53 protein-coding genes and 1 pseudogene (1 of these 54 running past the window's edge) are annotated in these 57,074 nt (G+C 53.0%); 30 read left to right on the top strand and 24 right to left on the bottom strand.

Going from position 1 to position 57,074, the window contains the following annotated elements; genetic code table 11:
• The 10 genes in view from atzF to GM154_RS19490 are tightly spaced (at most 24 nt apart) and all read left to right on the top strand, a layout consistent with a single transcriptional unit that may run on beyond the window.
• A protein-coding gene (atzF, locus tag GM154_RS19535) for an allophanate hydrolase (RefSeq protein ID WP_219653107.1) crosses the window boundary here: on the top strand, positions 1 to 688 show its 3' portion. Its footprint begins 1,100 nt before the window's first position; only the last 688 of its 1,788 coding nucleotides appear in the window; its start codon lies off the left edge, out of view; the stop codon is at positions 686 to 688.
• A gap of 24 nt (positions 689 to 712) precedes the next feature.
• Positions 713 to 1,822, top strand: coding sequence for a BMP family ABC transporter substrate-binding protein (locus GM154_RS19530; RefSeq protein WP_196122448.1), 1,110 nt, complete (start codon positions 713 to 715; stop codon positions 1,820 to 1,822).
• Between the two features lie 10 nt (positions 1,823 to 1,832).
• Positions 1,833 to 2,945, top strand: coding sequence for an ABC transporter permease (locus GM154_RS19525; RefSeq protein WP_219653106.1), 1,113 nt, complete (start codon positions 1,833 to 1,835; stop codon positions 2,943 to 2,945).
• Complete coding sequence (locus tag GM154_RS19520) at positions 2,938 to 3,858, top strand: ABC transporter permease (RefSeq protein WP_196122452.1); 921 nt, start codon at positions 2,938 to 2,940, stop codon at positions 3,856 to 3,858. The genes GM154_RS19525 and GM154_RS19520 overlap by 8 nt, the downstream gene beginning before the upstream one ends.
• Before the next feature lie 12 nt (positions 3,859 to 3,870).
• Entirely contained in the window at positions 3,871 to 4,878 is a 1,008-nt protein-coding gene (locus tag GM154_RS19515; protein ID WP_196122454.1) for a formamidase, read from the top strand.
• A 4-nt stretch (positions 4,879 to 4,882) separates the two neighbouring features.
• Positions 4,883 to 5,572 carry a cysteine hydrolase family protein gene (locus GM154_RS19510; protein WP_219653105.1) on the top strand — a complete coding sequence of 230 codons (690 nt, stop codon included), beginning with the start codon at positions 4,883 to 4,885 and terminating at the stop codon, positions 5,570 to 5,572.
• A gap of 3 nt (positions 5,573 to 5,575) precedes the next feature.
• Positions 5,576 to 7,108: an ABC transporter ATP-binding protein gene (locus GM154_RS19505; RefSeq protein WP_219653104.1), complete on the top strand. Its 1,533-nt coding sequence runs from the start codon at positions 5,576 to 5,578 to the stop codon at positions 7,106 to 7,108.
• Positions 7,105 to 7,779, top strand: coding sequence for a cysteine hydrolase family protein (locus tag GM154_RS19500; protein ID WP_219653103.1), 675 nt, complete (start codon positions 7,105 to 7,107; stop codon positions 7,777 to 7,779). The genes GM154_RS19505 and GM154_RS19500 overlap by 4 nt, the downstream gene beginning before the upstream one ends.
• Positions 7,776 to 8,183 (top strand): oxalurate catabolism protein HpxZ, encoded by a 408-nt coding sequence (gene hpxZ / locus GM154_RS19495; RefSeq protein WP_219653102.1) that lies wholly within the window; start codon positions 7,776 to 7,778, stop codon positions 8,181 to 8,183. Before GM154_RS19500 ends, hpxZ begins: the two co-directional genes overlap by 4 nt.
• A gap of 3 nt (positions 8,184 to 8,186) precedes the next feature.
• Entirely contained in the window at positions 8,187 to 8,891 is a 705-nt protein-coding gene (locus tag GM154_RS19490; RefSeq protein ID WP_010799277.1) for a GntR family transcriptional regulator, read from the top strand.
• 141 nt (positions 8,892 to 9,032) lie between these two features.
• On the opposite strand, the gene GM154_RS19485 is transcribed toward GM154_RS19490, so the two are convergent.
• The 4 genes from GM154_RS19485 to GM154_RS19470 all read right to left on the bottom strand — a co-directional run bounded on the left by GM154_RS19485 (position 9,033) and on the right by GM154_RS19470 (position 11,176).
• A complete protein-coding gene (locus GM154_RS19485) occupies positions 9,033 to 9,779 on the bottom strand; it encodes a hypothetical protein (RefSeq protein WP_219653101.1) in 747 nt (248 codons plus the stop codon).
• A 95-nt stretch (positions 9,780 to 9,874) separates the two neighbouring features.
• Positions 9,875 to 10,078 carry a carbon storage regulator gene (locus GM154_RS19480; RefSeq protein WP_219653100.1) on the bottom strand — a complete coding sequence of 68 codons (204 nt, stop codon included), beginning with the start codon at positions 10,076 to 10,078 and terminating at the stop codon, positions 9,875 to 9,877.
• A 248-nt stretch (positions 10,079 to 10,326) separates the two neighbouring features.
• Positions 10,327 to 10,602, bottom strand: coding sequence for an HU family DNA-binding protein (locus GM154_RS19475; protein WP_219653099.1), 276 nt, complete (start codon positions 10,600 to 10,602; stop codon positions 10,327 to 10,329).
• 79 nt (positions 10,603 to 10,681) lie between these two features.
• Positions 10,682 to 11,176, bottom strand: coding sequence for a RadC family protein (locus tag GM154_RS19470; RefSeq protein ID WP_219653098.1), 495 nt, complete (start codon positions 11,174 to 11,176; stop codon positions 10,682 to 10,684).
• A gap of 178 nt (positions 11,177 to 11,354) precedes the next feature.
• On the opposite strand from GM154_RS19470, the gene GM154_RS19465 reads away from it, so the two are divergent.
• Positions 11,355 to 11,606 carry a hypothetical protein gene (locus tag GM154_RS19465; RefSeq protein WP_219653097.1) on the top strand — a complete coding sequence of 84 codons (252 nt, stop codon included), beginning with the start codon at positions 11,355 to 11,357 and terminating at the stop codon, positions 11,604 to 11,606.
• 569 nt (positions 11,607 to 12,175) lie between these two features.
• On the opposite strand, the gene GM154_RS19460 is transcribed toward GM154_RS19465, so the two are convergent.
• The 3 genes from GM154_RS19460 to GM154_RS19450 are packed head-to-tail and all read right to left on the bottom strand — an operon-like array spanning position 12,176 to position 17,880.
• Positions 12,176 to 13,570 (bottom strand): efflux transporter outer membrane subunit, encoded by a 1,395-nt coding sequence (locus tag GM154_RS19460; RefSeq protein WP_219653135.1) that lies wholly within the window; start codon positions 13,568 to 13,570, stop codon positions 12,176 to 12,178.
• Positions 13,570 to 16,701, bottom strand: coding sequence for an efflux RND transporter permease subunit (locus tag GM154_RS19455; protein WP_219653096.1), 3,132 nt, complete (start codon positions 16,699 to 16,701; stop codon positions 13,570 to 13,572). Before GM154_RS19455 ends, GM154_RS19460 begins: the two co-directional genes overlap by 1 nt.
• A gap of 9 nt (positions 16,702 to 16,710) precedes the next feature.
• Positions 16,711 to 17,880 (bottom strand): efflux RND transporter periplasmic adaptor subunit, encoded by a 1,170-nt coding sequence (locus tag GM154_RS19450; protein ID WP_219653095.1) that lies wholly within the window; start codon positions 17,878 to 17,880, stop codon positions 16,711 to 16,713.
• Positions 17,881 to 18,028: 148 nt separating this feature from the next.
• Between GM154_RS19450 and GM154_RS19445 the strand changes: the two genes are divergently transcribed.
• Together GM154_RS19445 and GM154_RS19440 are read left to right on the top strand one after the other, a co-directional pair.
• On the top strand, positions 18,029 to 19,420 hold the full coding sequence (locus tag GM154_RS19445; RefSeq protein WP_219653094.1) for an ATP-binding protein: 1,392 nt from the start codon (positions 18,029 to 18,031) through the stop codon (positions 19,418 to 19,420).
• 7 nt (positions 19,421 to 19,427) lie between these two features.
• Positions 19,428 to 20,123 carry a response regulator gene (locus tag GM154_RS19440; RefSeq protein ID WP_219653093.1) on the top strand — a complete coding sequence of 232 codons (696 nt, stop codon included), beginning with the start codon at positions 19,428 to 19,430 and terminating at the stop codon, positions 20,121 to 20,123.
• Positions 20,124 to 20,133: 10 nt separating this feature from the next.
• Here the strand turns inward: GM154_RS19440 and GM154_RS19435 are convergent, their stop codons facing one another.
• From GM154_RS19435 to GM154_RS19405, 7 genes are all read right to left on the bottom strand, one after another.
• Complete coding sequence (locus GM154_RS19435) at positions 20,134 to 21,324, bottom strand: hypothetical protein (RefSeq protein WP_219653092.1); 1,191 nt, start codon at positions 21,322 to 21,324, stop codon at positions 20,134 to 20,136.
• Positions 21,325 to 21,560: 236 nt separating this feature from the next.
• A complete protein-coding gene (locus GM154_RS19430; protein ID WP_258019926.1) occupies positions 21,561 to 22,028 on the bottom strand; it encodes a DUF411 domain-containing protein in 468 nt (155 codons plus the stop codon).
• A gap of 41 nt (positions 22,029 to 22,069) precedes the next feature.
• On the bottom strand, positions 22,070 to 23,008 hold the full coding sequence (gene copD, locus GM154_RS19425; RefSeq protein ID WP_010799577.1) for a copper homeostasis membrane protein CopD: 939 nt from the start codon (positions 23,006 to 23,008) through the stop codon (positions 22,070 to 22,072).
• Positions 23,009 to 23,012: 4 nt separating this feature from the next.
• Positions 23,013 to 23,393: a copper homeostasis periplasmic binding protein CopC gene (copC, locus tag GM154_RS19420; protein ID WP_010799576.1), complete on the bottom strand. Its 381-nt coding sequence runs from the start codon at positions 23,391 to 23,393 to the stop codon at positions 23,013 to 23,015.
• Between the two features lie 101 nt (positions 23,394 to 23,494).
• The gene (locus GM154_RS19415) at positions 23,495 to 24,529 is read right to left on the bottom strand and encodes a copper resistance protein B (RefSeq protein WP_010799575.1); all 1,035 of its coding nucleotides are present in this window, start codon (positions 24,527 to 24,529) and stop codon (positions 23,495 to 23,497) included.
• Between the two features lie 10 nt (positions 24,530 to 24,539).
• Positions 24,540 to 26,456 (bottom strand): copper resistance system multicopper oxidase, encoded by a 1,917-nt coding sequence (locus tag GM154_RS19410; RefSeq protein ID WP_219653090.1) that lies wholly within the window; start codon positions 26,454 to 26,456, stop codon positions 24,540 to 24,542.
• Between the two features lie 174 nt (positions 26,457 to 26,630).
• Positions 26,631 to 26,846: a co-regulatory protein PtrA N-terminal domain-containing protein gene (locus GM154_RS19405; RefSeq protein ID WP_219653089.1), complete on the bottom strand. Its 216-nt coding sequence runs from the start codon at positions 26,844 to 26,846 to the stop codon at positions 26,631 to 26,633.
• Between the two features lie 315 nt (positions 26,847 to 27,161).
• Between GM154_RS19405 and GM154_RS19400 the strand changes: the two genes are divergently transcribed.
• The 6 genes from GM154_RS19400 (at position 27,162) to GM154_RS19375 (ending at position 36,025) form a co-directional block, all read left to right on the top strand.
• The gene (locus GM154_RS19400; RefSeq protein ID WP_197873380.1) at positions 27,162 to 27,851 is read left to right on the top strand and encodes a heavy metal response regulator transcription factor; all 690 of its coding nucleotides are present in this window, start codon (positions 27,162 to 27,164) and stop codon (positions 27,849 to 27,851) included.
• Positions 27,844 to 29,253 (top strand): heavy metal sensor histidine kinase, encoded by a 1,410-nt coding sequence (locus GM154_RS19395; RefSeq protein WP_219653088.1) that lies wholly within the window; start codon positions 27,844 to 27,846, stop codon positions 29,251 to 29,253. The genes GM154_RS19400 and GM154_RS19395 overlap by 8 nt, the downstream gene beginning before the upstream one ends.
• Positions 29,254 to 29,771: 518 nt before the next feature.
• The gene (locus GM154_RS19390) at positions 29,772 to 31,031 is read left to right on the top strand and encodes a TolC family protein (protein WP_219653087.1); all 1,260 of its coding nucleotides are present in this window, start codon (positions 29,772 to 29,774) and stop codon (positions 31,029 to 31,031) included.
• Positions 31,024 to 32,511, top strand: coding sequence for an efflux RND transporter periplasmic adaptor subunit (locus tag GM154_RS19385; RefSeq protein WP_010799569.1), 1,488 nt, complete (start codon positions 31,024 to 31,026; stop codon positions 32,509 to 32,511). Before GM154_RS19390 ends, GM154_RS19385 begins: the two co-directional genes overlap by 8 nt.
• Entirely contained in the window at positions 32,508 to 35,672 is a 3,165-nt protein-coding gene (locus tag GM154_RS19380) for an efflux RND transporter permease subunit (RefSeq protein ID WP_019365351.1), read from the top strand. The genes GM154_RS19385 and GM154_RS19380 overlap by 4 nt, the downstream gene beginning before the upstream one ends.
• Positions 35,669 to 36,025, top strand: a complete 357-nt coding sequence (locus GM154_RS19375) for a copper-binding protein (RefSeq protein WP_010799567.1) — start codon at positions 35,669 to 35,671, stop codon at positions 36,023 to 36,025. Before GM154_RS19380 ends, GM154_RS19375 begins: the two co-directional genes overlap by 4 nt.
• A gap of 134 nt (positions 36,026 to 36,159) precedes the next feature.
• Here the strand turns inward: GM154_RS19375 and GM154_RS19370 are convergent, their stop codons facing one another.
• From GM154_RS19370 to GM154_RS19355, 4 genes are all read right to left on the bottom strand, one after another.
• Positions 36,160 to 36,804, bottom strand: coding sequence for a class I SAM-dependent methyltransferase (locus tag GM154_RS19370; protein WP_219653086.1), 645 nt, complete (start codon positions 36,802 to 36,804; stop codon positions 36,160 to 36,162).
• A gap of 177 nt (positions 36,805 to 36,981) precedes the next feature.
• Positions 36,982 to 37,899, bottom strand: coding sequence for a cation diffusion facilitator family transporter (locus tag GM154_RS19365; RefSeq protein ID WP_219653085.1), 918 nt, complete (start codon positions 37,897 to 37,899; stop codon positions 36,982 to 36,984).
• 9 nt (positions 37,900 to 37,908) lie between these two features.
• Positions 37,909 to 39,336: a heavy metal sensor histidine kinase gene (locus GM154_RS19360; RefSeq protein WP_010799564.1), complete on the bottom strand. Its 1,428-nt coding sequence runs from the start codon at positions 39,334 to 39,336 to the stop codon at positions 37,909 to 37,911.
• On the bottom strand, positions 39,333 to 40,007 hold the full coding sequence (locus tag GM154_RS19355) for a heavy metal response regulator transcription factor (RefSeq protein ID WP_010799563.1): 675 nt from the start codon (positions 40,005 to 40,007) through the stop codon (positions 39,333 to 39,335). The genes GM154_RS19360 and GM154_RS19355 overlap by 4 nt, the downstream gene beginning before the upstream one ends.
• Positions 40,008 to 40,494: 487 nt before the next feature.
• On the opposite strand from GM154_RS19355, the gene GM154_RS19350 reads away from it, so the two are divergent.
• From GM154_RS19350 to GM154_RS19335, 4 genes and pseudogenes are all read left to right on the top strand, one after another.
• Positions 40,495 to 41,712 (top strand): TolC family protein, encoded by a 1,218-nt coding sequence (locus GM154_RS19350; protein ID WP_073450589.1) that lies wholly within the window; start codon positions 40,495 to 40,497, stop codon positions 41,710 to 41,712.
• Between the two features lie 36 nt (positions 41,713 to 41,748).
• Positions 41,749 to 43,074 carry an efflux RND transporter periplasmic adaptor subunit gene (locus tag GM154_RS19345; protein WP_019365354.1) on the top strand — a complete coding sequence of 442 codons (1,326 nt, stop codon included), beginning with the start codon at positions 41,749 to 41,751 and terminating at the stop codon, positions 43,072 to 43,074.
• 31 nt (positions 43,075 to 43,105) lie between these two features.
• Positions 43,106 to 46,261 carry a CusA/CzcA family heavy metal efflux RND transporter gene (locus GM154_RS19340; RefSeq protein WP_010799560.1) on the top strand — a complete coding sequence of 1,052 codons (3,156 nt, stop codon included), beginning with the start codon at positions 43,106 to 43,108 and terminating at the stop codon, positions 46,259 to 46,261.
• Between the two features lie 99 nt (positions 46,262 to 46,360).
• Positions 46,361 to 46,661 (top strand): annotated as a pseudogene (locus GM154_RS19335) (hypothetical protein).
• A 110-nt stretch (positions 46,662 to 46,771) separates the two neighbouring features.
• On the opposite strand, the gene GM154_RS19330 reads toward GM154_RS19335, so the two are convergent.
• The 4 genes from GM154_RS19330 to GM154_RS19315 all read right to left on the bottom strand — a co-directional run bounded on the left by GM154_RS19330 (position 46,772) and on the right by GM154_RS19315 (position 51,870).
• Positions 46,772 to 47,104, bottom strand: coding sequence for a DUF2790 domain-containing protein (locus GM154_RS19330; protein ID WP_019365355.1), 333 nt, complete (start codon positions 47,102 to 47,104; stop codon positions 46,772 to 46,774).
• 191 nt (positions 47,105 to 47,295) lie between these two features.
• Complete coding sequence (locus GM154_RS19325) at positions 47,296 to 47,505, bottom strand: hypothetical protein (protein WP_019365356.1); 210 nt, start codon at positions 47,503 to 47,505, stop codon at positions 47,296 to 47,298.
• Positions 47,506 to 47,687: 182 nt separating this feature from the next.
• The gene (locus GM154_RS19320) at positions 47,688 to 49,016 is read right to left on the bottom strand and encodes an OprD family porin (protein WP_010799558.1); all 1,329 of its coding nucleotides are present in this window, start codon (positions 49,014 to 49,016) and stop codon (positions 47,688 to 47,690) included.
• Between the two features lie 244 nt (positions 49,017 to 49,260).
• Positions 49,261 to 51,870 carry a heavy metal translocating P-type ATPase gene (locus GM154_RS19315; protein ID WP_019365357.1) on the bottom strand — a complete coding sequence of 870 codons (2,610 nt, stop codon included), beginning with the start codon at positions 51,868 to 51,870 and terminating at the stop codon, positions 49,261 to 49,263.
• A gap of 240 nt (positions 51,871 to 52,110) precedes the next feature.
• On the opposite strand from GM154_RS19315, the gene cadR reads away from it, so the two are divergent.
• Complete coding sequence (gene cadR, locus GM154_RS19310; RefSeq protein ID WP_010799556.1) at positions 52,111 to 52,560, top strand: Cd(II)/Pb(II)-responsive transcriptional regulator; 450 nt, start codon at positions 52,111 to 52,113, stop codon at positions 52,558 to 52,560.
• A 303-nt stretch (positions 52,561 to 52,863) separates the two neighbouring features.
• On the opposite strand, the gene GM154_RS19305 is transcribed toward cadR, so the two are convergent.
• Entirely contained in the window at positions 52,864 to 53,253 is a 390-nt protein-coding gene (locus GM154_RS19305) for a TetR/AcrR family transcriptional regulator (RefSeq protein WP_010799555.1), read from the bottom strand.
• The gene (locus tag GM154_RS19300) at positions 53,253 to 54,680 is read right to left on the bottom strand and encodes a hypothetical protein (protein ID WP_125912969.1); all 1,428 of its coding nucleotides are present in this window, start codon (positions 54,678 to 54,680) and stop codon (positions 53,253 to 53,255) included. Before GM154_RS19300 ends, GM154_RS19305 begins: the two co-directional genes overlap by 1 nt.
• A gap of 105 nt (positions 54,681 to 54,785) precedes the next feature.
• Between GM154_RS19300 and GM154_RS19295 the strand changes: the two genes are divergently transcribed.
• The 6 genes from GM154_RS19295 (at position 54,786) to GM154_RS19270 (ending at position 56,817) form a co-directional block, all read left to right on the top strand.
• Complete coding sequence (locus GM154_RS19295) at positions 54,786 to 55,163, top strand: hypothetical protein (RefSeq protein ID WP_019364527.1); 378 nt, start codon at positions 54,786 to 54,788, stop codon at positions 55,161 to 55,163.
• 4 nt (positions 55,164 to 55,167) lie between these two features.
• Positions 55,168 to 55,431: a hypothetical protein gene (locus tag GM154_RS19290; protein WP_019364528.1), complete on the top strand. Its 264-nt coding sequence runs from the start codon at positions 55,168 to 55,170 to the stop codon at positions 55,429 to 55,431.
• Between the two features lie 47 nt (positions 55,432 to 55,478).
• On the top strand, positions 55,479 to 55,634 hold the full coding sequence (locus tag GM154_RS19285; RefSeq protein WP_019364529.1) for a hypothetical protein: 156 nt from the start codon (positions 55,479 to 55,481) through the stop codon (positions 55,632 to 55,634).
• The gene (locus GM154_RS19280) at positions 55,634 to 56,098 is read left to right on the top strand and encodes a DUF4326 domain-containing protein (RefSeq protein WP_019364530.1); all 465 of its coding nucleotides are present in this window, start codon (positions 55,634 to 55,636) and stop codon (positions 56,096 to 56,098) included. Before GM154_RS19285 ends, GM154_RS19280 begins: the two co-directional genes overlap by 1 nt.
• Positions 56,099 to 56,167: 69 nt before the next feature.
• Complete coding sequence (locus GM154_RS19275) at positions 56,168 to 56,587, top strand: hypothetical protein (protein WP_019364531.1); 420 nt, start codon at positions 56,168 to 56,170, stop codon at positions 56,585 to 56,587.
• A 47-nt stretch (positions 56,588 to 56,634) separates the two neighbouring features.
• Positions 56,635 to 56,817, top strand: a complete 183-nt coding sequence (locus tag GM154_RS19270) for a hypothetical protein (RefSeq protein ID WP_019364532.1) — start codon at positions 56,635 to 56,637, stop codon at positions 56,815 to 56,817.
• Positions 56,818 to 57,074 lie beyond the last annotated feature (257 nt).

The following is a 57,074-nucleotide window of genomic DNA, read 5'->3' as shown; positions in this document are numbered from 1 at the left end:
CATTGATCTACTGCTTGTTCCTACGGCGCCCTGCTTGCCGACCATAGAACAAGTCTTGGCTGATCCATTCCAGAGCAATACCCGCCTGGGTTATTACACCAACTTTGTCAATCTCATGGACATGGCGGCCTTTGCCTTACCCGCTGTGCCTAGGCAGGACGGCTTGCCCGCCGGGATTACATTGATTGGTCCGGCAGGCTCCGATCATTACCTGGCCGAAACGGCCGCAAGCTGGCAGCCCCTCTTTGGTGGTGAAAATCAGAGCGATGAAATAGCCCTGGCCCCCCTGGACAGTACCGAGCCCAGCATTGACGTTGCGGTAGTCGGTGCTCACCTCTGGGGACAGCCGCTTAATTGGCAACTGCTTGAAAGCGGGGCGCGGCGTGTGGCGTGTACCACGACCAGTGTGGATTATCGTCTCTATGCACTAGCCAATACCGAGCCGGCCAAGCCCGGCCTTGTCAGAGTCACCGAGCAAGGCGTCGCCATTGAGCTTGAGGTGTGGACCATGCCGCTACGCCATTTCGGCGCCTTTGTCGCCGCTATTCCTGCTCCACTAGGCATCGGCTCGGTAGAACTGGTGGATGGGCGCTGGGTGAAAGGCTTTATCTGCGAGCCGGTAGGCTTGGTCGGCGCAGAAGATATCTCCCGATTCAACGGCTGGCGCGCGTACCGCGCATCGCTTTGATCTCTTTCTCTTAAGGATACCGCCATGAACTCATTTGACCGTCGCGACTTCATCAAGCTGGCCGGACTGATCGGTCTTAGTGCCGCGCTGCCCCTCAGCTTGGCTCGGGCCGCAGACAAGCCACTGATTGTTGGCTTCATCTACGTGGGTGCCCGGGACGATTTCGGTTACAACCAGGCGCATGCCCAGGCCGCAGCCATCATCAAGACGCTGCCCAACGTGAAGGTGATCGAAGAGGAGAACGTACCTGAGACCGTCGCGGTACAAAAATCGATGGAGGCAATGATTCGCCAGGACGGTGCCACGCTGATTTTTCCTACCTCCTTTGGCTATTTCGATCCGCATGTCGTCAAGGTCGCCAAGAAGTACCCAGATGTCCGGTTCGCCCATTGCGGCGGGCTCTGGCAGGAAGGCAAGGATCCGGTGAATGCTGGCAGCTTCTTCGGCTATATCGATGAAGGTCAATACCTGAACGGCGTTGTGTCGGGCCATATGAGCCAGTCTAAGAAGCTTGGCTTTGTTGCAGCCAAACCAGTGCCTCAGGTGTTGCGTAACCTTAATGCCTTTACCTTGGGTGCGCGCTCGGTGGACCCAAGCATTACGGTGACGGTGATCTTTACTGGTGATTGGTCGCTACCGGTCAAGGAAGCCGAGGCGACCAACAGTCTTATCGACCAAGGATGCGATGTACTGACCTGTCACGTGGACGGACCCAAGGTCATTGTGGAAACCGCTGAAAAGCGTGGCGCAATGACCTGCGGCTATCATGCCAGTCAGGCAGCCCTGGCGCCGAAGGGCTACCTCACCGGTGCCGAATGGAACTGGGAAACACCTTACCGTGCCCATGTCGAGGCGGCGCAAAGCGGCAAGTCGATGATCAACTTCATGCGCGGCGGCCTCAAGGAAGGCTTCGTAAAGACCTCAGCGTACGGTCCCAAGGTGAGCGAAGCAGCCAAACAGCAAGCCGATACCATCAAGGGGCAAATGCTCGAAGGAGGATTTGTAATCTTTAAGGGTCCCATCAAGGACAACAGGGGCAACGTCGTGATTGCGGACGGTACCAGTCAACGTCAGACCGATGTCGTGCTCGAGCGCATGAGTTATCTGGTCGAAGGCGTCCAGGGTCAGATCTGAGGCTTGTTATATGAGTAGCCTTGATAACAAGGTACGAAGCCTGGCGGCCAAGGCACTGCCAGGCCTGCCCACGCTGCTTGCTGTACTGGCGTCTTGTGTGCTGTTCCTGTTGTTTCTCGCCGTGCAGAACAAGCCGGCGCTGGAGGCGGGGGCCCTGGTGATTGAAGGCGCGTTCGGCTCTTCCTTCGCCTGGGAAAATACACTCCAGCGAGCTGCGCCCCTGATGCTGACCTCGCTTTGCGTCGCACTGCCGGCCCGGGCCGGGCTGATCATCATCGGCGGGGAAGGGGCGCTGGTACTTGGTGGCCTGGCCGCTGCGGTACTACCGCTGTGGCTGCCGGCGCTGCCCTCCATGCTGATGCTAGCGCTGATGGGGCTGGCGGCCATGCTGGTCGGCGGCCTGTGGATCGGCCTCTCCGGCTGGATGCGTCAGAAGCGTGGTCTCAACGAGACGATTGGCAGCCTGCTGCTTTCCTATATCGGCATTGCACTGTTCCGGCAGTTGGTCGAAGGACCGTTGCGCGATCCGGGCAGTCTGAACAAGCCCTCGACCGTACCGCTCGATGATACTTATCTCATCGGCACCGTCAGCGACGCCTTCGCGGTGCATTGGGGGCTTGTGGCGGGTGTTATCGCCTGCCTGTTGGCTTACATCCTGTTGCGCCACAGCGTCAGCGGATTTTCATTAGGCATCGTGGGCGGCAATGTTCGAACTGCTCGTATGCTTGGCCTGCCGGTTGACCGTCTGGTCTTGATGACCTGCCTGCTGGGTGGTGCGGCCGCGGGTCTGGCAGGTATGTTCGAGGTTGCGGCCGTACAGGGTAGCGCGAACGCCGCGCTGATCGCCGGTTATGGCACTAGTGGAATCCTGGTTGCCTTTGCCGCCCGGCATAACCCAGTTGCGATCATCGTGTGCGCAACACTATTGGGTGGTGTGGAAGCGAGCGGCAGCCTGCTACAGCGCCGCCTGGATCTGCCCGATGCGACCACGCTGATTCTCGAGGGCATTCTGTTTACTAACTTGCTGGCCTGGGAAGCCTTGAGCAAACGCATCACGGGTTGGCGCCTGCGACTGCTTGAGAAATCGGCGTCCTCGGCCGCAGGAGTGCCCAGCCATGGCTAATATTGATTGGCTGACATTCCTGCTGGCTCTGCTGGCAGGTGCCGTCCGGGTAGGAACGCCGTTCCTGTTCGTCAGCCTAGGTGAATGCCTGACCGAAAAGGGCGGGCGTATCAACCTGGGTCTGGAAGGAATTCTGGTGGCCGGCGCCATGACTGGTTATGCCGTGTCCTATCTCTCTGGCTCACCCTGGCTGGGCGTACTGGCAGCCGGCAGTACCGGCTTGGCCCTGGGACTCCTGCACGGCATTGTCTGCTCGCTGCCCAGGGTCAACGATATCGCCTTTGGTATCGCCCTCATTCTGCTCGGAACGGGCCTTGCCTTCTTTCTTGGCAAAGCCTTCATCCAACCGCAGGCACCCATGCTGCCTTCGTTTTCGCTGGGGCAATGGAGTGCCGATGAACGGGTGCGCTCGGCGCTCAATATCAACGTGCTGTTTTTCTTGGGCGTTGCCCTCGCCATCTTGCTGCACTGGGGGCTGCGCAGTACACGCTGGGGCCTGATGCTGCGCCTGGTCGGTGATCATGTAGAGTCGGCCCAGGCCCTTGGCTACCGCCCAATCAAGGTACGCATCTGGGCAACGTCCATAGGCGGCTTTCTTGCGGGCGTCGGCGGGGCCTATCTGTCACTGTACTACCCGGGAAGCTGGAACGAGGGGCTCTCTAGTGGCCAGGGACTGATGGCCGTTGCCCTGGTGATCTTTGCCCGCTGGCAACCCCTGAACTGCCTTTGGGCCTCGTTGCTATTTGGTGCTGCCGGTGCCATCGGCCCCGCCCTGCAGGCGGTGGGTATCAATACAGGGTATTACCTGTTTGCCGCCGCACCTTATGCCCTAACACTGCTAGTGATGTTTATCACCTGCCAACCTAACCGCACCCTGACTGGCGCCCCTGGCGAACTCAGTCTCACCCGATAGAGGTTAATGCTCATGTCCAGTGGACTTGGTGGTTTGAATAAGTCGCCTAATGGTGTCGTGATCGGTCTGGCTCAACTGTCGCTGCCGGATCCGCATACCCGTGAAGCGCTGTGGACGCAGACCCAAAGGGTCGTGGAAATGGTCGGTAAAGCCCGGCGCGGCATGCCTAGCATGGATCTGATCGTCTTCCCGGAGTACTCCCTGCACGGGCTGTCCATGGATACCTCGCCCGAAATCCTGTGCTCTCTAGATGGTCCGGAAGTGGCCGCGCTGCGCCAGGCCTGCGTAGACAATAGGATCTGGGGCTGCTTTTCCATCATGGAGGCCAATCCCAGGGGCAATCCGTTCAACAGTGGAATCATTGTCGACGACACCGGTGAGATCCGCCTGTATTACCGCAAAATGCATCCGTGGGTGCCGGTTGAACCCTGGGAGCCGGGCGACCAGGGAATTCCTGTCTGTGAAGGTCCCCGTGGCAGCAGGCTGGCACTGATCATCTGTCACGACGGCATGTTCCCAGAAATGGCACGTGAGTGCGCCTATAAGGGGGCCGAAATCATGATCCGGACTGCCGGTTATACCGCACCGATTCGCCATGCCTGGCAGATTACCAATCAGGCGAATGCCTTCTGCAACTTAATGCAAACCGCCAGTGTGTGTATGTGCGGCTCCGATGGCACATTCGATTCGATGGGCGAAGCCATGTTCGTCGATTTTGACGGCGGCATCATGAACCAGGGAGGTGGGCGCGCCGACGAGATCGTCTGCTGCGAAATGCGTCCGGACCTGGTGCGTGAAGCCCGCCTGCACTGGGGCGTAGAAAACAACATCTATCAGTTTGGCCATCGCGGCTATTCTGCCGTCAAGGGTGGCGCGCAGGATTGCCCCTACACCTATATGCATGACCTGGCGGCGGGCCGTTACCGGCTGCCCTGGGAGAGTGAAGTCATCCACACCGATGGGACCTCCTGCGGGCTTCCCGCCCCGGAACGCCTATTCACCCCCTCTACCCAGGAATGATCCCATGAATCTACGTCATCTCGCCTCAGCGCCTTATCCCTGGCCCTATGACGGTCGGCTCGATCCGGCCAACACCGCCCTGGTGATCATCGACATGCAAACCGACTTCTGTGGTGTCGGCGGCTATGTCGATACCATGGGGTATGACCTTTCGCTGACCCGCGCACCGATTGAACCCATAAAGCGCGTCCTCGAGGTCATGCGGGCACAGGGATTTCCCATCATCCATACCCGCGAAGGCCACCGCCCCGATCTAGCCGATTTGCCCGCCAACAAGCGCTGGCGGTCGCAGCGTATCGGCGCCGGCATTGGCGATGACGGACCCTGTGGACGCATTCTGGTACGCGGCGAGCCGGGATGGGAGATCATTCCGGAGCTGGCACCGCTGCCAGGCGAGATCATCATCGATAAGCCCGGCAAGGGATCCTTCTATGCGACGGATCTTGAGCTCGTCTTGCGTAACCACGGAATCGACAACTTGGTTCTTACAGGGATCACGACCGATGTCTGTGTCCATACCACCATGCGCGAGGGTAACGACCGTGGCTTCGAGTGCATCCTCCTCGAGGACTGCTGCGGTGCAACGGATCACGGCAACCATTTGGCAGCGCTTAACATGATCAAGATGCAGGGCGGGGTCTTTGGCGCTGTCGGCAATTCGTCGATGCTACTCGATGTGCTGGGACGGGCCTGATCCATGCGTGCCCTGAGCATGGAAATTATCGGTGCCGGCAAATCCTTTGGCAGCTTGCGCGCCCTGGCGGACGTATCGCTTAAGGTCAGGGCGGGAAGCGTGCATGCCCTGCTGGGCGAAAACGGTGCCGGCAAGAGCACCCTGGTCAAGGGAATTGTCGGTTACGGTCCGCTCGATGAGGGCGCGATTGTCGTGAACGACCGAGAGCGGCAGATTCGCACGCCCATAGACTCCCATGCGCTGGGGATCGGGATGGTCTACCAGCACTTTACCGTGGCGCCGGGACTCAGCGTCGCGGAGAACCTGGTGCTGTCACGGAACGACCTGGGTTGGCGTATCGACTGGTCGCAGGAGCGTGAGCGTCTCGCGGTCTTCATGGCACGTATGCCGTTCCGGCTCGATCTGGACCGTCCCGTTAGCAGCCTGGCAGCCGGCGAAAAACAAAAGCTCGAAATTCTCAAGCAGCTGTATTTGGAACGGCACTTCATCATTCTCGATGAGCCGACATCAGTGCTGACGCCACAGGAGGCCGATGAGGTGCTGGGGCTCATGCATGACATGGCACACCGGGGCGAGATCTCGGTGTTGATGATTACCCATAAATTTCGTGAAGTAACCGCCTTTGCCGATGATGTGACGGTGCTGCGAAAAGGCCGCCTGGTCGGTAGCACCGCTGTTTCTGCGACGTCACCTGAGTCGCTGGCGATATGGATGATGGGTGAGGCGGATACCCGTACGGTTGCGCTTGAGCGACCTGCCGTAGCAAACAGCGCTCCGCGATTGGAGGTCCAAAAGCTCGATGTGCCGGGTGACAAGGGTACACTTGCGGTCAGCGGGCTTTCGCTGGCCGTACGGCCGGGAGAAATCGTAGGAATCGCGGGGATTTCCGGCAATGGTCAACGTGAGCTTACTGAAGCCTTGCTCGGTCAGCGCAAGGCCAGCGGGGGTGAAGTCCGCGTAAACGGTAATCCCTATCGTGCTAGCCGCCGCGAGATGCAGCACATGCATGTTTACAGTCTGCCGGAAGAGCCGCTGCGCAATGCGTGCATTGCCAACATGAGCGTGGCGGAGAATCTGGCCCTGCGCAACTTTGACCAGGCGCCACTGTGCCGTCAGGGCTGGCGCATCGACCGCCGAGCGATTCGTACACAGGCCAAGGCTCTTATCGAGCGCTTCCAGGTACGTCCAGCTGATCCCGAACGCCCCATCGGTACGCTTTCCGGTGGTAATGTTCAGCGCGCCGTACTCGCCCGCGAACTGACCGAGGGTGTATCGGTACTGATCGTATCCAACCCGGTTTTTGGGCTGGATTTCGCCTCGGCTGCCTTGATTCACAGACGGATCGTCGAGGCCCGAAATGCAGGCGCGGCGGTCCTGCTGTTAAGCGAGGACCTGGATGAACTACTTGAGCTGTCTGATCGCATCCTGGTGATGCACGACGGGCATATTGGGTTCGAGACCGATATAGCCCAGGCAGACAGGACCGTATTGGGACACTACATGGCCGGCGGCAATGCCCAGACGGAGGCTATATGATTCGGGTTACGGCTAATCCTAATGATTTCAGCTTCGAGCCGGCCAATACCGCGCTGGTCGTAATCGACATGCAGCGTGACTTCATCGAGCAGGGTGGTTTTGGTGCTGCGCTGGGCAATGACGTGACGCCACTGAAGGCGATCGTTCCGGCTGTTCGGCGCCTGCTCGAACTGGCTCGTCAACAGAGCATGTTGGCTATCCATACTCGAGAGTCACATCTTCCAGACTTGTCCGATTGCCCGGATGCCAAATACGCACACGGCCTGCCAGGCTTGCGTATTGGCGATCCAGGTCCGATGGGGCGTATTTTGGTACGTGGCGAACCCGGAAACCAGATCGTTGCCGATGTCGCACCGGCCGAAGGCGAGTGGGTGATCGATAAACCCGGCAAGGGCATGTTTTACGCGACCGGCCTGCATGAACGTCTTCAGGCACGTGGCATCAGCCATCTGCTATTTGCCGGTGTTACCACTGAAGTGTGTGTTCAAACCAGCATGCGTGAGGCCAATGACCGCGGGTATCGCTGCCTGTTGATTGAAGAGGCGACAGAAAGCTATTTCCCCGCATTCAAGCGATCCACGCTGGAAATGATCGTCGCTCAGGGGGGCATTGTCGGCCGTACTGCACATCTGACGGCCCTGGAGGCCGCTCTGCAAGAGGATAGACCATGACTTCGGTTTCCGTAATCAACCTCCCTAGCGTAGTGGCTTCGGTGACGGCTGCCTTCAAAGACTATGAACGTGCGCTGGTCGCCAATGAACTGGAAACGCTTGATGCGTATTTCTGGGAGTCCCCATATACCGTGCGCTTCGGCGTTGCCGAAAATCTTTATGGCAGTCAGGCTATTGCCGATTATCGGCGGGTCTGCCAACCGGTAGGGCCAGGCAGGCGCTTGTATAATACCGTCATCACAACCTTTGGTGAGAGCTGCGCTACGGTCAGCACCGAATTCAGTGATGGCGTTACCTTGCATGTGGGGCGCCAGATGCAAACATGGATGCGGCTCGACGGAGCCTGGAAGGTCGTAGCAGCCCACGTCAGTATTGATCTAGGTACATTGGAATCCCGCGGATAGCTTATGACCCAGTTCCAAAGTAACGCACTGGCTGAGCAGATCTATATCAGAATCAAGCAGGAGATTTTTGATTTCTATCTGCTCCCTCATGATCGCTTCACTGAGACTCAGCTAGCCGAGCGCTATCAGGTGTCGCGAACACCGGTACGCGACGCTCTCTATAGGCTCCAGCGTGAAGGGTATCTTGATGTAGAGTTTCGTCGTGGCTGGATGGTCAAGCCATTGGATTTTACTCGTATCGATGAGCTGTATGATCTGCGTATCGTGCTGGAGTCCGCGGCAGTAGAGCGCCTTTGCAGCCTGCCTGATTTAACGGAGTTACTGGAAGATCTCTGGCAGGTATGGACTGTCCCGGTAGACAGACGTCAGTCTGACATGCAGACAGTGGCTGGACTTGATGAAGCCTTTCACAATGGCTTGGTTGCGGCAGCCGGCAACCGTGAAATGCTGCGATTACACCGAGAGGTCACGGAACATATACGCATCGTTCGCCGTCTGGACTTCACTCAGCGTGCCCGCATTGAAGAGACTTACAATGAGCACGCCAGTATTCTTAGGGTATTGCTCTCCCGTAAACGGGATGAAGCGTTGCGAATGCTGCGCGCGCATATCGAGCAGAGCAAGATTGAGGTCCGCAAGTTGAGTCTTTCGATGCTTGCAGAGGCACGGCGTCGATACGACAATCCATCCGCCGCGCTTGCAAAATAAAGCACAGACATAGAGGTGTCATGCTCTCACCTCCTGCTAGCCTCTGCTGTATGCTTCATAGCGCCGACCAAAGTAACGAAAGACGAGTTAGTACGCTGTTTCTACTGCTTTCCTTGACATCCATCGCCTCTGGCCCCGCCTTTACGGTGTCAGAGCCTTTAATTCACGTGGGACGGGGTAATGATGCCCGTCAAAAGTCAGCGTATATCGGTGCTGGGCTGTTTTCTCATCCTCAGGCATACACGTATTTGATGTGCCCATGACCTCACGATAGGTAGAGATGTGCTGGGTCACAGCCAATGAATGCAGCCCATGTGATGTTGCGCTTCCCAAGGCAAGCGTAGCGACCGATTCCTCATATCTTCCCTTGCAAACAGCGTCTGTTTCGCCAGAAAAAGATTCGACCAACAGATCCTCCAATACAGGCTCAAGTCCGCTTTTTCCCGCGATGTAAAGTGTCAGGGATGTCTGTGAAAAGGGATACCCACCCGAGTTGTTATGGCGGCCAATTCTCAAGCCAAAGGCGAGTACGTCGTCGTTGAGCTTATAGGGTGCTGTATCAAATGTGAGCTTGCCAACCTGGATAGCATCGTAGCCGAGACGATCCTCTTCCAGGCGGCGGGCAATTACCCTGGACGTGGCCGTGTCCACCAGCAGCAGTTCTAGATCTTCACTGCCAACCTGGTCGTCGCCATCGCGATTTAGCCCCGCGGCAACAAGGGTGATCCCTGGCCGGGCTGGCCACACCTTGCAGGTTGAAAGCTCAAGATCGGCCTTGTGGTCAGGTCCATAGACCTGCTCAAGAATTTCGTTTACCGAGCAGTCCTGAGCCAGGGCGGCAGGTGAGAGGACAAGAGTCAGGGCAGCGGCCATCCAGGCACGTGGCATAAAAAATCCTTTTTGATGGTATCGGGTACGGTGATCACGCCTTTGGCATCAGGGGCCTTGGGCAGACAGGAGCCCTAGTAACAGGCGCAGCCGTCTTAGCCTTCGATCAGCTCTTCGCGAATGATAGAGATGTCCTGCGGCGCCTCGATCAGGACGCGGGCCTTGCCGTTCTGGGCATGGGTAATCGAGAGCATGATGCCCTCATGGCGCAGGGCATCAAGCACCTGGGCTTCATCACACTCGGGGTCAAGCAGAAGAATGATGTTTTCGCCTTCCTGGCGAGTTAGAACGAGTCCCATGCTGGCTTCCTTGCTGGGGTATTGAGAAACGCGGTGGTGATATCCTGGCAGCGCCTGTAGACAGGATGAGCTATCCCGACAATCCGGCGCAGCCGTACCGCATACTCGATATAGCATACGAGGTCTTAAGCAGAGACAACAACAGGATTTTCCTGAAGGCTCTGTAAGCCCTTGGCTACTGCTGCGGGCTTCGGAGCGCTCCCATAGAAAAAGCCCCGCTGGGCGGGGCTTTTCGGACAGCACAAAGATCAGCTGTTCACGGCATCCTTCAGGCCCTTGCCGGGCTTGAAGGTGGGATTCTTGCTGGCTGCGATATCGATTTCCTGTCCGGTCTGCGGGTTGCGTCCCTTGCGCGCCGCACGTTCGCTGACCTGAAAGGTGCCAAACCCCACCAGCGCCACCGTCTCTCCTTTAGTCAGCTCGCCGCTGATCACTTCAACCAGTGAGTTCAGGGCTTTTTCTGCCATGCCCTTGTTCAGGTCTGCCTTTTCGGAGATGGCCTGGATCAGTTCGGATTTGTTCATGTGTGTACCGTAAAGATAAGAAACGGACCCCCATGATAGCCTGAGCGCAGGACATGTACTAATCCGCTCTAGGCTGGGGCTACAGATAGCCGCGCTCGGCCAGTGAGACACAGCCCTCGTTTGCCACGACAATGTGATCAAGTATCCGGACACCGACCAAGGCCAGTGCACGGTTTAGCTCAGCGGTAAGGTCGCACTCGCTGGGCTCGGGATCACCTGAGGGATGGTTATGCACGAGGATCACGGCTGCGGCGTTGTGTACAAGCGCTGCTTTGACAACCTCCCTGGGCGGCACCGCGACATGGTCAATCGTCCCGGTAAACAGCTTGCGGTAGGCGATTGAACGATGCCGGCTGTCCAGGAAAACTGTGGCAAACACCTCGTGCTCATAGTCAGCCAACAGGGTTTGCAGATAAGGGAAAACCTCTCGGGTCCCGGTGAAGGGCAACCCCCGACAGAAGCGCCGACACGCCAGAGCTCTGGCCATCTGCAGGATATCCTGCTCGGTAACAGGCCCGTCAATAACATACGTCCCGTGCGTCTCACCGGCTTTGAACTTTTGATGGGTACTCATAGGTGTGAAGCGCCTCGATCAGTCGCAGGTTATAAATCCAGCGTCTCATCGAAATCGGGTGATGCAAGAGACCAGCCGTCGGGCAATCGAAAATGAATACATCAGACATATTCACAGACGAAGACGCGTGAAACACAACCCGTTCCTCACAACTACTTCGCGAGAGTAAAGGCCCGCCATGCGACAGGGAGGCGCTCTAGATCAATGGTTTGAAATTGCCGAGATTCGGGATAGCGGTCTGGAAGAAGACCTGACCCGGCAATTTGTTGTGGGGCCTACATTTGATAACGAGCCTGAAGTACAACGAATCAGTGCTCTGGCAGTACCCGTCGTGTTTCATGAGCAGGCTGACTTGTTACCCGCTCAGGTGGAAGAGGTCAGCTACAACAAATGTCTGGCTTATCCTCTAGCATCACATAAAGAGCCTTAGCCGACAGGTCTTTTTTCTAGCCAGGCGCCTATAGGTCTCGGTCAGTGCCTGCGGGTCTATATCCAAGCGCCAGAGCGGGTTGCTAAGTGTCAGCATGCGTGACCATTTTGCAGGCCCGTCCTTGCTTAACAGCCCTAGCAGATCGTGAGCGGCTGATAAGGGCGCTGCCTTTAAGGTTCGATCCAGTTTAAGCATCTTTGAGTAAGCAAACGGGATGTCCCGATTGATCCATTAAAGCTAGATGTATGTGTACTGCGTTTATTGCAGGAAATCACACCAGGGTTCTTGCCCGCAAAGCCCTTCTTAAGGCTCAAACCTTTTTGAGTCCTATGCCTACTCGTAACAGGCCTAAGAGCTTTATGAAGAAATTATGGAAGTCGGATGAGTTGGCTCAAGAGGTGAGTGAGAGTATTTCTGCCGTTGGAGGAAGCTTGCAAGCAACAGCAAGATCTGGTCCGACTGCAGTGGTCGAGCTGGAATGATTTAAACGAAAGGACCTAGCCTGAACAGCTCAGCCTAGGTCCTGACTATCTACTCGCCTGTCCCAGAGTTGTCTGCAGGTGAATGTTTCATCCCCAACCGCCGCCTAACACCTTGTACAGGGTAACGCGGTTGTTTTGTTCCGAAAGCTTTAGAGAGATAAGTGTCTGCTGTGCCGAATATAGCGAGCGTTGAGCATCAAGCACACTCAAGAAACTTTCTGAGCCTTGCTGATACAACGCCTGAGCCAAATCCAGACTTCGTTGATTGGCGTCAGTGTAGGCTTGTTGAGCATCGAGACGCTCATTGATGTGTCCACGTACGGCAAGGGCATCCGCAACCTCTTTAAACGCCGTCTGCAGGGTGCTTTCGTACTGGGCTATTTCAATCTGCTTTTCAACCTTTGCTGCCTCAAGGCTGGCCCGGTTAGCGCCAGCGTTGAAAATGGGTAAATTGAGGCTTGGCGCAAAGCTCCAGGTACGACTGGAACCCTTGAACAAATTGGAAAGCTCAGTGCTGGCGGTACCCGTAGCAGCGGTCAAGGTCAGGCTTGGAAAAAATGCAGCCCTGGCGGCACCGATATCAGCGTTGGCAGCTTTGAGGGTGTGTTCGGCCGCCAGCACATCAGGGCGGCGTTGCAGCATAGTCGAGGGCAGCCCCGTGGGGACTTGCACCAGCAAGGCTATAGATCTGGCCTGATCATCAGGTAACAGGCTATCAGGCACTGACGCACCTACCAGCAGATTAAGTGCATTGATAGATTGCTCAACTTCACTCTGGTAGTTTGCTACATCAGCTCTGGCAGTTTCCACGGTAGAGCGCGCCTGGGCCAGCTCTAGCCCTGAGGAGCCACCCAAGGAATGACTGCGCTCAACCAGCGAGTAGGTCTTTTGCTGACTGGTGTAGGTTTGCTGGGCTAGCGCTAACAGTTGCTGGTTAGAGGCCAGGGTCAACCAAGCACTGGCAACTTCAGCCACTAAGCTGATCTGGGTACTACGACGGGTTTCTTCAGTGGCAAGATACGTTTGCAGCGCTGCGTCCTTAAGGTTGTTCAGGCGGCCAAACACGTCGATTTCGTAACTGCTAAAGCCAAGTTCTACCGTGTAGGTATTGCTAACGCCGCTACTGGTCGAACCGCTAGAGCTACCAGAGCTACCATGCTCGCGGGTACCAGTAGCACTGGACGAGACCGATGGAAAAAGGTCAGCGCGAGTGATGCGGTATTCAGCGCGAGCTTTTTGTATGTCCAATGCGGCAATACGCAAGTCGCGGTTATTTGATAGAGCGAGCCTTACCGTATTGCGTAACCGAGCGTCGGTGAAAAACTGCTCCCAGCCGATATCGGCTGGAAGTTGCTCGGAGACAGCAGCAGGAGCCGGCCACTGGCTTGGTATTGGAGCCTCGGGTGTTTGATAGTCCGGGGCCAGGTTGACGCAACCTACCAGGCATGTCATCAAGACCATGGGCAATAAAGGACGCAGCATCATGCTTCTCCTACAGGAGCAGTAGGGTTGGTGCGACGATGCGCGATAAGGCGCTGCACCAGAACAAAAAATAACGGAATAAAAAACAAGCCCAATGCAGTTGCAGTGACCATACCGCCCAGGACCCCCGTCCCAATAGCCTGACGGCCACCCGAGCCGGCACCGGTGCTCAGAGCCAACGGCAGCACGCCAAGCATGAAAGCCAGAGAAGTCATTAATACTGGTCGCAGACGTAGACGCACCGCTTCTAGCGTGGCGTGGATCAGGGGTTGACCACGGTCATAGCTTTCCTTGGCAAACTCTACGATAAGGATTGCGTTTTTTGCCGCCAGGCCAATAGTAGTGAGCAGCCCCACCTGAAAATACACATCATTGGAAAGGCCGCGCAGACTGGTCAGCAACAGGGCACCCATTACACCAAGCGGAACCACCAGCATGACCGAGAGCGGAATCGACCAACTCTCGTACAATGCTGCCAGGCAAAGGAACACAAACAGAATGGAGATTGCGTAAAGGAGTGGCGCTTGATTGCCAGCAATTCGCTCCTGATATGATGAGCCGGTCCACTCATAACCAATCCCCTCAGGCAATTGCGCCATGATCTGCTCAACTGCCAACATGGCATCACCCGAGCTTACGCCCTTGGCAGGCTCACCCACCAACTCAAACGAGCCAAAGCCGTTATAGCGCTCAAGTAGGGGAGAGGCCTTACTCCAGCCTGTTGAGATAAAGGCTGCCATGGGTACCATTTGCTCCTGGTCGTTACGCACGTACCAGTCCCTCACGTCCTGGGGCAGCATGCGGTAGGCACTGTCGCCTTGCAGGTAAACCTTCTTGACACGCCCACTATCAAGAAAATCGTTGACATAGCTGCCGCCAATTACGGTGGCCAAGGTATCGTTGATATCACTTGCAGAGATGCCTAAGGCGCCTGCTTTGCGGTCGTCGATTTTCACCTGGAAGGTTGGTGTGTCCTCAAGGCCTTGAGCCCGTACGTTGGCTAGACGTGGATCTTTATTAGCCAGGGCTATGAATTTATTTCGGGCCTCCAGTAGTGTGGCGTGACCAAGGCCGGCCAGATCTTGCAGCTGCACATCAAAGCCCGAGCTTTGCCCTAGGCCCTGAATAGCTGGTGGCGCCATGATAAAGATGTCGGCGTCACGAATACTGGCAAGGGCCTGAGTCGCATGGCGGGCAACGGCGCTGGCGCTGTGCTCAGCCCCAGCACGCTCGCTCCAGTCCTTGAGTTTGATAAAGCCGCGGCCTGAGTTTTGCGCATTTCCCCCGTTGCCCATCCCCCGAATCGTCATTGCTGCATCCACTTCAGGCTGCTTGAGCAGGTAGGCCTGAACGTCCTTCATCACCTCCTGTAAACGCTCATCGGTAGCTCCTACGGGAAGGGTTACCTGCGCCATAAGCATGCCTTGGTCTTCATCGGGCAGAAACGAGGTAGGCAAGCGGACAAACAATACGGCCATGCCACCCAGAATCAATGCATAGACCAAAAGGCTCCTGGTCGGCCTGCCAAGTACCAGGCCGACACTGCGCTGATAGGTGTTAGCCAATTGGTCAAAAGTCTGATTGAACCAGCCAAAGAACCCCTTTTTGGCTTGGTCATTATGTTGGGAGGGCTTTAACAATGTCGCGCACAAGGCTGGCGTAAGGCTGAGCGCTACCAGTACCGAGAGCACCATCGAAGCGACCATGGTCACCGAGAACTGGCGGTAGATTACGCCTGTCGACCCGCTAAAAAATGCCATCGGCACGAACACGGCCGATAATACTACCGCGATACCAATCAGCGCGCTGCTGATCTCGCCCATGGATTTAAGTGTTGCCTCTTTGGGCGAAAGCCCCTCATCAACAATGATGCGCTCGACGTTTTCCACGACTACAATCGCGTCGTCGACCAACAAGCCAATCGCGAGCACCATACCAAACATAGTTAATGTATTGATGGAATAACCCAGAATCGCCAGGATGCCAAACGTGCCGAGTAGGACCACAGGTACTGCGATGGCTGGGATCAGGGTGGCGCGCCAGTTTTGCAAAAACACGAACATGATCAGCACGACCAGCCCGATCGCTTCGAATAGCGTTTTGGCTACCTCTTCGATCGAAATCTTTACGAACGGTGCGGTGTTATAGCTGATCTCGGCTTTAAGCTTTAATCTGCTGGGAAAGAAGGGTTGCAACTCGGCCATTTTGGCCTGTACGGCTTCCGCTACGTCAATAGCGTTTGCACCTGTAGCCAGGCTGACCGCGATACCACCGGAGGGACGTCCGTTGTGCTCAGCGATGACATCATAACTTTCACTGCCTAGTTCAATCCGGGCTACATCACCCAAGGTCACAACTGAACCATCGCTTGCGTACTTGACCACCACATCGCGAAACTGCTGTGCAGTCTGTAATTTACTGCGTGTCGTAATGGTTGCGTTTAGCTGCTGCCCTTTGACCGCAGGCAAGGCGCCGAGCTGGCCGGCGGAGGTATCAGTATTTTGTGCCTCAAGTGCGCTGCTTATGTCCGAAGGCATCAGCGAGTACTGCTTGAGCCTATCTGGGTTAAGCCAGATTCGCATGGCATAGCTTGAACCGAGCGAGGTTACATCGCCAACCCCGCTTACGCGGCTGATTTGGTCGTACAGGGTACTAGCAACAAAGTCACTGATATCGGTGGCAGTAACCTCTGGATTGTCTGACACCAGAGACAGGATGATCAGGAAGTCGCTAGCCGTATTACGAATCTCGATACCTTGCTGCTGTACTGATTCGGGCAGGCGCGATTTGGCTTGCTCGACCTTTGTCTGGACCTGCATTTGCGCAGTGTTAACGTCAACCCCGGCTTTGAAGGTTAGGGTCAGGGAAGCCGTGCCGTCGGAGCTACTGGTGGAGGACATATACATGAGGCCTTCCAGCCCAGTCATCTGCTGCTCAAGCACTTGAGTGACCGAGTCCTCCATTGTCTTGGCAGAGGCGCCAGTATACGTTGCGCTAAGTTTGACCTGCGGTGGGGCGATGTTGGGATATTGAGCCAGGGGAAGCTGGAAGATGGCCAGCGCGCCGCCAAGCATGATCATTATAGCAATAACCCAGGCAAAGACTGGGCGGTTAACAAAGAATGCAGCCACGTCGTCTCCTTACTGTGCCGAAGCGGTTTGCGTGGCAGGCACGTCAACGGGTTTAGCTTTGACCTGATCGCCAATCTGGATCTTTTGCAAGCCTTCGACGATCAGTTGGTCGCCTGCCCCCAGGCCGCTGCTTACCCACCACTGATTGCCAACGGCTTCTACAAGCGCTAACTGACGTTGTTCGACCTTGCCGTCGACTACTACCAGGGCTGTTGCGTCCCCCCGAGCGTCGCGGGTAACCGCTTGTTGCGGTATCAGAAGAGCATCTTGTTGTACCGCCTCTTGGATTCGCGCCTTGACATACATGCCTGGCAGCAAAAGACCGTCCGGGTTGGGTACTTCAGCACGAAGTGTGACGCTTCCAGTCCCTTCGTCTACTGTCAGGCCGCGAACAGTAAGGGTACCTGGATGCTCATAGAGGCTGCCATCTTCCAGGATCAATTGAATGGTTGTTGCATCCCTGGCATCACTTGCAGACAGCAGACCCTTGGCCAAATCACGCTTGAGGCGTAGCAACTGTGCGCTGGTTTGAGTGACATCCACATAGATGGGATCTAGTTGTTGCACGGTGGTCAATGCCGTATCTTGAGCAGCGGTCACCAATGCACCGGGTGTAACCGTGGAGGCAGAAGTACGTCCTGCGATTGGAGCGGTGATGCGGGTATAATCCAGATTGATCTGAGCCGTTTTCACAGCGGCCTGGGCTGACTGTAACGTCGCGCGGGCTTGCAAAAGAGCTTCCTGCGCCGACTCATTGTCCTCGGCGCTGATCGCGTCAATCTTTATCAGCTGTTCATCACGCTTGGCTTTGAGCTCTGCAGCCCGCAACGTAGCCTTGGCTGAGGCAACCGAAGCCCGGGCTTCGGCCAGGGCGGCCCGATAGCTTTGCGGGTCAATCTGATACAGCGCTTGTCCAGCCTTAACCGCTTCGCCTTCTTTGAACAGCCGCTGCTGGATGATGCCGCCCACCTGAGGGCGAATTTGCGCGGCCATATAGGCACTGGTTCGGCCTGGCAGCTCCAGGCTGACGGCTTGGGCAGAGACTTTGACGGTGTAGGTGCCGACCTCTGTGGACGGCTTGGAGGGTTTGGGTTGGTCTTCGCCTGAACAACTGGCAAGCATGCCACTAAGTAGCAAAAGCATGGCCAGAACAGCGAGGCGGTTGGCAGGAAAGAGCATAGAGCTAGACTCCGGTAAACGTTATCAGCCTCCAAGGTTGCGCTGCAAATTTGCAGCAAATATGGAGAATGGCCTTTCAGGCTTGCCAGCGGTCGGCATAAAGGACCACATTGGGTGCTTCTGACGCCACCGCCTATATCTGTCATCCATGAAAATAAGCCTCTCCACTAAAGTCTTTCTCGCTGTGCTGACCCTTTGTGCCGCTACGGTGCTTGCGATGGGGGTGGCTGCCTATCTGAGTTTCACCCAGGGCTTTCTTGGCTATCTCAATGAGCAGGCGGTACAGCGTATGGAAAGCAATTTGCCGCGTCTTCAAGAAGCGTACGCCCAGCATGGCGACTGGTCTTTTCTTCAGGAGAGACAAGAGGAATGGTTCAACCTGTTGCGCCCCGAAGGGCTAGCGGAGGGTGAGCGGCCTACCTCACCGCCGGTATCGGATCTTACGGGTGCCTTTCTGCGCGTTACCCTACTAAGCGCAGAAAAGCAGTACATCGCAGGTTATCGACAATTTAGTACCCCATCGATCCTGCGCGCCGTACGCCAGGGTAATGAAGCTGTCGGCTGGCTGGCCGTCACACCTTTCGAAAGCGTCAGCGCCGCAGGTGATCAGCGTTTTCAAAAGCGTCAGATCCGCTCTGGGATCGTGATTGGGACATTTTGCCTATTACTGTCGGCCTTGATCGCCTGGTGGGTGACTCGTGGGTTACTGCAACCTATAAAACGCGTCGCAGCAGCGACCCATCGTCTTGCCGCTGGCGATTACAACGCACAGGTGGTGATAACCTCTAATGACGAGGTGGCCCAATTGGCTGCGGACTTCAATAAGATGGCCAGCACCCTGGCAAACAACGAGCGTCAACGGCGTGATTTTATGGCGGATATCTCTCATGAGCTGCGTACCCCCTTGGCAATATTACGTGGGGAGCTAGAAGCCATTGAGGACGGTATCCGCCCAATCAACGACAACACCGTGCGCTCACTTCAGGCTGAAGTGCTGTCGTTGAACAAACTGGTGGATGACGTACACGAGTTATCCATTGCTCAGGTGGGTGGGCTCAATTATCAACGTCAGCCAGTTGATCTGGCGCTGTTGCTTTCAGGCGTAGCCCAGACGTTTGAGCCGCGCCTGGAAGAGCATGGCTTGCATCTGTATACGCAGTGGCATAAATCGCTATGGGTGCATGGGGATGAGCGCCGACTAAATCAATTGCTCTATAACCTGTTAGAAAACAGCCTGCGCTACACCAGCCCTGGTGGCGAAGTACACTTGCGCGGGATACTTGAAGGTGATCATGTACGTATCGATTGTGAAGATACTGCTCCTGGTGTGCCTGAAAAAGATTACGATCGGCTGTTCGAGCGTTTCTACCGAGTAGAGCATTCACGCAACCGTAGCAGTGGCGGTGCCGGTCTCGGTTTGGCTATCTGCCAGGCAATTGCTGAGGCTCATCATGGCCATCTAACGGCGCAGGCCTCGCCAAAAGGTGGTGTATGGATGAGACTGTACCTTCCCTTGACGACCGCCGATTGCCAGGCGTAGAGGTTTTATGAGGTGTAAGCACATTCTTCTGGTCGAAGATGAACCCAAACTGGCAGCGCTCCTGAAAGACTACCTGCAGGCTGCCTCGTACAAGGTGAGTGAGTTCGCTAATGGCCTGGATGTTTTGCCTGCCTTCAAAGCAGAGCATTACGATTTAGTATTGCTCGACATTATGTTGCCTGGCCGGGATGGTTTAGATCTTTGTCGTGATATTCGGCAAATTAGTCAAGTGCCTATAATCATGGTCACGGCTCGTGTGGATGAGATTGACCGCTTGTTAGGCCTGGAGCTAGGAGCCGATGATTATATCTGTAAGCCTTTTAGCCCGCGTGAGGTCGTGGCCCGAGTTAAGGCTGTGCTACGTCGCGTAGGAGCAGTGGCTCAAAGCACCGGACTAACCATTGATCTGCAAGGCTATCAAGCTAGTTATAACGGGAAAGCACTTGATCTTACTGCTGTGGAATTTAGATTGATAAGTGCCCTGGCCAAGCTTCCGGGGCGCGTAATGTCCCGAGATCAGTTGATGAATCATCTCTATAATGACCATCGCTTGGTTACCGATCGAACGGTAGACAGTCACGTGCGAAATGTACGTAAGAAGCTGGAGAAGGTAGCGCCGGGGCTTGAGTTTATCCGCTCAATTTATGGTGCAGGTTACTGTCTTGAAGAGAAGCCGTTACTAATCAACGACTCAACTGAATGAGTTTTATAGGCTAAAAGATCTTTGAAGGGCTGTCAGTTCGAAGGAGACGTACAGCTTTGTCCCAGCTCTGCAGATTGGGTGACCGAGCGAGGCTTGAAAATTTGCAAAGGTCAAAGCCGTGGAGTATTGGTGACGCTGTCCAAGCTGGAGTAGTCCATTCAGCATGGCCGCCCTTGCTTAACGATACGGTGCCGAGTCCTAACAGATAGTGAACAGCTGACGAGGGCGCAGCGTCGAGCGAGACGCGGTTCAGGGCGTGGTCAAGCTCAAGGGACAGAAACAGCTCAAGGCCTTCCTCGTCGATGGCGAACTCGTCGGTAGTCACGACATCGGTCACAGGCTTACCCTGGTGCGTCACAGTGAGCGATTCAGCGCCAGCCACCGCATGATCAAGACTACGCAGCCCGTCGAAAAGAGAGCCGTAAAATTCGTCGCACAGGAAGGCCTCGGCGCGAAAGGCGACATCCTTCTCGGTCCATGTGGGCAGGTTCGAGATATCGGGTAGCGGATAGCGTGCGTCCTGCTCGTAGATCTCCAGATAGGTCCGCAACGCCATAAACGGCTCGTGATAGCCATAGCGGCCCCACAACATGTCGATTGCCACGATCTGGCGCATGGAAAGAACTGTGAAGCGTGGTTTGATACCCAGCTGGCGCGCGCTTTCCTCTTCCTGAATCTGAATGGTAAGGATCAGGCGCAGGAGCTCAAGCGTATACGCAGGGCTGTAGGCATTGGGACTGATCTTGATGCGGCCGGTACGCTCGTCTACCTGCCGGCTTAGCCAGCAACGGGCAGAGGGATCGAAGTGGCGGGCCTTCATGTACGAGCGCAGGTCATGGAGCGGCTTGAACCAGCTGTACTGGCCGCCTTGCTTGGCAATCATGTTTTCGGCTGAGGCATCGCTGGTAACACGCAGGCACGTCCAGCAGCCCGTTCTGGCGCCGCAACCGGGACGGCGGCGTGCATCGGCACCGCTCAAGTAGGAAAGAACCATGCAATCACCGCCGTTCATATCTCTATAAACCTCGACCAGCGCATCAAAATTGTCGTAGCAGCGGATCTGCCCTGAGCGCACCTGGCCCAGATAGGCAAAGATGTCGTCGGTGGTGAAGTCGGCGATAGGGGACAGCACCCAGTTTTCACCACCCTCGCTGGCCGCAAGGTTTACTGGGACAATGGCATCCTCGTTTCGCTCGGCCATTCTACGTGCGCGCTCAGCGCTCTCGTCGCGTCTAACCTAATCTAGGTCAAGGGAAAAAAGTGTTACGTCCTTGTGAGCAGAGGACAAACCGGAGGTAACACTCTTGGAGTCTATTGGATAGAGACGGAGGATAATATCTCTTTCCAACAGCAGTAGTGTTACATCCTGCAGGTAGGCAATCAGACAATGCCTGTTGAAAAGGCAAGGAGCGGTTAAGAAGGGCTGGGGGTAAAACCTTATTTCTGTGGGTACTGCGCGACAATCTGCTCAGCGCCTTGCTTGGTCAGACCAAGCACTTGATACGGCTGTTGCTGATCCCCGTACTCCATACCAGGCGAACCGACTACCATGCCCGGAACCGCCATTCCAGCCAGATCACTACGTTTAGCCAGTTCTTTTACCTGCTCTGCCGGCACATGACCTTCAGCAAACTTTCCATTCACGACAGCTGTATGGCAGGACGCCAGGTGCGGCGTTACGCCTAAACGCTCCTTAACCGCACTCATATTGGTTTCGACATGGTCATGCACCTCAAAGCCATTGGCTTGCATGTGCTTGACCCAGTTTTTGCAACAGCCACAGTTAGCATCGCGATAAACATCAATACTTAGCTGTTCTTCTGCATGGCTAAAGGACTGAAATAAAGGAAGCGCGATGCTAGCGACCACCATCAGGTTCGCTAAACGGACACGTGTGTTTTTCATGATACTGCTCCGGTTGATTTTCATGAGCCCATAGCGAGAAGCTACTCCATGGCCATTTCTATCTCAGGACTCAAGGTACCCAACCAGGCAACCAGTCCAAGGATCAAAATGGCAGCGCCTATTTCCATAAAAAGACTACGACGCAGGGCTGTTACAGCCTGTTGATGCTGATAATGCTGAATGGAACGCTCAAGCAAAGGGCTCAGGCGAAAGCGATTGGCAGCTGCAAGTACCAGCATCAAGGCGAACAAGGCCAGCTTTGCAAGAAGAAGTTGTCCATAGAGGCTGGATAACAGGCCATCAAGCGTAGGGCCAACGATGAGTCCATAGTTGATTACCCCCGTTATCGAGAGCGTTACGACAATAACGGTTCCGGTGGTAGCAAAGCCGTTCAACACGCGACTAAGCAGATGCATATGCTCAGACGCTACAAGGCTTCCTGGGCGTAGTAGCAGGCCAAAGGCCGCCAATGCTCCTAGCCAGGCACCTGCTCCAACAAGATGGAAGATGTCGCTCGTAAAGTGAACATAGCGACGGGTGCCTTCATCCATTGCGCCATGTCCCGCCCAGGCAAGTGTAGCCAGGGCTACTGCCCCAAACAGGCTAACAAGCCCAAGGCACGCCAACGGCCAGCGCCTAAGTAGTAGGGCTGCCAGCAAGGCCAGGACCAGCGCGGCGATTCTGATAATCCAGGTAAAACCGACATCAGTACCTGTGATGATCATTTCAAATACATGCCGCTCCAGCTCCATGAACTGCGAGACGCCGCTCATGGACTTCGCCAGGACCAGCATGGCAAGCAAGGACAGCATGATTCCAAGTACTGCTGTCCCTGTAATGAGCGACCCGAACCGTAACGCTGTACCAGCTAGGCGCTCCCCTCCACGCAAGGCATAAAGACTAAAAAGGGGTAAGCCAAACAGCAGCATGAGGTCAGCGTAGAGCGCAAACCGAACAGCAATATTGATCCAGTCGCCCATGGCATCACTTCACTTTGAAAACAACACTACCCGTGATGGGATGGGTGTCAGAAGACACTGCGCGCCAGTCAACCTTGTAGGTGCCTGCCACCAAAGGCTTTGCCGGGGTAATAACCATAACCTGGGGATCATTACTGCCAGAGACTTTGGCCTCTATATTCATGGGCGGATGCTTCATGCCTGGCATTTCAGTCATGGTGAGTTTTGCACCTGAAAACTGGGTAGAAAGCTTTTCCGAAAATTTGAGCTCTATGTTCGCAGGGGAGGACACCTCGGCATTGGCTGCCGGGGTTGATGCAACAAGCTCAGGGTGAGCCTGGGCCAGGCTGCTCAGCAGCAAGCCAGACGTCATCGCTACACTGCCAAAAAGGGTACGTACAGACATGCAAGGCTCCTTACAGATAGGACTGTATAGTGAGTTAAAGACACTGTTTTCTGGAACAACTTAAGTGATCGCTCAATCGCTAAACAGGCGATACCGAACCGCTAGAACCACATACGGACACCTGCGACAAAGCGAGCTTCGCTCCTGTCCTCGCCTTCCTCTCGGGCATAGTCGGCCGTGTTTCCATAGGTACGGTTCCACGTCACGCCAATGTAGGGCGCAAACTCCCGGCGGATTTCATAACGAAGCCTGATTCCGATCTCAGTATCAGAGAGACCTGAGCCGATACCGCGGGCAGGATCGTTTTTTCCGTAGAAATTGGCTTCGGCAGTTGGTTGAAGTATCAGGCGGTTGGTCAGCAATATGTCGTAATCGCCTTCGAGGCGGGCGGCGGTCTGTCCATTTTCACCAATGAAAGCCGTGGCCTCTGCTTCAAAGTTATAGAGAGCCATTCCCTGTATGCCAAAAGCAGCCCACGTCTGTGGAGAGCCAGGTTTGAAATCCTGCCGGATACCACCTACTACATCCCACCAGGGACCAATAGCATGGCCCCATAAGGCCTGTACTTCTGCTTCTTCCGTTTTGCCATTGGTTCGCTCACCTTCAGAGCGAATCCATAAGCGATCAATATCACCGCCTATCCAGCCTTGAGCATCCCAGCTTAGGGCGTTGCCTTCATCAGCATCCTGCCACTCAAGCTGATCGAGCAGCAAAAAGGTATTAAGAGCCTTATCGTGTACAGCGTGGCCATCAGAGTCGATGAAGACTGCTGCGCGATCAGCGTCTGTTAACTCAGGAATAGGCGTGCGGCTCTGAGTCACTTTCTCCTGTCCCATAGTCTGCATCTGACTATGATCCATACCTTGCATCTGGCTATGATCCATACCCTGCATCTGGCTATGATCCATACCCTGCATCTGGCTATGGTCCATACCTTGCATCTGGCTATGGTCCATACCCTGCATCTGGCTATGGTCCATACCTTCCATCTGGCTATGGTCCATACCCTGCATTTGGCTGTGATCCATGCCCTGCATCTGAGCTTCTGCCGCCAAGGCTACAGGTATCTGCGCAGCGCCCAGCATTACAGAGAGGGCGCCGGCCAGCGTGTTCTTTGATCCAATCAGGTGCGACATATCGATATCCTCATTCTTCCACACGGACTTCACGGAACATGCCCATTTCCATGTGGTACAGGAGGTGGCAGTGATAGGCCCATCGCCCGAGGGCATCTGCTGTCACACGATAGCTGCGCCTTGATCCAGGAGGCATATCGATGGTGTGTTTACGCACCATGAAGTTACCGCTCTCATCTTCCAAGTCGCTCCACATTCCATGAAGGTGGATGGGATGCGTCATCATGGTGTCGTTCACCAATACGATCCTTACACGCTCACCATATTTGAGGCGAACAGGCTCTGCGTCCGAGAACTTCACACCGTTAAAGGACCAGGCAAATTTTTCCATGTGTCCGGTAAGATGCAGTTCGATTGTCCGGCTGGGATCACGGCCATCTGGATCCGGAAAGGTGCTTCTGAGATCGGCATAGGTCAGAACACGACGGCCATTGTTTCGAAGTCCCAGACCTGGGTCGTCGAGTTTTGGGCTGGTGCTCATTGCCTGCATGTCCACGAGGGGATTGTTTTGCTCGGAAGCGGGATGGGACTGCATAGCTCCCATTCCAGCCATACCGCCCATTGAGGACATGCCCTGCATTTGGCTATGGTCCATGCCTTGCATTTGGCTGTGATCCATTGCCTGCATCTGCCCACCGTCCATACCGGTCATGCCCTGCATGGAGTCATGGTTCATACCCTGCATCTGACTATGATCCATACCCTGCATGGATTGGCGGCCACTCATGGTAGACATGCCCTGCATTGAATCCTGGGTCATGCCCTGCATTTGGCTATGATCCATTCCCCCCATACTTCCATGGTCCATCCCACCCATCCCCATATCATCCATGGTGACAAGAGGGCGAGGATCAAGAGGGGGGACGGGCGCTGATAAACCCTCACTAACCGCCAGGGTGCCTCGGGCAAAACCAGTGCGGTCCATGGACTGAGCAAAAAGGGTATAGGCCTCCTGGGTAGGCTCAACAATCACGTCGTAGGTCTCGGCGACAGCAATTCTTAGCTCATCAACGGAAACCGGATTCACATAAAGCCCATCAGCAGCCACAACCGTCATCTTTAGGCCCGGAATCCGAAGATCAAAGTACGTCATGGACGAGCCATTTATGAACCGTAGTCGTAAACGCTCACCCGGTCGGAAGACACCTGTCCAGTTATCATCCGGCGCTTTGCCGTTTAGCAAGTAGGTGTAGGTATAACCACTGACGTCGGCCAGATCCGTGGGGTTCATCTTCATCTCGGCCCACATCTTGCGATCAGCCATGGTTGCAGACCAACCTTTCTCACTGACGTCGTTGATGAAGTCGCCTACGGTGCGCTTGTTAAAGTTGTAGTAGTCCGCCTGCTTCTTGAGCTTTTTCATCAAGCGGACAGGATCCTCGTCGGTCCAGTCGGTCAGCATCACCACATAGTCACGATCGTAGATAAAAGGCTCAGGGTCCTTGGCATCAATGACCAACGGCCCATATACCCCTGACTGCTCCTGGAAACCGGAATGACTGTGATACCAGTAGGTACCGTTCTGCTTGACCTTGAACGTGTAGACATACATGCCATCGGGCTCGATGCCATGAAAACTAAGCCCTGGTACGCCGTCCATATTGGCCGGCAGAATAATGCCGTGCCAGTGGATAGAGGTTGTATCCTTCAAACGGTTTCGGACTCGAAGCGTTACCGTATCACCCTCACGCCAACGCAGCAGAGGGCCTGGCAGCCCGCCATTGATGGTCATGGCAGGTTTTGATTTACCGGCGATATTGACTGGCGTCTCTCCGATCAGGAGGTCAAACTCAGTACCGGTCAATACATTCTGCATGCCAGGACTTGTGATCGCCCAGACTGGATTACGCCACAAGCCCAGTCCACCCAGGATGCCTCCGGCGGCTATACCCTTTACGAACGTTCGCCTTGAAGTTTTGGATTGCATGCCGTGTGTCCAATCAGTCATTGAGTCAGAGCCGTTATGAAAGGAAGGTGTAAAGGGCAAGACAGACATCACCAGCCCTTATGTCAACGCTTACCAGCCTACAAGCGCGACGAAAATGCCATATTTGAGTAAGCCGCATGATTACATTTCTGTAAGGTTGGCCTGCTCAAGCGCTTAGCAGTGCGAGTGCTTCCTGGTCTCCTTATCCTCCGCGACTATGGTGGCTGCTTTGGACTCCTGAGTTTGCATGGTAGCGACCGATGCTTCACGGGCCTGAGCCATACGGTCAAAGACACGATCACCACCACTTTCGGCCATAGCCAAAGAGGAGAGCATCAGTGCAGAAGCAATAAATAATGATTTAACAGCGTTCATTTTCAGTACCTTCATGTGATTAAGTGTTCCCTGTTCGCCTCTAGGTAATCGCAGGGAAAGCGTTAAGCTCGGGATAACCTTAATCACTCAAGCCTGTCGGCAGGATGAAGTGAAAATTACAGTTTAGTCAGCTGTGGGAAAACGCTGGGCGTCCCTGTCAAGAGCTCAATAGGATTGCTTTGAGCGGCCTGCAGACCTTGCTGTAACAAACATTGACACTAGACGAGCAACCTGACTGCAACCTTAGCGGCACATTACATTTCTGTAAGGTTCTCGTCAGCTCCACTACGCTAGAGGCACAATCCTCTTTTCTACCTGGGGTACTGTCGTATGAAAATCCTTATTGCTGAGGACGAACCCAAGATAGGAATGTACTTACAGCGAGGACTAGGCGAGGCAGGCTTTACCGTTGACCGCGTGACCTCTGGTACCGAGGCACTCCAGCAGGCGCTGGGCGAGGCTTATGATCTATTGATTCTGGACATCATGATGCCTGGTCTTGATGGCTGGGAGGTACTCAAGGTACTGCGCGCGGCCGGCAAAACTGTACCAGTGCTTTACCTGACGGCTCGGGATCAGGTTGAAGACCGAGTCAAGGGACTTGAACTGGGCGCAGATGACTATTTGATCAAACCGTTTGCCTTTTCCGAATTACTTGCGCGTGTCAGAACACTGTTACGTCGGAGTACTGGCGCACCTACCCAGACCCTGATGAGCATTGCCGACCTTGAGGTCGACCTTATGAAACGCAGGGCATTTCGGGGTGGAAAACGCATCGATCTGACGTCCAAAGAATTTGCGCTGCTTGAGCTTCTCTTGCGTAGACGGGGTGAGGTCCTGCCTAAATCGCTGATTGCATCCCAGGTCTGGGACATGAATTTTGATAGCGATACAAATGTCATCGAGGTAGCCGTGCGGCGTCTACGGGCAAAGATTGACGACGGCTTTGACGTCAAGCTTATTCATACCTCACGAGGTATGGGCTATATGCTTGAAGGGCCGGAAGAAGACAATGAGTAGGCAGCCCTCATTAACAGCCCGCATCAGCTTGATGTTTATGCTGGTCGTTGCAATAGTCCTTACTGCAGCTGGGCTCATTTTCACCCACCTCAGCCATAAGCACTTCCAGATGATGGATCAGATGGCTCTGGAGGAGAAACTGCACGCCGCTGAAAATACGCTTAAGACCTTATCGAGCGTGGCAGATATCGGGCTTCTACACCCTCAACTAAAAGCCCTTTTAAGCGCTCATGAGGAGCTCGTGGCCGTTATCCAGGATCATGCTGGAAATGAGCTGTTTGCAAGCTCAAGCCAGCGAACTATTCCCGCACAATTCAGCTCAGAAAAAGCAGGGCAAATCTGGGAATGGCATAATCAGGAGCATATGTTTCGTGGCCTTACCGATCATGTCACCCTACCAGAAGAGCCCCCCCTCACCATTATGGTTGCGCTTGATGTAACCATGCACATGACCTTTTTTGAGTCCTTGCAAAAGTGGTTCTGGATCGGATTGGTGTGCAGTGCGCTGATTAGCGCCGCATTGGGCTGGGTAGTTGTACGCAAAGGACTTCGACCGATTGGACAGGTAGCCAGGGTTGCAGCATCTGTATCAGCCAAATCGTTAAAGGCACGCATTCCCCTGGCGCCTGTTCCGTATGAGTTGCAGGAGTTGGTGTCATCGTTCAATGCCATGCTTGATAGATTGGATGACTCATTTGTTCGACTGTCCAACTTCTCCGCTGATATCGCACACGAGCTACGTACGCCTGTAGCGAATCTAACAACGCATACCGAGGTTATCCTTTCCCGCAAGCGTAATATCGAAGACTATGAGGAAAATCTCTACTCAAATCTTGATGACCTCAAGCGCATGGCTCGCATGATTGATGACATGCTGTTCCTGGCCAAAGCGGATAATGGATTGATCATTCCTGCCCGGCAGAACGTAGATCTACGCGAAACGGCGGAAAAGCTTGCGGAGTACTATCAGCTGCTTGCCGATGAAAAGGACATCAAGTTGATCGTTGAGGGCTATGGTTCAATCAAAGGGGATATCCTGATGATCCATAGGGCTATCTCAAACCTGCTCTCAAACGCGCTGCGCTATACCCCTGAGAGAGAAACTATCAAGGTAGAGGTCAGGGAAGATAATGCCTACGTGGTTCTGACGGTAAAAAACCCGGGCCCAGCCATTGCCCCCGAACACCTCGACAAGCTGTTTGATCGGTTCTACCGGGCAGACCCTGCACGGCGAGAGGGTAGTCCACATAATGCAGGTCTAGGACTCGCGATTACCCGTTCCATTATTGAGGCTCATCATGGACGTGCAGGATGTACCTCGGCAGGGGGAGTGACCCAGTTTTTCTTCGAGTTTCCAAAAGCTGTAGAGTGCACATACTCAAAGACACATTTGGCGCAATAATTTTGCAAAACGCATAGAGCGATTAAGTCTGGTCTTGGAAGCATTGTGGGTTGTCTGAGATTTGGCTAACATCTGAGAGTGAATGTATTTATAAGGTTTTGCCTACTCTTGGTGCTTAGTCTAACGCTTCCCATGGCCGGGACGGCGGGCGCGGCATTTGTAGCTGAACCTTGCCCCATGCAGCAGCTGCACAAGGACATGTCGAAAGGCATAATAGAAGATAGCTGCTTTGATAAAGAAAAAAGTTTTCATAGCGGCAGCAAAATCTGCAAAACAGGTGAGCAGTGCCAAGCCAATAGTGCAATTCAAGTCACTTCTCTGAAAATCTTTCCTCCTCTAGAGTCACTGGTTATTCACCAGCCTCTTGCTGAGTTTATTCCATACCCTAGCCTTGATACGGTCTGGCGACCTCCCCGCGTCTAATTCCTGATTTGTCCTAAGCTTATCTTGCGCCTCGATGGTCGCAGGGATGTCTATGCACGCATGCATGGCGTGCCAGAACATGACGGAATTGTGCAATGATTTTTCAATGTAATCATAACGGGCGCCTGTCTTGGGGCGTTCTAGCTGTGACGTTTATGGCTGTGCCGAGGTTGGCTCCGGCATTAACCCTTGATGAAGCCTTACGATTGGCTGAGCATGAGGCGCCTTCGATGAGCGCCAGGCGGGCGGACATCGAAGCGGCTCGCAGCGCCGCCATCCCGGCTGGTGAGTTACCGGACCCCAGGCTTTCTCTCGGCCTGCAGAACGTACCTGTCGAGGGCCAGGACCGGTACAGTCTTAATCGAGACTCCATGACCATGCAAATGGTTGGCATCATGCAAGAGGTGTCTAATAGTGATAAGCGCCGCGCACGCGTCGAAGCCGCCCAGGCTGAAATACTTCAGGCAGAGGCAGAGCAACAGGTAGAACGGCTTAGTGTCAGGGTAGAAACCGCCCTGGCCTGGATAGAGGCCCGAGCGATCGAGCAGAAACTGGCGCTCTTTGGGAGTCTCTACAATGAAAACCGCCTCTTTGGCAAAGCGGTGCAGGCTACCATTGCAGGCAATGCAGGAATGGCGGCTGATAGCGTCATCCCTAGACAGGAAGCTGCCACTCTAGCGGAAGAGGAGGATGAGCTACATCGCGCTCTAACGCAGGCACGCGCTGCACTGCGCCGCTGGGTTGGACCCGCCGCAGACGAACCGCTATCAGGAAATCTGCCCCTATGGCCTGTTGATACGCATCATTTCAAACATAATCTCAGGCAGCACCCTAATGTAGCCGTTTTCGGGCCCAGAACCAGCGTAGCAGAGGCTGAAATACAGGAAGCTGTTGCTGAAAAAAAGCCTGACTGGAGCTGGCAGGTAGATTATCAGCATCGCGGTCGCGAGTACGGTGACATGGTCAGCCTTCAGGTCAGTTTTGACTTGCCGCTATTTACCACTTCCCGACAGGATCCCAAGATTGCAGCCAAACGGTCGCAGCTCATTCAACTTGAAGCCGAGCGCGAGGCCATATTGCGCGAGCATGCGCAGATGTTGGAGAGCGACCTGGCTGAATATGAGCGCCTCCATAATTCCCTTGAGCGTAGCCAGAAAACCTTTGTTCCTCTAGCCAAGGAGAAGGTGGATCTTGCCATGGCAAGCTATCGCGCCGGAAAAGGCGATTTGGCCGCCGTGGTCGAGGCGCGCCGTGATCTGATTCAGGCTCGTCTCAAGCTTATCGATATTACCCAGCTGCAAGCGTTGACCAGTGCTCGTCTGCATTTTGCGTACGGAGCACATTCAAATGACTAAACGAATCCTTATAGGGTCATTGTTCGTGTTGATGATTGCTGTGCTTGCCGGCCTTCTGGGCTATTGGCTAGGCAAGCCATCGCCTGCCCCCAATCTGCCTGTGGATCAAAATCAGCCTTCCTCTGTAACCGCTGATCAATCTGAAAAAAAGGTGCTGTATTGGTACGACCCTATGTACCCCCAGCAAAAGTTTGATAAGCCTGGTAAATCGCCATTCATGGATATGGAGCTCCAGCCGCGCTATGCCGATGAGAGTGGAAATAGCGCTGCCGTTACAATAGACCCAGGCATTACGCAAAACCTTGGAATGCGCGTCTCTCCTGTGACTCGGGAGTCTCTCGCTCAAACCTTAAGTGCGTCGGGAGCGCTGACCTATGATGAGCGGGACGTAGCAGTTTTGCAGACACGCAGCGGCGGGTTTGTGGAGCGGGTATATGACCTTGCCCCTGAAGATATTATTAAGAAGGGCGCACCGTTAGCTGACCTGTTGGTACCGGAGTGGGCTGCTGTGCAGGAGGAGTATCTTGCACTTCGGGCATTGAACGAGCCAGCATTGTTGGCAGCGGCTCGCCAGCGGATGCGTCTTGCCGGTATGCCGCAAGTACTGATTGAACAGGTTACGCGTAGCGGCAAGGCCAGTCCTGTATGGACGATTACCAGTCCAATTGAGGGGGTACTTGAAACCCTAGATATACGTCAGGGAATGACGCTTGCTGGCGGTGCGCTCGTTGCCCGGATCAATGGTATCAGCAGTATCTGGCTTGAAGTAGCCGTACCTGAGGCGCAAATTTCTGCTCTGTCTGCTGGACAACCCGTTCAAGCACACTTACCTGCCTATCCAAGTGATGTACTTAACGGCACGATCAAGGCGATTCTGCCGCAAGCTAACCCTGAAAGCCGAACGGTGCGGGTTCGAGTAGAGTTGCCTAACCCACAACAACGTCTACGACCCGGCATGACGGCTGAAGTCATCCTCAGCAGCGATCAGTACGATGCCTTGGTCATACCCGCCGAAGCGGTGATCCGTACTGGCAAACGAGCAATAGTCATGCTTGCTGAGAACGCTGGCCAGTACCGCCCCGTAGAAGTCAGGGTAGGCCGTGAAATAGCAGACAAAGTCGAGATCCTACAAGGTCTGGAAGAGGGCCAGCAGGTTGTTGCCTCGGGACAGTTTCTGCTGGATTCTGAAGCTAGTTTACGCGGACTCACCGCTCAGCCGCTTGAGCCGTCAGCCAGCGCCTCCAAGCCCGCCCTGCATGAAGCTGAAGGCACCATTATTGAGCTTGGTGACGACATGATTACCCTCTCTCATGGGCCTTTCATAACACTTGGCATGCCTGGAATGACCATGGGCTTTCCACTGGCAGACAAATCCCTTGCCGCCAACCTCAAGACAGGTGATCAGGTCCGGTTTGCAGTACGCCAGACGGATGATGGCCTACTGATCGAGCGTATTGAGCGCCTGGGAGGTCAGCCATGATTGCTACAGTCATCCAGTGGTCTGTCGGCAATCGATTCCTGATCCTCCTGGCGACACTGTTTGCGGTGGTATGGGGCATTTGGTCAGTGAAGAACACGGCCGTTGATGCACTGCCTGATCTTTCCGACGTACAGGTCATCATCCGTACGCCCTATCCCGGGCAGGCGCCCCAGATCGTTGAAAATCAGGTTACCTATCCGCTGACCACTACCATGCTGTCGGTTCCTGGAGCCAGGACGGTACGGGGCTACTCTTTCTTTGGCGACAGTTACGTCTACATACTGTTTGAGGACGGCACCGATCTTTATTGGGCCCGCTCGCGAGTTCTGGAGTATCTCAGCCAGGTGCAGGGGCGTTTACCCGCCGCGGCAAAGCCTGCGCTGGGGCCGGATGCTACAGGCGTAGGCTGGATTTTTCAGTATGCCCTGGTTGACCGCAGCGGAGGACATGACCTGGCCCAGCTACGATCACTACAGGACTGGTTTCTCCGCTATGAGTTGAAGACATTACCCAATGTGGCGGAAGTCGCACCGATTGGTGGGATGGTCAAGCAGTACCAGATTGTGCTGGACCCTATTCGTATGGCTAATCGAGGCGTGACTCAGCAACAGATCGCTGAAGCTATCAACAAGGCCAACCAGGAGACGGGGGGAAGTGTGCTTGAGCTGGCTGAGACCGAGTTCATGGTTCGAGCCTCGGGCTACCTGCAGACCCTAAACGACTTTCGTGCTGTTCCTTTGCGGTTGGATACCAGTGGTGTTCCTGTAACCTTAGGTGATGTCGCCCATATTCAGCTAGGCCCGGAGATGCGGCGTGGTATTGCCGAACTTGATGGCGAGGGTGAAGTAGTGGGAGGCGTGGTGATTCTCCGTAGTGGCAAAAATGCTCGGGATACGATTGCCGCCGTCCAGGCAAAACTGGACAACCTCAAGCAAAGCCTTCCGGAGGGCGTTGATATCGTTACGACGTATGATCGCAGCAAGCTCATTGATCGTGCTGTAGAAAACTTAAGCTTCAAACTGATCGAAGAGTTTGTCGTTGTGGCGCTGATTTGCGCCTTGTTTCTCTGGCACTTGCGTTCCTCATTTGTAGCCATCGTGTCACTGCCTGTAGGGGTGCTAATTGCCTTTATCATCATGCAGCGACAGGGGGTTAACGCTAATATCATGTCTCTTGGCGGAATTGCCATTGCGATTGGCGCAATGGTCGACGCCGCGATTGTCATGATAGAAAATGCTCACAAGCACATCGAAGCCTGGCATAGACACTATCCTGACAGGCCGCTTAAGGGTAATGAGCACTGGAAAGTAATCACTCAGGCCGCGATTGAGGTAGGGCCAGCGCTTTTCTTCAGTCTGCTGATCATTACTCTTTCGTTTATACCGGTTTTTACCCTGGAAGCTCAGGAGGGCCGTTTATTCGGTCCGCTGGCCTTTACTAAAACCTATGCCATGGCGGCAGCGGCAGGCCTTTCGGTTACGCTGGTTCCTGTACTGATGGGCTACTGGATCCGCGGCAAGATACCTGAAGAGCATCGTAACCCACTCAACAGGTTACTCATCCGCCTCTATCAGCCCGTATTGGATACCGTGCTACGTTGGCCCAAAATAACGCTTCTGGTAGCACTCCTGGTTTTTCTTACCGGCATTTGGCCTGCTACCCGCTTGGGAGGAGAATTCCTGCCACCGTTGGATGAAGGCGATCTGCTCTACATGCCCACAGCGCTGCCAGGGCTTTCAGCGCAAAAGGCAAGCGAGCTCCTGCAGCAGACCGACCGCTTAATCAAAACCGTGCCGGAAGTGGCACATGTATTTGGCAAGGCTGGACGTGCTGATACGGCAACAGACTCAGCGCCACTTGAGATGTTTGAGACAACTATTCAATTCAAGCCCAGGAATGAATGGCGAGCAGGCATGACCACCGAGAAGCTTATCGAGGAGCTGGACCATACGGTGCAGGTGCCTGGGGTAGCTAATCTCTGGATTCCACCTATCCGTAACCGAATAGATATGCTGGCCACTGGGATCAAGAGTCCAATCGGCGTAAAGGTCTATGGAACGGATATTGCGCAGATCGATAAGGTGACTCAATCAGTTGAGCGTATCGCCAAAACAGTACCAGGCGTTACGTCAGCGCTGGCTGAGCGCCTGTCGGGTGGACGCTATATCGATGTGGATATCGATCGTAGCGCTGCCGCCCGCTATGGTCTGAATATCGCTGACGTACAAGCTATCGTAGCCGGTGCCATTGGCGGTGAGACCATTGGAGAGACGGTCGAGGGCCTGGCACGCTATCCGATCAATCTACGCTATGGGCGTGAATGGCGAGACTCTCTGACAGCGCTGCAGCAGTTGCCTATTTACACTCCTCAAGGTAGTCAGATCACTTTGGGGACCGTGGCATCGGTCAAAGTCAGCGACGGGCCACCCATGCTGAAAAGCGAAAACGCTCGTTTGACTGGTTGGGTATATATAGATGTTCGCGGTCGCGATATGGCGTCAGTTGTAGCTGACTTGAGTCAGAAGATCGAAGCTGAGGTCAAGCTGAGCCCAGGGATGAGCGTTAGCTATTCTGGACAGTTTGAGTTCATGGAGAGGGCTAATGCACGGCTCAAGCTTGTGGTGCCTGCCACGCTTTTGATCATCTTTGTTCTCCTATATTTTATCTTCAATCGTTTTAATGAAGCACTTCTTATCATGGTCACGCTTCCCTTTGCTCTTACTGGAGGTGTCTGGTTTCTTTATGTACTGGATTATCACCTTTCAATTGCAACAGGGATTGGTTTTATTGCTCTGGCCGGAGTTTCGGCGGAGTTTGGTGTAATCATGCTGCTTTATCTGAGAAATGCATGGCATGAACGGTTAGAAGCAGGCCATAACCATGAGCGTGCGCTGGTTGAGGCTATTCGTGAGGGTGCTGTACAGCGTGTACGTCCTAAAGCAATGACCGTTGCGGTGATCATTGCCGGCCTTCTGCCCATTCTCTGGGGAACCGGTACCGGAGGAGAGATCATGAGCCGCATCGCCGCACCAATGGTAGGCGGTATGATCAGTGCGCCCTTGCTTTCCTTGTTCGTCCTGCCAGCAGCCTACCTTCTGATGCGCCGTCGACAGTTTCGCGATTCCTTCAAAACAGATAACCCCCCTGGAGAACACTCATGAAAATCGCAAGTATCGTTTTCGCCTCATTGCTTGTTTCACCTGCGCTATTTGCTGCGGAAAAACAGTCCATGGAGGGTATGCCGATGGATCATAAGGGCATGGACATGCCGATGGATCAAAAGGCGACCACAAAGACGGGCAAGGCTACTGGTGTTGTCAAAAAGGTTGATACTGAGAAGGGGTCCGTGACGATTGCTCATGGGCCGGTCGAAGCATTGGGCTGGCCATCCATGACAATGGGCTTTAAAGCCGAGGCCACCCAGTTACAAGGTCTCAAGCAGGGCGACAAGGTAAAATTTGAGTTTGCCTCCACGGGAATGGACTCAACCATTACCCGTATTGAAAAGCAGTAACTGAAAGGGCCACCGTTCACGGTGGCCCTCTGACATGGCTGTTATTTAACTAAACGCTTGCAGCAAAAACTCTTAGTTGCACCTAATAATAGGGGTGTGTATGAATGCTGCTTCTGGTTGGGTAAGGGTAAATGTCAGAGAGCATTAGCGGTTGACTTGGCACCCTCTAGATCAGCCAGCCCTTCATACATATAGCTCATTGGCTTAACCATGCTCTGGTAGCTGTTCTCAAGCCTGGCTATTCGAAAACCGCTGTCCCTGAGCAGTTCATCAATGGAACGATCCAGATGGCATCCGCCTACAAAACGGCTCCACATGGGCGTCAGCTTCTGCTGCCAGCGAGCAACGCCTGGATCCGACGCCAAACCATGTTCGCAAAAGGCGAAATACCCATCAGGTTTGAGTACTCGACGAATCTCATGGAGAGCCATGCGGATATCTGGAACGCTACATAGTGTCCAGGAGCAAAGTGCAGTATCTATGCTCCGATCAGGCAAAGGAATATGCTCAGCCGTGCAATGCAGGATCTCGATGGGAAAAGGCGCATGCGATACGTCCTTCTGACCCAGCTTTAACATATTGGCGTCAGGCTCAAGCGCATAGAGCCGCTCAACCTGATCCGGGATGTAGAAGGGCAGATTGCGTCCTGAACCAAAGCCAATTTCCAGTGCTACCCCCTTGGCCTGAATCGCTAAACGCCTTCGGTAGGCGTCAAGGCGCCGGGAGTTCATTACTGAATGAATCAGACAGGGTAATACGCACTGGTCGTATACTTTCATAGCTCAGCTTCCACACCCAGGAGCGATGGCTCTACCGATCAAGATTAGCTATTTCCTTTTATCAGGAAAGGGATAGCAAAGGGTATTCCCAGCCAATTTACTCAGGCCATCCCTGGCGCCGAGTGTTAAGTATGTAGGCCAAGGCCCATAATTATTGTTTAAAAGCAGTGCTGAGCGTTAAACCAGCTGGGTCTCATGAGGGGCCAGTCCTTGCTCTACCTGAAGCGTACAGTGATGAATTGAATACCTGTCCTTGAGCGTATGCATTGTCTCATTCATGAAGGTATCTCCCGGATAGCCATTGGGCATCACCAAATGCACCGTTAGGGCGTTTTCTGTAGTACTCATCCCCCAAATATGAAGGTCGTGTATGTCTTTCACGCCGTTTAGCTGCAGGAGGTAGGTCTCGATCTCATTACGATCAACGTTGTTGGGTACAGCATTAAGTGCAAGATCTACAGAGTCACGCAATAGTGACCAAGTGCTGATTATGATGATGGCTACAATGATCAGGCTCAGGATGGGGTCGATCCAGTGTGCGCCGGTAAAGTAGATAGCGACACCTGCAAGGACCACGCCGAGTGAGACGCCTGCATCAGCTGCCATATGAAGAAATGCGCCTTTGACATTAAGATCACTTTTGCTGCCCTTGATGAAAAGAAGCGCTGAGGCACCGTTTATGAGGATGCCGATGCCAGCTACTATGGAAACGGTCAGCCCGGATACCGCTCCGGGGTTTGAAAAGCGGGTGACTGCTTCCCAGGCAATGGCACCGCAGGCAACAAGAAGCAGCACGGCATTACCTAGTGCAGCAAGAATAGATGTACCCCTCAAACCATAGGTGAATTTATGGCTAGGGGCTCTTCTCCCTAAAAGAGCAGCTCCCCACGCCAGTATCAAACCTAATACGTCAGACAGGTTATGCCCAGCATCAGCAATAAGGGCCGTTGAGTTTGCAGCGATGCCGTAAACAAACTCGACAATAACAAAGCCGGTATTCAAGGCTGTCGCTATCAGGAAGGCCTTGTTATTCGTGTCAATGTTTCCATGTGCATGTGCATGTGCATGTGCATGGCTGTGCTCGTGATGATCCATAAAGGCCCTCTAAAAGACGTCGTGAGTAGGGGTAAGGCTTGAAGCACGGACCTGTCCTATGGGGAATATCAGGCGGAAGCGAGTAACGTGGCCAGGAATGCTTTCGACCTCACAGCGTCCTTGATGCAGACTCATGATGGAGCGTACGATGGCCAGCCCCAGTCCTGTACCGCCCTGTTCATGCGTCCGCCGGCCATCAACCCGATAGAACCGTTCAAAAAGATGCGGTAGGTGATGTGCACCAATACCGGCACCCGTGTTCTCAACAGTGACACTGGCCTCGTCTGCTTCTTCCGTTAGAACAATGGCCACCGTGCCGCCGTAAGGCGTATGCCCAATAGCATTTGAGAGCAAGTTGGACAGAGCACGTTGGATCATTAACCGATCTCCCATCGTGGAGGCTTCTCCTCTGATGCTTATCGATATGTCCTTGTCTTCGGCACTGATTGCAAAGAGGTCCATGATTCGCATGGTCTCGTCGCGCAGAAAGATGGGGGTGAAGGGAATCAGTGTATGGGGATGACTTACCTGGGCGAGAAACAGCATGTCCGAGATAATACGATTTAACCGTTCATACTCTTCTATAGCAGACTCCAGGACGTGGCAATATTCCGCCTCGGAGCGTTTACGCGAGAGGGTAACCTGTGTCTTGATCATGAGATTGTTAATTGGGGAGCGCAATTCATGAGCAAGATCGTCCGAAAATTCAGAAAGCTGTTGTACACCTGTATCTAGCCGGTGGAGCATAAAATTCATGCTATGAGCAAGATCCTTCAACTCCCTGGGCAATCTGTCAGTTTTGATTCGATGGGAAAGACTTTGGGTCGATATCTGTGCGGCAACACTGCGAAACCGTCGTAACGGCCGGAGTTCCTTTTGTACAAGCAACCAGGCACTAATGCCGATGAGTATCAAAAGTACCGGTACGGAGACTAGTGATGACTTTAAAAAGGCCAATAGCAAGTGGCGGTCAGCTGAACGATCCAGAGTCAGCAGTGCTTTAACCAATTGACCGTCTTGAGTCGGGATAACCTTGGAGACAGTCAGCATCTCCTGGTTGGTTGCTGAAAGCCAAGAATGAAAGGCGATAGAGGTGCCTACTGCCAGGGTACGAATCTCGGGAGCAAGAGCATATTGCCCGATGCCCAGCATGACAGCAGGCGCCTGATCGGCGTCAAGGATACTAAGGCTCAGGTTGTCATGGCCCAGGATGAGATCCAGCAATGCGTGCGGCTTGTTTGATAACTGCTCAGGTGCTACGTCTACCTTAAGGTTATGTTCGATACGCTCGAACTTGCCAGTCAGGTTTTCATGAGCAGAGAGATCAAGCTCACGATCAAGCGTTATGTAGGAGAGCCCTACAACAAGCATGACGAGCATTGCTCCCAGCAGGATAACCTTGAGGCTCAGGCGAAACGACAAGCTGGTCGAAATCATCCACGCTCCTCAAGAATATACCCCGCACCACGAATGGTATGGATTAGCTTTATCTCAAAGGGATCGTCGATCTTGGCCCGCAGCCGTCTGATTGAAACCTCAACGACATTGGTGTCACAGTCAAAATTCATGTCCCAAACCATCGAGATGATCTGGGTACGGGTGAGCACCTCACCCGTCTTGCGCATGAGCAGATGCAGGAGCGCAAATTCCTTGGTCGTCAGGTCAATACGCTGGTTGCCACGAAAGGCACGGTGCCGATTCGGATCAAGCTCCAGATCGGCCACCTTAACAACATCCGATACCTGGACTGCATCACTTCGGCGAAACAACGAACGGATACGGGCCAGTAACTCTGGGAACTGGAAGGGTTTGACCAGGTAATCATCAGCGCCCAGATCAAGACCTTTCACCTTTTCTTCAAGACGCCCTCGTGCTGTCAGCATGATCACACGCGTCTGCTTGCGCTTTCGTATGAGTTCGAGTACTTCCCAACCATCCATTTCTGGAAGATTTACATCCAGCAGAATAAGGTCATACGTCTGCTGGTGAGCTAAATAAAGTCCATCGATGCCAGTATTGGCACAGTCAACAATATAACCACTTTCAGTCAAACCTTGCTTTAAATATTCGGCAGCTTTTGGCTCGTCCTCAACAATAAGGATTCGCATGGTGTACTCACTATTAAAATAATAAACACTTAATTAAGGATGAATTTTTATTATTTGTTTTGATCGCGCTGGAGTTTAAAGCTAAAAGCATAAACCCTGTAGCAACTACAGAGTCAAGAAAGCTTTGTAAAAACAGGCGCCATGGGTCAAGAAGGCGGCTTGAAAGGCTCTATCTCAGCAGCTCTCATATCTCATGCGTTGCAAAAGCAGTGTCATGAAATAGGTGAATTCTAGCGCAGGTATTGCCCTCTTTTTGAACATTACAGATTTGTAATGTTCAGGTCACTTCCCCGATAAGTTCTGTCTATACAGTGATAATCGAGATAGCTTTATTTCATTGCTGGAAATAAGGGCGCTCTTTTTATTTCTCATAAAGCCTAACTGTAAACCAAGATGTCGGGAGCAATTTTTGTCTGTACTAGATACTTTTTGGAAGTTTCCAAACACCAAGCTTATTAGTTATGGATTAGGGCTTCTTGGTTATTTAATGGCATCTCCATTGACTGCAGGCCCTTCGATGGGGGCTTTGACACTGGAAAGCGCTTTATCCAAAGCTTATGAGAATAATCCAGAGTTTTCTGCTGCTCGTCAGGAGGCAGACGTATCGCTTGGGCTTAGGCAGCAAGCGGGATTGATACCCAACCCAGAACTCTCCTGGGATGTAGAGGATACTCGCTCCAACAAACAGATCAGCAGCGTTACTCTTACTCAACCTATTGAACTTGGAGGGAAGCGCCAGGCAAGGGTAGACGTGGCTAATGCCTCTCAGGTGCTCGCTTCAGCGGATATTGACTACCGGACCAACAGCTTGCGCGCCGATGTCATGCAAGCCTTTTATGCTGCACTAAAGGCTCAGGAAGGCCTGCAGCTTGCCAAGCAAGCGGTAGAGTTGGCAGACAAAGGCCTTACCATCGCCAAGGGCCGAGTGGAGGCAGGAAAAACCTCACCCGTAGAATTATCTCGAGCGGAGGTTCAACTTTCTACTGTACGCGTTGAAGTGCGCCGGGCTCAGCTTGAGCGCGATAGTACCTACAAGCAGTTGGCAGCACTGTTAGGCGAGTCGGTGCCTGTTTTTTCTCAGGTTCAGGGCAGCTTTGAACATCTGCCTGGCCTTCCAGCCAGAGATGAACTGCTGGGTCGTATACGCGGCACGCCAGAGCTGCGTCGTGCTTTGCTACAGATCGATCGAAGCGAGGCCGAGCTCCATCTGGAGCGCACTCAGCGCATACCCGACATACGCGTCAGTATCGGTAGCCAGTACGATGAACAGGAACGAGAGCGGGTAAACCTGGTCGGCATTTCCTTGCCGCTACCTTTGTTTGACCGTAATCAGGGCAATATCTATGCAGCCTCACGCCGGGCGGATCAGGCACGGGACTTACGCAATGCAGCAGAGCTTCGTCTAAGGAGTGAAACCCTGCAGGCTTATGAGCAGTGGGAAATAGCTGTTGCCGACATCTCGGAGTTTCGCCAATCGATTCTTCCTGCGGGCAGGCAAGCCGTCGAAAGCGCGACCCGTGGCTTTGCCATGGGCAAATTCAGCTTCCTGGATGTCTTGGATGCCCAGCGAACCCTGATTTCTTCGCGTGGCCAGTATCTTCAGTCTTTAGAAAGTGCAACTGACGCCCTAGTACGCCTTGAGCGGATTTACGGCGACGCCGTTTCTTTTTATCCATCCCAAATCACCCATTCGATTTCTCGATGACGCCGTCGCGCTGACCATGTATTTCCGGGAGCATTCATGAGTAAGAAACAAAGGGTCTCTATTACAACCATCCTTGCGGTGGTTATAGGACTGGGGCTCAGCTTAGGTATTGATGGAGCTGTGACAAAACACGAGCTCCGAGCGCAAGAACATGATCATCCGCATGGAGAAGATGATCATTCCAGTGAGGTGAAAAAGGAAGCTGCTTCTGCTGCCCCTCATCATGAGGAGAAAGGCGCGCATGAAAAGCATGAGGGTGAAAGCCATGCTGAGGAAGAACAAGGTGATAAACATGGAGAAAACCACGAAGGGGAGCATGGAGACGAGCACAAGGAAGGAGCGATCGAGCTCAGCGCTGAACAAATCAAGGCTGCAGGTATCACGCTAGGCACAGCTAGGTCTGGGCAGATCAATAACGTGCTGTCGCTACCTGGCGAGATTCGCTTCAATGAGGATCGAACGGCCCATGTAGTACCTCGGGCTGTGGGTGTCGTCGAAGCCGTGAAGGTCAATTTGGGTGAGCAGGTAAAAAAGGGTCAGGTGCTGGCTATTATTTCCAGCCAGCAGGTCTCCGAACAGCGTAGCGAGCTGGCAGCAGCCCAGCAGCGTGCCGCACTCGCACGTACGCTTTTCAGTCGGGAAAAAAAGCTCTGGGAAGAAAAGATCTCTGCTGAACAAGACTATCTGCAAGCACGGCAAGCCTTGCAGGAGGCAGAGATAAACTTGAAAAATGCCCTGCAAAAAACGCAGGCCCTAAGCGGAAGTAGCAGTCTTTCCGGAGGAAACCGCTATGAAGTCCGTGCCCCCTTTGATGGTACGGTTATTGAAAAACATGTTGTCCTTGGTGAAGTTGTCAACGATACATCCAATGTATTTGTGCTGACAGATCTCTCCCATGTATGGGCAACGTTTAACGTATCAGCACGTGACTTGGGCAGAGTGGTGGTAGGAAAAAAGGTTGAGGTGGTTGCGGCCGAGCTTGGAAGCACCGCTCAAGGGGTTGTTGCCTACGTGGGTAGCCTTCTGGGTGAGCAGACGCGTGCAGCAACAGCACGCGTTACATTGGACAACCCTGAGGGCGCTTGGCGTCCGGGGCTGTTTGTCACAATCAATGTAGCAACGTCAACACAGAAAGCCGCTGTGACCGTTCCGGTACAGGCTATTCAGACCCTTGAGGATAAGCCCTCCGTTTTTGTTCGTACACCAGAAGGTTTCCAGGCTCAGCCTGTGCAGCTGGGCGTACGAGACAGCGGCTTTGTGGAAGTCACTAATGGTCTGGATGCAGGTACTCAGATAGCCGTCGAGGGCAGCTTTATTCTCAAGTCCGAATTAGGAAAAGGTTCAGCCGAACATTCCCATTAAGTGCCCCAGGTCCTGCCACGAGTATTTTCCAATGTTCGAACGTATTCTCAGATTTTCCATTGAACAGCGATGGCTGGTCATGCTGGCAGTGCTGGGCATGTCTGCGCTAGGAGTTTTCAGCTATCAAAAGCTACCTATTGATGCTGTGCCCGATATCACAAATGTCCAGGTTCAGATCAACACGGCCATGCCTGGCTTTTCGCCTCTGGAGGCCGAACAACGGCTGACCTATCCCATCGAAACGGCTATGGCCGGATTGCCTCATCTTCAACAGACCCGCTCATTGTCCCGTTCAGGTTTTTCGCAGGTAACGGTTATCTTTGAAGATGGTACTGATCTTTACTTTGCCCGTCAGATGGTTAACGAACGCCTGCAAGGCGCTCGTAATCAGCTTCCAGAGAGCGCTGAGGCAATGATGGGGCCAATCTCAACCGGATTAGGTGAGATATTCCTGTGGACAGTCGAAGCGGATGAGCAGGCGCGAAAAGAGGATGGTACGCCCTATACACCTACTGACCTGCGCGTCATTCAGGACTGGATTATAAAACCACAACTGCGCAATGTTCCTGGCGTAGCGGAAATCAATACCATTGGTGGTTTCAACAAGGAATATCAGGTCGCTCCCAATCTTAAGAAGCTTGCCTCTTATGGCCTGACTTTAAATGATCTTTTCTCTGCGCTTGAGCGCAACAATGCCAACGTCGGAGCAGGGTTTATCGAGCGTGGCGGCGAGCAGCTGGTTATTCGCGCGCCTGGCCAGGTAGGGTCGGAGCAGGACATTGCCAATATAGTGCTTACAACCGTAGACGGCTCTCCCATTCGCATTCGTGACGTAGCTTCAGTAGGAATCGGAAAAGAGCTTCGATCCGGCGCCGCCACGGAAAATGGTCGTGAGGTAGTACTGGGCACAGTGTTTATGCTGATTGGGGAGAATAGCCGGTCTGTTGCTCAGGCGGTGTCGAAAAAGATTGAGGATATCAATCGTTCATTACCCGCTGGTGTTTCAGCGGTTCCGGTGTATGACCGCACCACCCTGGTGGACAAGGCCATTGCTACCGTCAAGAAAAACCTGGTCGAGGGCGCTATTCTCGTTATCGCCATTTTATTTCTGTTCCTTGGCAACATACGTGCTGCACTGATTACAGCAATGGTCATTCCGTTGTCCATGCTGTTTACCTTTACCGGGATGTTTGCCAACAAGGTCAGTGCCAATCTTATGAGCCTGGGGGCGCTTGACTTTGGTGTCATTGTGGACGGTGCTGTAGTGATCGTTGAGAACTCAATTCGACGCCTTGCTCATGCGCAGCACCACCACGGACGCATACTGACTCGTTCCGAGCGTTTCCATGAGGTATTTGCAGCAGCCAGAGAGGCCCGACGTCCGCTGATATTTGGCCAGCTGATCATCATGGTGGTTTATCTTCCGATTTTTGCCCTGAGCGGCGTAGAAGGAAAGATGTTCCATCCCATGGCATTTACCGTAGTGATTGCACTACTGGGTGCGATGATTCTTTCCATCACGTTTGTTCCGGCAGCCATTGCCCTGTTTGTGACGGGTAAGGTCAAGGAAGAAGAAAACCTGGTTATGCGAGCGGCGCGGCAGGGCTACTCTCCCATCCTGAACGGGGTAATGAAGCATCGCCCGGCAGTTTTCGCAGCTGCCGTACTAGTGGTGGGTCTGTCTGGTTTTCTAGCAAGCCGCATGGGCAGTGAATTCGTACCCAGTCTGAGTGAGGGAGACTTCGCCCTTCAGGCACTCAGGGTACCTGGGACCAGTCTTACGCAATCAGTAGATATGCAGCAGCGCCTGGAAAAAGCACTGATTGAGCGCGTCCCTGAAGTCCAGCGTGTCTTTGCCCGGACAGGAACAGCCGAAATTGCGGCTGACCCCATGCCACCGAATATTTCGGACAGCTATGTCATGCTCAAGCCACGCGAACAATGGCCTGACCCGGACAAGTCACGGGATGTGCTTATCGAGGAGATTCAAAAAGCCAGCGCGACCGTGCCTGGTAGCAACTATGAGATGTCCCAGCCTATACAACTTCGCTTCAACGAGTTGATTTCAGGCGTGCGCAGTGACGTTGCGGTCAAGGTATACGGGGACGATATGGAAGTTCTCAACCAGACGGCCGCCAGAATCGCCTCAAGCATGCAGAAAGTAGAGGGCGCATCTGAGGTAAAGGTTGAGCAAACCTCCGGGCTCCCATTACTTACGGTCAATGTGGATCGTGACAGGGCTGCCCGCTTTGGCCTGAACATTGGCGATGTTCAGGATGCTGTCTCCGCAGCCTTTGGTGGACGTCAGGCCGGTACATTGTTCGAAGGGGACCGCCGCTTCGATATAGTGGTCCGGCTCTCCGATGAATTGCGAACTGATCTGGATGCAATGTCGCAAATGCTTATCCCTGTTCCTGCTTCAAGTAGCGATACGACAGGCCGGATAGGATTTATTCCTCTCTCTGATTTAGCAACACTGGATCTGGTACTGGGACCAAATCAGATCAGTCGTGAAAACGGTAAACGACTTGTCATTGTCAGTGCTAACGTACGAGGCCGTGACATTGGTTCATTTGTTCAGGATGCCGCGACACGTATTGAGCAGGACGTAAAGGTACCCGCAGGGTATTGGACAAGCTGGGGAGGGCAGTTTGAGCAGCTTCAGTCAGCGGCGCAGCGGCTTCAAATCGTTGTTCCAGTGGCCCTGCTTCTTGTTTTTGTACTTCTGTTCATGATGTTCAACAACATTAAAGACGGACTTCTAGTCTTTACAGGGATTCCCTTTGCCTTGACAGGCGGGGTGATGGCTCTGTGGCTTAGAGACATACCCTTATCCATCTCGGCAGGGGTTGGCTTTATTGCCCTGTCTGGTGTAGCCGTGCTTAACGGTCTGGTTATGATTGCGTTTATACGCAGCTTGAGAGACAACGGCAGCTCCCTTCATGAGGCTGTGACGCATGGCGCTCTGTCACGTCTTCGGCCTGTGCTCATGACTGCGCTTGTGGCCTCACTGGGATTTATACCAATGGCACTGGCAACAGGTACAGGCGCTGAGGTACAGCGGCCGCTTGCCACTGTTGTAATAGGGGGAATTCTCTCCTCAACAGCACTGACGCTGCTTGTGCTTCCAGCGTTGTACTTTGCGGCTCACCGCCGCTCAGAGCAAAGGGACACGGCTGGCCAGTAACCCAGTCGATCTAGCGGGCAGGCTCTTTAACTGGCCTTGCCAGGATGGACACCTCTGGCCGGAGGTGTCCATGTCTAAACTCAAGCTCCAAGCCTTTTCATCCCTACCTCTCTGGCCGAAACCATAGGTTGCTATCTGCCTTAGCTAGGATTTGGCAAGGGCATTCCCCGCGGCCTTATTCGTGTGGACTCTCACACTGCATCCAACCGCAGCAGGACGAGTTGAGGCGGCCTACGGTGGCGTCTATGCCTTTGCAGCGATTCTCTGGCTGCTACAGGTAGGCGGTATCAAACCATCGCTGTGGGATGTTATCGACCCCTTTGTCACCCTGTGTGGTATAGCCTCTATTGAGACTGGGCACACTGCAATTATGTCGATAATCAACGGGACGGGACTGTAAAAAGGGAATGGCGGAACCAGGCGCAAAGGGCGTCTATCGACGTCGGGCTCTGCGCTTGGTTATAAGATGCTTATTGAAAGGGATATCTTTTCTGATAACCAGAGGTGAGCTTAATTTTGATTAGAGCAGTAAAGCCCTAGTGTCCTATAGCTGATGGCCTTCACGTCGCCTGCAGCATCCTTATAAACCATTTCCGCAGGCTGCACGCCACATCCTGATCCATTTGAGCCAATAAATAGAACTTCCTGGATATCCAGCTTCATTCCATACTGATATTCCACACGCTCTACTTCACTCAGTTTGGAGAAATTGTTTTGTAGAACATGAACTCGTGCCTGTTGCATGCGGTTAAAGACGCGCTCGCCGCCATTATCTGCGAGGGCTGCTAATGGCAGAGCCATGAGTAATGATGCAGTGAAAATTTTGGCTAAATACGTTGGCATGATCTTCTCCTTTAATAATTAATTGAACTTTAATGGAGTCAACCTTTCGAGGTGCTTAGAGCAAAATTACAATTCTGTAATCTGATATTGTGCTGTGAAAAAAATAATAGGCACAATAAAAAAGGCGCCTGATAGGCGCCTAAAGCACATCTTCCGGCCAAAGGAGCAAAAGAAGATGTGTTACTGCTCAGTTAATCTTTCCGTCTGGTCTCACCCGGTTGCCTGCTCTGTTTTCGCTGACTATCAAGGTGTTCACGCTGTAATTTCTGCTCATGCCTTTTTTTCAGTTCCAGGCGAAACGCCTGATTTCGTTCAATTGAGCGCTCGCTACCATCAGCAGCAATCGCCATGCTTGATTCTAGAAAAATGCTACACATGAGAAGGGCAATTAAAACTTTCATATTGATCACTTGACTGTTGAGATTACTCGCTGAGTACCTTGCTATCACTCGTTGCGAATAGTGATAGGGTAACTAAGACAAGTTATCGCCAAGGTGAGGTGAACATTACAATATTGAAAGCTTTTGACCCCCAGCCGGTTGTATGGATGAGTTACAGCGTTGATATTCAATAAATAAATGATTTAAAGAATTTCCAAAGGGTATTCAACTATCAATCTGACTTCATCAAGGTCGGACTCAAAGCTGGTAGCACGAGTCGTAGCCTGTCGCATCCGGAACGACATATCTTTAAGGGTGCCGGTCTGAACGACATATTTGATCTCAACATTCCTCTCCCAACGCTTCTGATTGGTAAGCGGATTACCTTCATCATCCGTCCGCATATACACATCGTTTGCCTGAGAGTAATCAGCGTCCCAACCTCGGGCATAGCGAGTCATGAAGGAAAGACCCGGTACTCCATAGCTGGTCATGTCCAGATCATAGCGAAGTTGCCAGGACTGCTCCTTGGGCGAGTTGAAGTCGCTATACTGGATAGAGTTGTTGAGGTAGATCGAGTCAGCCTGACGAAGGTAGTCAAAGTCGTTATTGCCGTTGTTGCGCTGATAGGCGACTGCGACGGTGTGCGCCCCAAACTGGATACCGGTACTGGCGCTCCATATATTGGTATTGAAGCGGCCAAGAAGCTCTTTGCCTTCATCAACTGCCTTGTAGTAGTTGAAGGTCCCAATCAGCGCAACAGTATCGGACAGGGGATAGCTGGCCGAGGTACCAAAATAGTATTGATCCCAGGCATCCTTTAACCGACTGGTATAGAGGCTGAATTTTACATAGTCATTAACGGTGTAATCACCTCCGAGATACCCAATCCATGGAGAGTTTACCTGTCCTCCATAAAAGGTAACAAATTCATCGCGCATGCTACTCGTATTGGGCTGACTCATGGCGTGCAGGCGTCCACCCTGCAGCGTCAACCCTTCAAAGGAGCTATTTTCAAGGGTAATACCCTTAAAGCTTTCGGGTAGTAGACGTGAATCACCGTATTGCACAACGGGCGTTATCGGAAAGACATCACCCACTTTAAGCACGGTATCGAACAACCGGACCTTGGCTGCTCCACCCAGTTTGGAATAGTTATCTGCAGCCTCACCACTACTGTTATGTGGAAGTAAATCAATGCTTCCTCCGGCGCCGGACCGGCCACTACCAGTGTCAAGCTTCAGACCTAGCATGGCAAACGCGTCGACACCAAACCCTACAGTACCTTGTGTAAATCCAGACTCAAATACAGCCATTACGCCGTGAGCCCACTCTTCAGAATAACCGTTGCCCGTTGCGCTTGACTGTCCATGCCGGAAGTCTCGGTTAAAGAAGAAATTTCGGTTCGTCAGGGTCAGACTGCTTCCTTCAATAAATCCATCGCCTTTTCCTGTCTCCTGGGCGACCGCAGTCTGGGCTGCTCCCCATACAACTGCCAGGGCTACAAGCGAAAGCTTAGCCTTATTGCTCATCACTGATGCTCCTATTAATCGGCAGGTCGATTACGAAATTGCCTTGCGTCTTATTATTGGGCTCTTCAAAAGGCTGTCTTCTGAAGACCAGGCGCTATCGTTACAAGCCTTGGATAACAGGGAGGTGAGCTGAAAATTACAATTTTGTAAGAAGGGTCAGGGCTCAATAGGGCAATGTACTCTGAGCCTAAAAGAGAAGCCCCTGATGGTCAGGGGCTTGTAGTTCTCAAAAATCAGAAGGGTACTACTGTCTCAAAAGCCGCAGACCATTGAATACAACCAGTAGACTTACACCCATGTCGGCAAACACTGCCATCCACATGGTGGCATGCCCTGTTAATGTAAAAATCAGGAATATAGCCTTGATTCCAATCGCAAAACTGATGTTTTGCTTCAGCACAGTAGCTGCCTGACGCGATAAGCGAATGAAATCCGCTGCTTTTCGTAGGTCATCGTCCATGAGTGCAACATCAGCTGTCTCAATAGCAGTATCTGTACCTGCAGCGCCCATCGCCAGGCCGATGTCAGCCTGAGCCAAGGCGGGGGCATCATTGATACCATCACCGACCATTCCGACTACATAGCCCTTTTGCTGGAGCTCCTTTACAGCGCTAAGTTTATCGTCAGGCAACTGGTTACCACGAACCTGATCGATACCGACCTGTGATGCTATAGTCTGAGCAGTATGAGGATTATCCCCTGTTAAGGTCAGGGTTTTGATTCCCAGGGTTTGTAAAGCACTAATGGCTTCACGGCTTGAGGGTTTAACCGTGTCTGCAACGGCAAACAACGCAAACACACGGCTTTCATCCATCAACATCACAACGGTCTTGCCTTGTCGTTCCAGTTCCTGGGTCTTGGATTTCAGCCAATCGGAAACAAGCTTTCGCTCTTCAACCAAACGGTAATTACCAAGCAGATAGATATGACTGCCGATCTGTCCTCTAATACCACGTCCAGCCAGCGCTTCGAAATGATCTACCTCCTGTATGGAAATTCCTTTTCGCAGCGATGCGTTAGCGATGGCTTTAGAAACAGGGTGGTCCGAGCGGTTAGCCAGACTTGCAGCCACCGACGCATACACATCGGGAGAGCCCTGCATTTCGACAGGAAAATAGTCAGTCTGCTCGGGTCTGCCATGAGTAAGCGTACCGGTCTTGTCAAAGGCTAGATGGGTCAGCTTGCTGCCTGTTTCAAGATACAGACCTCCCTTGATCAATATACCTTTGCGGGCCGCCGCAGCCAGTCCGCTCACTATGGTAACCGGCGTAGAAATCACGAGCGCGCAGGGGCACGCCACAACCAGCAGCACCAAGGCACGGTAAATCCATGTAAACCACTCACCGCCCATAACAAGCGGGGGAAGCACCGCTACGGCCAGAGCAAACAGGAAAACGCCTGGCGTGTAGATCCTTGAAAACTGATCAACAAAGCGCTGAGTAGGCGCCTTATTGCCTTGAGCTTCTTCTACTGCATGAATGATGCGAGCAAGCGTCGACTGGCTGGCCGGCGCAGTCACCCTGAATTCCAAAGCTCCCTCCTGATTGATTGTCCCTGCAAAAAGCATATCGCCGGGAGCCTTCTCAACAGGAAGGCTTTCACCTGTAATAGGGGCCTGGTTGACGCTTGAGCTACCTTGCTCAATTATACCATCCAGCCCTACGCGCTCACCGGGCTTGACACGAATTCGATCACCTACCCGTACATTATTGACGGCTTTTTCAACCCAGTGGCCGTCGGCTTGCAAGACAGTAGCCTGGTCGGGTGTTAACTGCATCAAGCCCTCAATAGCATTACGAGCTCTATCAATGGACTTTGCTTCAATCAGCTCGGCAATGGCAAAGAGCACCATGACCATTGCGGCCTCTGGCCACTGACCGATGAGGATAGCACCTGTGACCGCAATACTCATCAAGGCATTGATGTTCAAATTTCGGTTTCTAAGTGCAATCCAGCCTTTTTTATAAGTGCTTAAACCACTTCCCAGCACAGCAACCAGGGCCAGCGCAGCAACTAACCATTCAGGGGCGGCCTGGGTAAAATGAAGGAGTTCAGCACCTAACGCACTCATCCCCCCTAATGCCAACGGCCACCATTTCTTTGCCGCGGGCAATGAAGCGGTTTGTTGAGCCGTATCGGCTTCAAGCTCTGGTGTAAAACCCAGGCCGCGTATGTTGTCCAGCATCGGCGTAAGCACTTCAGGATCATGGTGTACCGTCAACACGCGCTGGATCAGGTTGAAGTCCAGTCCAAGTATGCCCTCCATCCGTGAAAGCTTGTCACGGATAAGCTTTTCCTCAGTAGGGCAGTCCATCTGCATGATCCGTATGCGTGTACGGGTCGTATCGTTGACGGGTTCAGCCTTCATGCCCAGTGATAAAATGGCTTTTTTTATAGGCTCTTCTGAGGGCAACAGATGCCTAACACCAAGGGTACGCTTGAGTAAGTTGAATTCCAAAGACTGGACTCCAGCCATACCTTCAAGCTTGTTCCGGATCAGACCTTCCTCAGCAGGACAGTCCATTTGTTCAATTTTGAAAATGGATAATTGTCCGCCTTGAGAAGCAGAGGGCGTAGTATGAGTATGGGCAGTTTTAATGGTAGAACCGCCACAGCAGCTTACAGCAGCTACTGGGTTTGGCTTCGGTGCGCAGCAGCTGGTGGGATGCTTTGATCTTTCTAATGGTTCTGCCTGCATGTCCAGCGATTTTATCGCTTCAATGATGGGCGTTTCAGAAGACAAGGTATGTCCAACCAATAGCGTGCGATTGCTCAGGTCGAAATCTAATGATGAAATGCCATTCAAGGCTTTCAGCTTTTGCCTGATCAAACGCTCTTCAGTAAGGCAATCCATAGCCTCAATCTTTAACGCAATCTGGCGCACCTGTGGTTTAGTAAGCTTTACAGGATTAAACACCGCAGATTTTAAACCACACTCAGGTGAGGTAGCCGTGGAATTACAGCAGCTGTCCTGAGCCTTCTTGGGGGCAGGCTCATGGCCACAACAATTTGACATCAGGATGTCCTCTATATAAATCACGTATAGAGTGAACACCCTGTAGCAGCTACAGGGTCAAGTAAAAGAGGAAAATCCATGCAAATAGGGGCACTGGCCAAACGAACAGGCTGTCAGGTTGAAACAATCCGCTATTACGAAAGAGAAGGTCTCTTGGCGGAGCCTGAACGCAGCGAGGGAAACTATCGCCTGTACAACGCTGAACACGTTGAACGTTTAATCTTCATTCGCAACTGCCGTGCACTTGACATGACCCTGGATGAGATTCGTAGCCTGTTGCGTTTCAAGGAAAATCCTCGCGACAACTGCTCAAGCGTTAACGATCTGATCAATGAGCATATCCAGCATGTCAGGACTCGAATCAACGCGCTTCAGGCGTTGGAGGAGCAATTAAATGACTTGGGTCGGCGGTGCGCAGTAGAGCAGTCTATCGGAGACTGTGGAATTCTTCAGCGGCTTACCGATATAGACGTCGCTGATACGCTTCCCGAGGCTGCCGATACACATGTCGGTAAGAGCCATCGTTGACGCCCATCATGGATGTGCAGTTTGCAACTTGCCAGGGGATGGCTCAGTTTTTCTTCGAATTTTCTAGGGGGCATAATAGGTTGCGCAAACTCGATAAAGACCTAGGGCAATGATCCGTTAGATACAAGATCATTTGGCTTGCCCTTTAGTCTGATGGAGATGTATGCGCCCTAACCAAAATCTTAGAGCAAGCACGACAAGGCTCTGCTACAACCATCTAAGCAGCACGCTGCCTAGGCTTAATGGGCGTCAGTAGCTTAGTCAGGCGATCACTCTAGAGTGTTTTACCTGGTTTAGGTTGTATCAGGGCTTGCTCAACCTTTCTACAAGTCTGTTTCTGTCTTCAAGTAACTGATCATACATAGAGTACACTTGCTGGAGATGGGCTAGTAGTTGGTTAAGGTTTTTTTCTTCCTGTCTTTTTTCTTGCACCTCTAACTTTTTTAACAAGACCTTATTTTTAGCTAACAAATTGTCAATTAGCTGTTGATCAGTCGTCGTTTTTTGCCGGTCTTTCTGAACACGCTTGAACTCTTTGATCCTTTCTTTGAGGTCCGGGTAACGGTTATAAATGAGTGAGTGCGAGACACCACATATAGCCGCAACCGCACTAATACTGATGCTACCACCTGAATTTACAAGCTGATCTATAGCCTGAAGAAGCTGATCTCTAGTATTTGAGCTTTCATCCATCACGTCGCCCTTTTTGTAGTCATGTCATCAGGAAGGAGGCGGCAAATGATCTTGTTAGCCGCAAACAGGTTGTCCTCCAGTGACTGCTTGAACACTTGAAACTGCTGCTGTGTGTGATCAGGCATTGCCGAAATACGGGCAAGCTTACTCTCACAATTGCTTTTTATAGCCTTCCAGTAGGGAAGATGCTTTGGGGTTGTAAAATATGTGTCGCAGTAAAGGCAGTGGGAGGGATCAGCTATATTCTTGATCTTGCATGACGGTCCCTTGATACAGTACCCGTGAGGTAGGCCTCGAATGGAGTCGCTGTGTCGAGTCATGAATTTGATTATGTCTTTTATTTCATGAAAGTGCGGCTGTATATCTGTGCCAAATATCATTTCCTCCTCTGTACTATTAAGAGCCTGCAGCATACGGGTCAATCGCTCACCGCCACCACCGGCGACAATACCTGTTTCAGCTGCTTGCACAATATCGTCTAGTGAGCGCTTATTCAGGAGATTTCCAAAATGCTCAATCACAGCTCTGAGCTCATTAAATGACTGGAAGCCTCTTTCAGCGTAGACAAGGCTCATGGCGCGGTGCAGATGTTTGAATTGGTATTTGATATCGTCCAGATCACCTAGACGATTAGCTATGATGAACCAGGCAAAGGTATGTCGGAACTGATGAGCCGTAAACTTGAACACATCCCCGACCCTGTAAGGTACTCCTCGGTTGCCACTATTGGCAGCTACAGAGCGGTAGTTACACGCCATCGTTTCAAGCTGCTGTAAATCCTGCTCTGTCACTAAGATACGGTAAAGGCCAAGGCGTAAGGACTTCACGCAATCACCGCCTTTTGTGCACACTACGAAATTAGATGTACACACCGTTAGGCGCAGGCCAAATAACCACTGGTTTTTCAAACCAGATGTCAGTTTATTGCGTGTCGTCTCAGTTAACCTGTGCGATTGATACTCCAGAATTAGTCTGGCACGTTCATAGTAAAGGGCGTTGACTTTTGATAGTAACGTTACAGCACGATAGATGAGCTCATTAGCTATCCAATCCAGCTGGATAGCATTATCCGCCGTTTTGGTCATTACGCTGTTCAGGTAATAAAATTGCTCTCCGTCTTCGATACGGCTATGGGCCGAACCTGTCTTCAACGCACCTACCTCAGCATCACGCATACCAGTAAAAGCTAGGATTAGAGTATATGTGTGTCGTTTCAGGTCTCTAAAGTAACTATAAAGCGTTTCTTTTAGTTGCTTTACCAAGTCATGCTCGGCTGAAGAAATAATGTGCTTAAGCGTCTTACAATTTCCCTTGATAATTGCGTGATGCGTCTGACGAAAAGCTTTCGAAAAGTCCTCAAACCGGTTTTCTGCATTTTCTAAATAGGCATCACAGGATTTGGATGTTAGGTTCGATTGAGTCTGCAAAATTGAGAGCAATCCATACCTATCCAAGAATCGTGTGAGTGCTGTGGTGACAACCTGAAAGCAGGGCAAACGGGCGAGTGCGACTTTTGCCGTGATGAGGGGCTTTTGATCGATCTGTGCGGTGGCCTTGATACCCAGGCTTACCAGCTGATCGAGGAGAAACGACGCACTGGAGATGATGCCTGCTTTAATCCAGTAACGACCGCCAAGCAGGTGCGGTTTGATATCAGCAAGGCGACTCCCAAGCTGCTTGAGAGGTCTGCTGCCATGTCCGATATGGACGAAGCATTGATCGCCATCCAGTCGGCATGTGGGATAGAAACCGGCGATCTGGCAGGCCTGTTTTTCAGTGGAGAGCAGTGGTCCGAAACCACGGGTACTGACTGGGTGGATCGAGGTGAGGCTGAACGGTTACAGTTACTGCACGACTACCTTGCGTTTGAGCAGAAGTTTCGCGCGGCCTTCTCAGCTACGTCGGAGTAGAACCATGCAAACGCTTAAGACAGTCAATCAGGAAACTACTTGGCTACATTTTTCTGGCGTCAGTACTACCTACCATTTGGATTGGCATCGCAACGGCTTGCGAGTAGTTGTTCTGGAGCTGGAAGGTCTGCCAACAGTGGCTCAATTAATTGAGGGAGAAAGTCTTGCCCAAAACTTCACTGTACTGTGTACGCTCAAGGAATACTCTAGCTCAGGTAGTGGGTGCGCTTTTAACCAGCAAGATCACAAAGGTGAACCCAATGGATAGCTCATGGGTTCAACGGTGCCTTTGAGGCAGCAGCAGAGCACTACTGCATGGTGTACAACCTGAACGACCGGGAGCAAGAAATCGTTCTTGCAAAAAAGCCCAGTCGGGACCTGTTTGTACATACGCTACGGCTGGGACTACTCAAGCGCGGCCATATCATCACTGCTGCCGAGGTTGCTAGAAAGCTGGAGTGTTCATCCTGATGGGGCATATCTGCGGAAAGCTCGGCCCACATTGCGCTGAATGCGGAGATGTCGGGACAAACCTGTGCGATTACGTGGTTGGCGCGCGTAGCAAGACCTGTGATCGGCCACTATGCGACTATTGTGCTCAAGAAGTCGGCGATAACCTCCACTACTGCGCTGAGCATCATGCGCTGGTGACCATGAATGACTTGCCTGCGCGCATTCAGTTACGTCGCATCAAGGGCTGGCGCTTGCCAGAAGGCGCTGTACGTGTTGCCAGACCGGGCAAGTGGGGAAACCCCTTTAGTGTTGCCGAGCATGGTCGTGAGCAGGCCATAGCGCTGTTTTCAGCGTATCTGGATCAGCAGCTGGCGGCGGGTGCCCTTGATATAACGGAGCTGCGTGGCAAGGCTCTGGCCTGTTGGTGTCGCCTGGACGAACCCTGCCATGCAGATGTTCTGATCAAACGCGCCAATATCTGACACTCAAGCCCTTGCATCCCGCAATTCCCATGAGAGAGTGAAAGTGTCTTCCACTTTCAGGACTTTCCCATGAATACGAAGCAGCTCGTGATTATCTACATCGCGTCCCTAAGCGTGACCTGGTGCCTGGGCCACATGCTGGGTATCTACGCCTCCATCAATCCGATGATTGTTCTTCTGATGGTAAGCCTGTTGCTGGCGCTGGGTTGGCTCGTCACGCAGCTGATCAGCGAAAAGGAGGAGCCAATAACGCAAAGGGCTCCAGCTCAGCCCGCAACGAGTCAGCGCAAGAACACTTTCCGCGCCAGTAGCTATACCTCTCGCAATTACGCATCTCAATCAGGTAGCTCCTCAAACAGCAGCGGAGCCGATCTCACGACCCTCGCTACGCTGGCGATACTGAGCAATACCGACACGGGGCCTACCTGTACCGGGGGCGTCAGTGATTCAGGTAGTTCCTGTGGTGACAGTGGCAGTGGTGGCGACTGATCAGAGCGAGTCCTGCCAATCCTTCCATATGCCACGAGGACATAAAAGTGAGTGAATATTTTGAATGGGAAGAAGCTGTCGTTGAGCAGGTCGCAACTGCACTGGATGTAGGCCATTCGAATGCTTCGGCCATCGTAGAGGCTCAGCTGTTCAGGTTGCAGCAGGCATGGAGCATGGGCATGGATGCAGAGCAGGCGGCGAGAATCGTCGTGGAGTCTAGCGCTGCGTAGGGATTAAAGAATCGAGCTGGACTCGTGTAGGCCCGCTCGATTACAGCTAGGTGATTTGACGGTGCACCTAAGATCCATTTCGAAGATCTGCATAACCTGTACTGCCCTGAAGAAGCCGGCATCCTATGCACGGCATGCACAGAGGACAACACCATGAAAGCAGCAACTGTTCGTCTTAACGTTCTATCTGATTCTATCGGCTCTGAGTGGAGTGATATCGATGCCGCAGGCGAGGCCTATGCTTCCCTCCTCGAATC

This window comes from Pseudomonas sp. MAG002Y (assembly GCF_019400845.1).
Classification (GTDB): domain Bacteria; phylum Pseudomonadota; class Gammaproteobacteria; order Pseudomonadales; family Pseudomonadaceae; genus Chryseomonas; species Chryseomonas luteola.
Note: the sequence above shows the minus strand (reverse complement) of the source record. Positions and strands in the feature narration are given on the sequence as shown.

What these genes read in the sequence shown, in the direction of transcription:
- GM154_RS19360 (WP_010799564.1), bottom strand. Translation starts at nt 39,336, where the DNA reads ATGATTTCGACCAGCTTGTCGTTTCGCCTGAGCCTCAAGGTTATCCTG.
- GM154_RS19415 (WP_010799575.1), bottom strand. Translation starts at nt 24,529, where the DNA reads ATGTCGCACCTGATTGGATCAAAGAACACGCTGGCCGGCGCCCTCTCT.
- GM154_RS19520 (WP_196122452.1), top strand. Translation starts at nt 2,938, where the DNA reads ATGGCTAATATTGATTGGCTGACATTCCTGCTGGCTCTGCTGGCAGGT.
- GM154_RS19330 (WP_019365355.1), bottom strand. Translation starts at nt 47,104, where the DNA reads ATGCCAACGTATTTAGCCAAAATTTTCACTGCATCATTACTCATGGCT.
- GM154_RS19465 (WP_219653097.1), top strand. Translation starts at nt 11,355, where the DNA reads ATGCGACAGGGAGGCGCTCTAGATCAATGGTTTGAAATTGCCGAGATT.
- GM154_RS19355 (WP_010799563.1), bottom strand. Translation starts at nt 40,007, where the DNA reads ATGCGAATCCTTATTGTTGAGGACGAGCCAAAAGCTGCCGAATATTTA.
- GM154_RS19340 (WP_010799560.1), top strand. Translation starts at nt 43,106, where the DNA reads ATGTTCGAACGTATTCTCAGATTTTCCATTGAACAGCGATGGCTGGTC.
- GM154_RS19290 (WP_019364528.1), top strand. Translation starts at nt 55,168, where the DNA reads ATGCAAACGCTTAAGACAGTCAATCAGGAAACTACTTGGCTACATTTT.
- GM154_RS19510 (WP_219653105.1), top strand. Translation starts at nt 4,883, where the DNA reads ATGAATCTACGTCATCTCGCCTCAGCGCCTTATCCCTGGCCCTATGAC.
- GM154_RS19470 (WP_219653098.1), bottom strand. Translation starts at nt 11,176, where the DNA reads ATGAGTACCCATCAAAAGTTCAAAGCCGGTGAGACGCACGGGACGTAT.
- copD (WP_010799577.1), bottom strand. Translation starts at nt 23,008, where the DNA reads ATGGGCGACTGGATCAATATTGCTGTTCGGTTTGCGCTCTACGCTGAC.
- GM154_RS19320 (WP_010799558.1), bottom strand. Translation starts at nt 49,016, where the DNA reads ATGAGCAATAAGGCTAAGCTTTCGCTTGTAGCCCTGGCAGTTGTATGG.
- GM154_RS19440 (WP_219653093.1), top strand. Translation starts at nt 19,428, where the DNA reads ATGAGGTGTAAGCACATTCTTCTGGTCGAAGATGAACCCAAACTGGCA.
- GM154_RS19490 (WP_010799277.1), top strand. Translation starts at nt 8,187, where the DNA reads ATGACCCAGTTCCAAAGTAACGCACTGGCTGAGCAGATCTATATCAGA.
- GM154_RS19530 (WP_196122448.1), top strand. Translation starts at nt 713, where the DNA reads ATGAACTCATTTGACCGTCGCGACTTCATCAAGCTGGCCGGACTGATC.
- GM154_RS19315 (WP_019365357.1), bottom strand. Translation starts at nt 51,870, where the DNA reads ATGGATTGCCTTACTGAAGAGCGTTTGATCAGGCAAAAGCTGAAAGCC.
- GM154_RS19305 (WP_010799555.1), bottom strand. Translation starts at nt 53,253, where the DNA reads ATGGATGAAAGCTCAAATACTAGAGATCAGCTTCTTCAGGCTATAGAT.
- GM154_RS19525 (WP_219653106.1), top strand. Translation starts at nt 1,833, where the DNA reads ATGAGTAGCCTTGATAACAAGGTACGAAGCCTGGCGGCCAAGGCACTG.
- GM154_RS19285 (WP_019364529.1), top strand. Translation starts at nt 55,479, where the DNA reads ATGGTGTACAACCTGAACGACCGGGAGCAAGAAATCGTTCTTGCAAAA.
- GM154_RS19375 (WP_010799567.1), top strand. Translation starts at nt 35,669, where the DNA reads ATGAAAATCGCAAGTATCGTTTTCGCCTCATTGCTTGTTTCACCTGCG.
- hpxZ (WP_219653102.1), top strand. Translation starts at nt 7,776, where the DNA reads ATGACTTCGGTTTCCGTAATCAACCTCCCTAGCGTAGTGGCTTCGGTG.
- GM154_RS19370 (WP_219653086.1), bottom strand. Translation starts at nt 36,804, where the DNA reads ATGAAAGTATACGACCAGTGCGTATTACCCTGTCTGATTCATTCAGTA.
- GM154_RS19475 (WP_219653099.1), bottom strand. Translation starts at nt 10,602, where the DNA reads ATGAACAAATCCGAACTGATCCAGGCCATCTCCGAAAAGGCAGACCTG.
- GM154_RS19505 (WP_219653104.1), top strand. Translation starts at nt 5,576, where the DNA reads ATGCGTGCCCTGAGCATGGAAATTATCGGTGCCGGCAAATCCTTTGGC.
- GM154_RS19390 (WP_219653087.1), top strand. Translation starts at nt 29,772, where the DNA reads ATGATTTTTCAATGTAATCATAACGGGCGCCTGTCTTGGGGCGTTCTA.
- GM154_RS19450 (WP_219653095.1), bottom strand. Translation starts at nt 17,880, where the DNA reads ATGCTCTTTCCTGCCAACCGCCTCGCTGTTCTGGCCATGCTTTTGCTA.
- GM154_RS19435 (WP_219653092.1), bottom strand. Translation starts at nt 21,324, where the DNA reads ATGGCCGAGCGAAACGAGGATGCCATTGTCCCAGTAAACCTTGCGGCC.
- GM154_RS19365 (WP_219653085.1), bottom strand. Translation starts at nt 37,899, where the DNA reads ATGGATCATCACGAGCACAGCCATGCACATGCACATGCACATGCACAT.
- GM154_RS19430 (WP_258019926.1), bottom strand. Translation starts at nt 22,028, where the DNA reads ATGAAAAACACACGTGTCCGTTTAGCGAACCTGATGGTGGTCGCTAGC.
- GM154_RS19410 (WP_219653090.1), bottom strand. Translation starts at nt 26,456, where the DNA reads ATGCAATCCAAAACTTCAAGGCGAACGTTCGTAAAGGGTATAGCCGCC.
- GM154_RS19405 (WP_219653089.1), bottom strand. Translation starts at nt 26,846, where the DNA reads ATGAAGGTACTGAAAATGAACGCTGTTAAATCATTATTTATTGCTTCT.
- GM154_RS19280 (WP_019364530.1), top strand. Translation starts at nt 55,634, where the DNA reads ATGGGGCATATCTGCGGAAAGCTCGGCCCACATTGCGCTGAATGCGGA.
- GM154_RS19275 (WP_019364531.1), top strand. Translation starts at nt 56,168, where the DNA reads ATGAATACGAAGCAGCTCGTGATTATCTACATCGCGTCCCTAAGCGTG.
- GM154_RS19325 (WP_019365356.1), bottom strand. Translation starts at nt 47,505, where the DNA reads ATGAAAGTTTTAATTGCCCTTCTCATGTGTAGCATTTTTCTAGAATCA.
- GM154_RS19515 (WP_196122454.1), top strand. Translation starts at nt 3,871, where the DNA reads ATGTCCAGTGGACTTGGTGGTTTGAATAAGTCGCCTAATGGTGTCGTG.
- copC (WP_010799576.1), bottom strand. Translation starts at nt 23,393, where the DNA reads ATGTCTGTACGTACCCTTTTTGGCAGTGTAGCGATGACGTCTGGCTTG.
- GM154_RS19500 (WP_219653103.1), top strand. Translation starts at nt 7,105, where the DNA reads ATGATTCGGGTTACGGCTAATCCTAATGATTTCAGCTTCGAGCCGGCC.
- GM154_RS19400 (WP_197873380.1), top strand. Translation starts at nt 27,162, where the DNA reads ATGAAAATCCTTATTGCTGAGGACGAACCCAAGATAGGAATGTACTTA.
- GM154_RS19345 (WP_019365354.1), top strand. Translation starts at nt 41,749, where the DNA reads ATGAGTAAGAAACAAAGGGTCTCTATTACAACCATCCTTGCGGTGGTT.
- GM154_RS19485 (WP_219653101.1), bottom strand. Translation starts at nt 9,779, where the DNA reads ATGCCACGTGCCTGGATGGCCGCTGCCCTGACTCTTGTCCTCTCACCT.
- GM154_RS19350 (WP_073450589.1), top strand. Translation starts at nt 40,495, where the DNA reads ATGGCATCTCCATTGACTGCAGGCCCTTCGATGGGGGCTTTGACACTG.
- GM154_RS19480 (WP_219653100.1), bottom strand. Translation starts at nt 10,078, where the DNA reads ATGGGACTCGTTCTAACTCGCCAGGAAGGCGAAAACATCATTCTTCTG.
- GM154_RS19395 (WP_219653088.1), top strand. Translation starts at nt 27,844, where the DNA reads ATGAGTAGGCAGCCCTCATTAACAGCCCGCATCAGCTTGATGTTTATG.
- GM154_RS19385 (WP_010799569.1), top strand. Translation starts at nt 31,024, where the DNA reads ATGACTAAACGAATCCTTATAGGGTCATTGTTCGTGTTGATGATTGCT.
- cadR (WP_010799556.1), top strand. Translation starts at nt 52,111, where the DNA reads ATGCAAATAGGGGCACTGGCCAAACGAACAGGCTGTCAGGTTGAAACA.
- GM154_RS19445 (WP_219653094.1), top strand. Translation starts at nt 18,029, where the DNA reads ATGAAAATAAGCCTCTCCACTAAAGTCTTTCTCGCTGTGCTGACCCTT.
- GM154_RS19380 (WP_019365351.1), top strand. Translation starts at nt 32,508, where the DNA reads ATGATTGCTACAGTCATCCAGTGGTCTGTCGGCAATCGATTCCTGATC.
- GM154_RS19460 (WP_219653135.1), bottom strand. Translation starts at nt 13,570, where the DNA reads ATGCTGCGTCCTTTATTGCCCATGGTCTTGATGACATGCCTGGTAGGT.